At 46.3% G+C, this 57671-nt stretch carries 47 protein-coding genes and 1 tRNA gene (1 of these 48 running past the window's edge); 7 read left to right on the plus strand and 41 right to left on the minus strand.

Features of this window, described 5'->3' with window-relative positions; genetic code table 11:
• A partial coding sequence (locus NXH67_RS07465) for a hypothetical protein (RefSeq protein WP_272796954.1) occupies positions 1 to 296 on the plus strand: 296 nt, incomplete at its 5' end.
• Between the two features lie 34 nt (positions 297 to 330).
• On the opposite strand, the gene NXH67_RS07470 is transcribed toward NXH67_RS07465, so the two are convergent.
• From NXH67_RS07470 to NXH67_RS07500, 7 genes are read right to left on the minus strand one after another with little or no spacing between them, the layout of a single operon-like run.
• Positions 331 to 780 (minus strand): CvpA family protein, encoded by a 450-nt coding sequence (locus tag NXH67_RS07470; RefSeq protein ID WP_022779053.1) that lies wholly within the window; start codon positions 778 to 780, stop codon positions 331 to 333.
• Between the two features lie 30 nt (positions 781 to 810).
• Complete coding sequence (locus NXH67_RS07475; RefSeq protein ID WP_022779052.1) at positions 811 to 2037, minus strand: DUF5711 family protein; 1227 nt, start codon at positions 2035 to 2037, stop codon at positions 811 to 813.
• A gap of 18 nt (positions 2038 to 2055) precedes the next feature.
• Positions 2056 to 3099 carry an aldose epimerase family protein gene (locus tag NXH67_RS07480; RefSeq protein WP_022779051.1) on the minus strand — a complete coding sequence of 348 codons (1044 nt, stop codon included), beginning with the start codon at positions 3097 to 3099 and terminating at the stop codon, positions 2056 to 2058.
• A gap of 22 nt (positions 3100 to 3121) precedes the next feature.
• Positions 3122 to 3721 (minus strand): recombination mediator RecR, encoded by a 600-nt coding sequence (gene recR, locus NXH67_RS07485; RefSeq protein ID WP_022779050.1) that lies wholly within the window; start codon positions 3719 to 3721, stop codon positions 3122 to 3124.
• Complete coding sequence (locus NXH67_RS07490) at positions 3721 to 4068, minus strand: YbaB/EbfC family nucleoid-associated protein (RefSeq protein ID WP_272796955.1); 348 nt, start codon at positions 4066 to 4068, stop codon at positions 3721 to 3723. Before NXH67_RS07490 ends, recR begins: the two co-directional genes overlap by 1 nt.
• Before the next feature lie 17 nt (positions 4069 to 4085).
• Complete coding sequence (gene dnaX / locus NXH67_RS07495) at positions 4086 to 5669, minus strand: DNA polymerase III subunit gamma/tau (protein WP_272796956.1); 1584 nt, start codon at positions 5667 to 5669, stop codon at positions 4086 to 4088.
• Between the two features lie 37 nt (positions 5670 to 5706).
• Positions 5707 to 6780: a 6-phosphofructokinase gene (locus NXH67_RS07500; RefSeq protein ID WP_272796957.1), complete on the minus strand. Its 1074-nt coding sequence runs from the start codon at positions 6778 to 6780 to the stop codon at positions 5707 to 5709.
• 130 nt (positions 6781 to 6910) lie between these two features.
• On the opposite strand from NXH67_RS07500, the gene NXH67_RS07505 reads away from it, so the two are divergent.
• A tRNA-Ser gene (locus NXH67_RS07505) sits at positions 6911 to 6996 on the plus strand.
• Between the two features lie 78 nt (positions 6997 to 7074).
• On the opposite strand, the gene NXH67_RS07510 is transcribed toward NXH67_RS07505, so the two are convergent.
• From NXH67_RS07510 to NXH67_RS07580, 15 genes are all read right to left on the minus strand, one after another.
• A complete protein-coding gene (locus NXH67_RS07510; RefSeq protein WP_272796958.1) occupies positions 7075 to 8580 on the minus strand; it encodes an alpha-N-arabinofuranosidase in 1506 nt (501 codons plus the stop codon).
• Positions 8581 to 8723: 143 nt separating this feature from the next.
• Positions 8724 to 9497, minus strand: coding sequence for a response regulator (locus NXH67_RS07515; protein WP_272796959.1), 774 nt, complete (start codon positions 9495 to 9497; stop codon positions 8724 to 8726).
• A gap of 31 nt (positions 9498 to 9528) precedes the next feature.
• Positions 9529 to 12474 (minus strand): ATP-binding protein, encoded by a 2946-nt coding sequence (locus NXH67_RS07520; protein WP_272796960.1) that lies wholly within the window; start codon positions 12472 to 12474, stop codon positions 9529 to 9531.
• 44 nt (positions 12475 to 12518) lie between these two features.
• Complete coding sequence (locus tag NXH67_RS07525) at positions 12519 to 13217, minus strand: LytR/AlgR family response regulator transcription factor (protein WP_272796961.1); 699 nt, start codon at positions 13215 to 13217, stop codon at positions 12519 to 12521.
• 33 nt (positions 13218 to 13250) lie between these two features.
• A complete protein-coding gene (locus NXH67_RS07530; RefSeq protein WP_272796962.1) occupies positions 13251 to 14003 on the minus strand; it encodes a DUF6033 family protein in 753 nt (250 codons plus the stop codon).
• 122 nt (positions 14004 to 14125) lie between these two features.
• Positions 14126 to 17131: a toll/interleukin-1 receptor domain-containing protein gene (locus NXH67_RS07535; protein WP_272796963.1), complete on the minus strand. Its 3006-nt coding sequence runs from the start codon at positions 17129 to 17131 to the stop codon at positions 14126 to 14128.
• A 39-nt stretch (positions 17132 to 17170) separates the two neighbouring features.
• Positions 17171 to 17839, minus strand: a complete 669-nt coding sequence (locus NXH67_RS07540; protein ID WP_022779040.1) for an NUDIX hydrolase — start codon at positions 17837 to 17839, stop codon at positions 17171 to 17173.
• A 122-nt stretch (positions 17840 to 17961) separates the two neighbouring features.
• Positions 17962 to 18825 carry a hypothetical protein gene (locus NXH67_RS07545; RefSeq protein ID WP_272796964.1) on the minus strand — a complete coding sequence of 288 codons (864 nt, stop codon included), beginning with the start codon at positions 18823 to 18825 and terminating at the stop codon, positions 17962 to 17964.
• A gap of 95 nt (positions 18826 to 18920) precedes the next feature.
• Positions 18921 to 20507, minus strand: a complete 1587-nt coding sequence (locus tag NXH67_RS07550; RefSeq protein WP_272796965.1) for an ABC transporter substrate-binding protein — start codon at positions 20505 to 20507, stop codon at positions 18921 to 18923.
• Between the two features lie 17 nt (positions 20508 to 20524).
• Positions 20525 to 21397, minus strand: coding sequence for a carbohydrate ABC transporter permease (locus tag NXH67_RS07555; RefSeq protein ID WP_022779037.1), 873 nt, complete (start codon positions 21395 to 21397; stop codon positions 20525 to 20527).
• Positions 21398 to 21415: 18 nt separating this feature from the next.
• Positions 21416 to 22306, minus strand: a complete 891-nt coding sequence (locus tag NXH67_RS07560; protein WP_022779036.1) for a carbohydrate ABC transporter permease — start codon at positions 22304 to 22306, stop codon at positions 21416 to 21418.
• Complete coding sequence (locus NXH67_RS07565) at positions 22303 to 23403, minus strand: ABC transporter ATP-binding protein (RefSeq protein WP_022779035.1); 1101 nt, start codon at positions 23401 to 23403, stop codon at positions 22303 to 22305. The genes NXH67_RS07560 and NXH67_RS07565 overlap by 4 nt, the downstream gene beginning before the upstream one ends.
• A gap of 18 nt (positions 23404 to 23421) precedes the next feature.
• Positions 23422 to 23592: a DUF6472 family protein gene (locus NXH67_RS07570; protein WP_022767772.1), complete on the minus strand. Its 171-nt coding sequence runs from the start codon at positions 23590 to 23592 to the stop codon at positions 23422 to 23424.
• Positions 23589 to 23921 (minus strand): cupin domain-containing protein, encoded by a 333-nt coding sequence (locus NXH67_RS07575; protein ID WP_272796966.1) that lies wholly within the window; start codon positions 23919 to 23921, stop codon positions 23589 to 23591. The genes NXH67_RS07570 and NXH67_RS07575 overlap by 4 nt, the downstream gene beginning before the upstream one ends.
• 15 nt (positions 23922 to 23936) lie before the next feature.
• A complete protein-coding gene (locus NXH67_RS07580) occupies positions 23937 to 25568 on the minus strand; it encodes an ASKHA domain-containing protein (protein ID WP_272796967.1) in 1632 nt (543 codons plus the stop codon).
• 135 nt (positions 25569 to 25703) lie between these two features.
• Here NXH67_RS07580 and NXH67_RS07585 point away from each other — a divergent pair, with 135 nt between their 5' ends.
• The 5 genes from NXH67_RS07585 (at position 25704) to NXH67_RS07605 (ending at position 32397) form a co-directional block, all read left to right on the plus strand.
• The gene (locus NXH67_RS07585) at positions 25704 to 26912 is read left to right on the plus strand and encodes an SPFH domain-containing protein (protein WP_272796968.1); all 1209 of its coding nucleotides are present in this window, start codon (positions 25704 to 25706) and stop codon (positions 26910 to 26912) included.
• Positions 26913 to 26932: 20 nt separating this feature from the next.
• Positions 26933 to 27991 carry a hypothetical protein gene (locus NXH67_RS07590; RefSeq protein ID WP_272796969.1) on the plus strand — a complete coding sequence of 353 codons (1059 nt, stop codon included), beginning with the start codon at positions 26933 to 26935 and terminating at the stop codon, positions 27989 to 27991.
• A 42-nt stretch (positions 27992 to 28033) separates the two neighbouring features.
• Positions 28034 to 28906: a TPM domain-containing protein gene (locus NXH67_RS07595; RefSeq protein ID WP_272796970.1), complete on the plus strand. Its 873-nt coding sequence runs from the start codon at positions 28034 to 28036 to the stop codon at positions 28904 to 28906.
• Between the two features lie 88 nt (positions 28907 to 28994).
• Positions 28995 to 30710 (plus strand): sensor domain-containing diguanylate cyclase, encoded by a 1716-nt coding sequence (locus NXH67_RS07600; protein WP_272796971.1) that lies wholly within the window; start codon positions 28995 to 28997, stop codon positions 30708 to 30710.
• Complete coding sequence (locus tag NXH67_RS07605; protein WP_272796972.1) at positions 30703 to 32397, plus strand: GGDEF domain-containing protein; 1695 nt, start codon at positions 30703 to 30705, stop codon at positions 32395 to 32397. Before NXH67_RS07600 ends, NXH67_RS07605 begins: the two co-directional genes overlap by 8 nt.
• Positions 32398 to 32405: 8 nt before the next feature.
• On the opposite strand, the gene NXH67_RS07610 is transcribed toward NXH67_RS07605, so the two are convergent.
• The 19 genes from NXH67_RS07610 to NXH67_RS07700 all read right to left on the minus strand — a co-directional run.
• Positions 32406 to 33536, minus strand: coding sequence for an SLC13 family permease (locus tag NXH67_RS07610; protein ID WP_272796973.1), 1131 nt, complete (start codon positions 33534 to 33536; stop codon positions 32406 to 32408).
• Positions 33537 to 33572: 36 nt separating this feature from the next.
• Positions 33573 to 33935 (minus strand): hypothetical protein, encoded by a 363-nt coding sequence (locus NXH67_RS07615; protein ID WP_022779026.1) that lies wholly within the window; start codon positions 33933 to 33935, stop codon positions 33573 to 33575.
• A gap of 34 nt (positions 33936 to 33969) precedes the next feature.
• Complete coding sequence (locus tag NXH67_RS07620) at positions 33970 to 35799, minus strand: glycoside hydrolase family 27 protein (RefSeq protein WP_272796974.1); 1830 nt, start codon at positions 35797 to 35799, stop codon at positions 33970 to 33972.
• An 85-nt stretch (positions 35800 to 35884) separates the two neighbouring features.
• A complete protein-coding gene (locus NXH67_RS07625) occupies positions 35885 to 37381 on the minus strand; it encodes a carboxypeptidase M32 (protein WP_272796975.1) in 1497 nt (498 codons plus the stop codon).
• A gap of 45 nt (positions 37382 to 37426) precedes the next feature.
• On the minus strand, positions 37427 to 37720 hold the full coding sequence (locus NXH67_RS07630; protein ID WP_022779023.1) for a hypothetical protein: 294 nt from the start codon (positions 37718 to 37720) through the stop codon (positions 37427 to 37429).
• A 121-nt stretch (positions 37721 to 37841) separates the two neighbouring features.
• Positions 37842 to 39473: a DUF6020 family protein gene (locus NXH67_RS07635; protein ID WP_272796976.1), complete on the minus strand. Its 1632-nt coding sequence runs from the start codon at positions 39471 to 39473 to the stop codon at positions 37842 to 37844.
• A 101-nt stretch (positions 39474 to 39574) separates the two neighbouring features.
• On the minus strand, positions 39575 to 41947 hold the full coding sequence (locus tag NXH67_RS07640; protein ID WP_272796977.1) for an HD domain-containing phosphohydrolase: 2373 nt from the start codon (positions 41945 to 41947) through the stop codon (positions 39575 to 39577).
• Between the two features lie 8 nt (positions 41948 to 41955).
• Positions 41956 to 42714, minus strand: a complete 759-nt coding sequence (locus NXH67_RS07645) for a response regulator (RefSeq protein WP_272796978.1) — start codon at positions 42712 to 42714, stop codon at positions 41956 to 41958.
• Between the two features lie 26 nt (positions 42715 to 42740).
• Positions 42741 to 47033 carry a hybrid sensor histidine kinase/response regulator gene (locus NXH67_RS07650; RefSeq protein WP_272796979.1) on the minus strand — a complete coding sequence of 1431 codons (4293 nt, stop codon included), beginning with the start codon at positions 47031 to 47033 and terminating at the stop codon, positions 42741 to 42743.
• Positions 47034 to 47044: 11 nt separating this feature from the next.
• Positions 47045 to 49129 carry an HD domain-containing phosphohydrolase gene (locus NXH67_RS07655; protein WP_272796980.1) on the minus strand — a complete coding sequence of 695 codons (2085 nt, stop codon included), beginning with the start codon at positions 49127 to 49129 and terminating at the stop codon, positions 47045 to 47047.
• A gap of 546 nt (positions 49130 to 49675) precedes the next feature.
• The gene (locus NXH67_RS07660; protein ID WP_272796981.1) at positions 49676 to 50500 is read right to left on the minus strand and encodes a response regulator; all 825 of its coding nucleotides are present in this window, start codon (positions 50498 to 50500) and stop codon (positions 49676 to 49678) included.
• A gap of 34 nt (positions 50501 to 50534) precedes the next feature.
• Positions 50535 to 51755 (minus strand): sensor histidine kinase, encoded by a 1221-nt coding sequence (locus NXH67_RS07665; RefSeq protein WP_272796982.1) that lies wholly within the window; start codon positions 51753 to 51755, stop codon positions 50535 to 50537.
• A gap of 58 nt (positions 51756 to 51813) precedes the next feature.
• Entirely contained in the window at positions 51814 to 53481 is a 1668-nt protein-coding gene (locus NXH67_RS07670) for a hypothetical protein (protein WP_272796983.1), read from the minus strand.
• 129 nt (positions 53482 to 53610) lie between these two features.
• On the minus strand, positions 53611 to 54126 hold the full coding sequence (locus NXH67_RS07675; protein ID WP_272796984.1) for a hypothetical protein: 516 nt from the start codon (positions 54124 to 54126) through the stop codon (positions 53611 to 53613).
• The gene (locus NXH67_RS07680) at positions 54123 to 55079 is read right to left on the minus strand and encodes a polymorphic toxin type 44 domain-containing protein (RefSeq protein ID WP_272796985.1); all 957 of its coding nucleotides are present in this window, start codon (positions 55077 to 55079) and stop codon (positions 54123 to 54125) included. Before NXH67_RS07680 ends, NXH67_RS07675 begins: the two co-directional genes overlap by 4 nt.
• 127 nt (positions 55080 to 55206) lie before the next feature.
• A complete protein-coding gene (locus tag NXH67_RS07685; RefSeq protein WP_272796986.1) occupies positions 55207 to 55965 on the minus strand; it encodes a GNAT family N-acetyltransferase in 759 nt (252 codons plus the stop codon).
• A 78-nt stretch (positions 55966 to 56043) separates the two neighbouring features.
• Entirely contained in the window at positions 56044 to 56595 is a 552-nt protein-coding gene (locus NXH67_RS07690; protein WP_272796987.1) for an AAA family ATPase, read from the minus strand.
• 22 nt (positions 56596 to 56617) lie between these two features.
• A complete protein-coding gene (locus tag NXH67_RS07695; RefSeq protein ID WP_272796988.1) occupies positions 56618 to 57265 on the minus strand; it encodes a hypothetical protein in 648 nt (215 codons plus the stop codon).
• A 316-nt stretch (positions 57266 to 57581) separates the two neighbouring features.
• Positions 57582 to 57671, minus strand: partial view of an NUDIX hydrolase gene (locus NXH67_RS07700; protein ID WP_272796989.1) — the 3' end only. It continues 366 nt past the right edge of the window; 90 of the gene's 456 nt are visible here — the last part of the coding sequence; its start codon lies beyond the right edge, outside the window — the gene reads right to left on this strand; it ends in the stop codon at positions 57582 to 57584.

Raw genomic sequence — 57671 nt, forward strand, 5'->3', positions numbered from 1 at the left:
AAAAGCTTGGCTTTAATGTTCTGTCCGTTATTACTTTTGGTTTGTTAATTCTGAATAATTCTCTTGGAATTTTTCAGGGTTGCATTACTGTTTATTTGTCAAGGTACTTGTCGCTGCAGCTCTCAGCCGCAACTCATTTAGAATATCACGGCTCCAAATATCTGTCAACAACTTTTTTAAAGTTTTTTGAAAGTTTTTGGAAAGCTGTTCCGGAAAGCGCCATTTTCTGCGGTTTCCGTCGCCCATTCGCAACGGGCAAAATGAAGTATAACATCTCAGTTTTATTAATGCAATAGGTTTTTTTATTGTTTATAAAAGTTTTCTTTTTCCTTATAGAAGAGATCTTATATAGTTATACAGAGCATCTGTCATCTTGAGAACCACAGGCATTATCTGCATTCCGGTGATAAAGGTGATGAGTTTGATAATGACAGCCGCCTCAACTGCGCCGAGAATTGCACCAAGGAGTCTGTCGAATCCTCCGAGGATCGGAATATCCTTGATCTTGCGAAGGTGTTCCGTCAACGTATTCATCACTTTATATATCAGAAAAGCAACGATCAGATAACCTATCCTGGGAATGATGTTTCCCAGCTTAAGGCTCAGCGCATCTCCCACGATCTTAACTATATAGTAGATCGAGGCAAAGGCTGCCAGGACAGAAATAAGGCCTGCTGCTTCCGCAAACAGGCCATTGTTAGCTCCATATGACATTCTCCAGAGGATAAGGCACACCACAACTATGGCGATGACGATATCCGCTATTTCAAATCCGAGCACTTCGGTTCCTCCGTAACATATGGTTATTCTTTACTTAAGGTTCATAGTCTGAACATTCTGGTTGGTCACCAGTGCGTACTTATTTCTCACTCCCGAGGGGATCATAAGTCTGACCGGTGTAATAAAGCTTCCTTTATATTTAACGTGCCCCGTTACATCCTGAATGATGCATTCATCATCATTGTATATAACGATCTGCTTGTCATCAAAAATGATATCCGAATAATGCATATCAAAGTAGGAAGTAAGTATCAGGTTTCCCTGTGTGTTGTAGACCTGAAGTCTGTATGCACCCTCGGCTGTATTGTTTGCAAAAACAAGGCCCACATAGGATTCGTTAAAGTATACCGATCTTACTTCTTCTCCTCCGGTAAGGCTCTCCGCCTGGCTCACAGGCTTCTGATCTCCCGAGTAGAACATGATTCTGTCATCAGAAACAGCGAAAGCGGTGCCGGCATTCATGAACTGCACATAGGGAACAATGGTTCCGGGATAATCATAGCCACTGACATAATTATCAATGGAGTTCTGTCCAACGGACCCAAAGTTAAAGAAAGCAACGCTGGTCTTGAGTTCACCTTCATCAGGATACAGATAGGATACGCAGAGCAGCTCGCCATTGGGTGACAGGCTGATATCAAGGGGATATCCGCTGTCCTTCATGGTGGTCTTGAAGCTTACAAGAGTAGCTCCCTTAGGATCATATACATATATCCAGGTCACATCGGTACCGTCAAGAACTGCCGCAACAACTCCCTGTGACGATACACAGAAGTCTCTGATAGGCAGGTTGGTATCAATTTCACCCAGCGCCCCCGAGGTATTGCTGACATAAATGTTGTGACCGTTATAATCTCCCACTGCCACAACATTGTTACAGGTATGGGCTATGGGACTCTGCATCTCATAGGTCTGATTCCACAGAGCCTTGCCGGTGGAGTCAATACAGCTGATTCCATCCTTACTGTATTGAACGATATATCCGCCAAGAGCTATGATCTTGGAATCCGAGCCATTGGTCAGCTCTCCCCCTGTAGTTATAACAGCCTCGGAATATTCCTTGTCTCTCCAGCTGATATACAGGGCTGAAACCACAAACAGAACCACTGCCGCAATTGCCACGGTTCGGAAAAAGACTGTCAGTCTGTGATGTCTGATCTTTTCCTTGTAGTCCACAGTATCACGCACTGAGGCAGGTTCTTCTTTATTCTTATTTATTTTTTCTGCGTATGAGCTAAAATCTCTTACTTCAGCCAAAATATGCCTCCGAAGACCTTATGCGAACTGATAAACAGTCACTGTATCGTATTCTCTGTCAGGTCCGAAGATCGGATCCGGGAATTCAGGCTCATTAACAGCATTGGGATAGATCTGTGTCTCGAGGCAGAAACCGTCTCTTGATTTGTATACTCCGCCGCCCTTGGCATTACTGCTCTTAAGGAAGTTGCCGGCATAGAACTGGAATCCGGGAAGTGTGGTTGAACACTGCATTGTGATTCCGGTTACAGGTGATGTAACAGTTGCGAAAATTCTGCGTGTGCCGTCGAAGCCATCGATACAGAAATTGTGATCGTAGCCTCCGACAGCCTTGAGCTGAGCATCATCTGCATTTATATCACGTCCGATTGTTTTCTCCTCGATGAAATCAAAAGGAGTTCCCACAACGTTGACAATCTCGCCGGTGGGAATAGCAGCGGAATCAATTACAGGTGTGTAATAAGATGCATTGAGCTTCATCAGGTGGTCATGAATAGAGCCTGCATTGTGGCCACTGAGATTGAAGTATGCATGATTGGTCATATTGATAAGAGTTCTTGCATCGCTGGTTGCATGATAATGCAGGGAAAGTGCATTGTCATCGGTGAGAGTGTAGGTAAGTTCAAACACTCTGTTTCCGGAAAATCCAAGATCTCCGTCGTCAGATTTCAAAGTGAATTTGACGAAATTGTCGCCCTCTTCGGCATCCCATACGCGCTTGTGGAAGCCGTTGTCGTGGTCTGTGTGAAGGTTGTTGGGGCCATCGTTAACAGGGAGGCTGAACTGCTTCCCATCTATTTTGTAGGCAGCGCCTGCAATCCTGTTGGCACAAGGGCCTACTGTGGCGCCGATAAAGCTCTCATTTCCAAAGTATTCGGAAAGGTCGTCGTAGCCAAGAGCCACATCCACCTTGCTTCCGTCCTTGGCGGGTACAAAAATATTCTTGATGGTGGCACCAAAATTAAGAACTACCACCTCCATACCTGTTGCTGCGATCATATGATACGCATACACCGGTGCTCCGCTTGGTGCTTCCCCTAAAAACTCACGCTTAACTGCCATACTTCTCCTCCTTATTGTCGTCTTAAAGTTCTGTCCTGCCTTCAAGTGCACGAAGCAGTGTCACTTCGTCGATATACTCAAGGTCTCCTCCCACGGGTACTCCGCTGGCGATCCTGGTAACCTTGATTCCTGTAGGCTTAATGAGTTTGCTGATATACATAGCAGTGGTCTCGCCCTCAAGGCTTGAGTTGGTAGCGACAATAACCTCCTCAACATCCTCGTTCTGAAGCCTCTGCATCAATTCCGTCAGTCTGATATCTCCGGGGCCTATGCCCAGCATGGGCGAAATAGCTCCGTGAAGAACATGATAAACTCCCTCAAATTTACCTGTTTTCTCATAAGCTGCCAGGTCCCGTGCATTCTCCACCACCATAATGGTCTTGTGGTCTCTGTGCTCGTTGCTGCAGATAGGGCAGATGTCATCATCTGTCAGAGTGCAGCAGACCTTGCAATAGTGCACGTTCTCCCGGGCGTCAACTATGGAATCCGCCAGCTTCTTAACCCTGTCCTTGGGAAGGCCTATCAGGTAAAAAGCAAGTCTCTGGGCGGATTTGCCACCTATTCCCGGAAGAGATGCAAGTTCTTCTATCAGCCGATTAATATGTCCGCTGTAAAGATCCATCAGAAAGGAAATCCTCCGCCAAGTCCGCCGGTCATCTTGCCAAGCATAGCGCCGCTCTCTTCCTCAGCCTGTTTCATTGCCTCATTGATTGCTGCAACGATCATATCCTGAAGCATCTCAACATCATCGGGATCAACAGCATCCGGTGAAATAGTAATGCTCTTCAAAGTCTTATTACCAAAAACAACAGCCTCTACTGCACCGCCGCCTGCCTTGGCTGAGAACTCCTTGGTCTCAAGCTCCTTCTGGCTCTCCTCCATCTGGCGCTGCATTCTCTGGGCCTGCTTCATAAGATTGCTCATGTTACCGGGCATTCCGCCTCCGGGAAATCCTCCACGTTTACTCATTGTTAATTCTCCTTTTCTTATTCCTCTGTAACTATATCAAAGTTGATAGCCTGAAGATTCACGTAGTTTTCTTCAAATGTCTGATTGTCTTCTATGTATCTAACTTCAAATGTTATATGTTTTCCTATGGACTCGTCAAGCACTGTCTGCAGTTCTGTGCGGGAATCTCCCTCATTATATTTCGCAGCCAGCTGTTTGTTGTCCAGGACTATCTGCAGGGTATCGTCGTTGCCAAGGCTAAGACGCGCCTTCTGCATGTAGGTCTTCATAGGGTTATCCATTCCGGCAAGAAGTCTTGCCCAGCCGGAAACCACTTTCTGTATATCCTCGGGAACGGCTCTGTCCAGAACCTTTTTCTCTTTAACCATCTGTGTCATAGCTCCGGACGCTCCAGTTGCGGCAGCTACTGCGACCTGTCCGCTCTGAATCCCTTTAAGGAGCTTGCCGTTCTCTTCGTCGTGCTGCTCAAGGATGCGAAGTCTGTCCTCCAGGGACTCGTCGTTTTTCTCCATCTGAGGCTTGCACATCTTGATAAGAGTGATCTCTATAAGGATTCTCTTCTGAGTGGCATATCTTAGCTGCGATGACAGCTCGGAAAAGATCCTGATATATCTGATGACTGTATCCACATCCGCTTCACTGGCCTGCTGCTTGAGGTTCTTGAGGTTGTCGGTGGAGATATCCACCACATCCTCCATCTGATCGGAGGCCTGAACCAGCATCAGGTTCCTCAGATACCAGACAAAATCGTTGACGAACTGCGCCAGCTCTCGTCCCTGAATGACAATATCCGACAGCAGCGTCAAGGCTGCATTGATATCCTGTGTGTACAGCGCGGAAAAGAGTCTTCCGAACACCTCTGTGTCCACGGCTCCCAATACGTTCAGCACCTTGTCATAGGTGAGCTCCTCGCCGTAGTTGAAGGCAATACACTGATCCAAAAGACTCAGGGAATCTCTCATGGAGCCGTCAGCAGTCTTGGCAATGTATCTAAGGGCTCTGTCATCAACCGTAATACCTTCTGCATCCACAACCTGTCTGAGTCTCCCCTCGATGGTGTCGATGGTGATCCTGTGAAAATCATATCTCTGACAGCGAGACAGAATGGTTATAGGAAGCTTCTGAACGTCTGTTGTAGCCAGGATGAACATGGCATAGGACGGAGGCTCCTCCAGTGTCTTCAAAAGAGCGTTGAAAGCTCCCGTTGACAGCATGTGAACCTCGTCGATGATATATACTTTCTTTTTTCCTCTTGTGGGGGAATAGGAGACCTCGTCGATGATCTCTCTGACATTTTCCACACCGTTGTTGGACGCTGCATCGATCTCGATGACGTTCATGCTGGTGCCGGCCGCGATCTCCTTGCACATATCGCATTCTCCGCAGGGACTTCCGTCCACGGGATGCTCGCAGTTAACGGCTCTAGCCAAAATCTTTGCAACAGAAGTCTTACCTGTTCCGCGGGTTCCGCAGAACAGGTAAGCATGTCCGACTCTGTCGGATTTTATCTGATTCTTAAGTGTGGTAACTATGTGATCCTGGCCCTTGACGTCCTCAAAGACCGGTGGTCTGAATTTTCTGTAAAGTGCTACATACCCCATTAAACTACCGCCTAAACAAAACTTCTTTTGATGTCACTTAATCTCCGAAGCATACGCCAAGCATCTTGGCTTCTTTGATAATGCTTGCATCGGGAGATACATATTTCAACTTGCCTGCGATCTCTCCCAGAGGAACCTTGACGATTTCTCTGTTCTTGTAGGCAACCATAAAGCCATACTCTTTTTTGAGAATAAGCTTGCCGGCCTCAGCTCCCAGTCTTGAAGCAAATACTCTGTCGTAGGGATCGGGAGCGCCGCCCCTCTGCATGTGTCCGGGAACGGTAACACGTACTTCATGTCCGGTCTTATTCTGAATAGCCTCAGCTATCTCGTAGGATACGGATGGATACTTGTAGTTGGCCATCTTCTCCTTGTACTCTTTCTTGGAGAGCTTGGCGTCCTTCTTGGAAATGGCGCCCTCAGCCACAGCTATGATGGTGAATCTGCTGCCTCTCTTATCCCTGGCCTCAATGGCCTCACAGATCTTGTCGATGTCATAAGGGATCTCGGGAATAAGGATAACGTCGGCTCCGCCTGCCATTCCGGCATTGAGAGTAAGCCATCCTACCTTGTGTCCCATAACCTCGATTATGAATACACGTCCGTGAGAGTCAGCTGTTGTGTGGATATTATCTATAACCTGAGTCGCTACGTCAACGGCGCTCTGGAAACCAAAGGTCATGTCCGTGCCCCACAGGTCATTATCAATAGTCTTGGGAAGAGAAACAACATTGAGTCCCTCCTCGCTCAAAAGGTTCGCAGTCTTCTGAGATCCGTTGCCTCCCAGAACCACAAGGCAGTCCAGCTGCAGCTTGTAATAGTTCTGCTTCATGGCCTCAACCTTGTCGAGACCGTTCTCATCGGGTTCCCTGATGGTCTTGAAGGGGGTTCTGGAGCTGCCCAGAATAGTTCCGCCCTTGGTCAGGATTCCGGAGAAATCCTTGGAGGTGAGCATACGGAAATCGCTGTAGATAAGTCCTCTGTAGCCGTTCAAAAAGCCATAGAACTCAACCTGCTCACCACTGTGCGCAATACACTTAACAACGCCGCGCATTGCCGCATTCAAAGCCTGACAGTCGCCACCACTAGTCAACATACCAATTCTCATCATCGTGAAAAGACCTCCTTTGAATTGCCATGGTTAAACGCACACTACTATAAATTATACAAAATAAACCACCAAATGCCAAGCAATCCGGTTGACTCGGAACCATTAAAAAAGTATAATAAATAAGCTGTTTGGAGACGTATCAAAGTGGTCGTAATGAGGCGCACTCGAAATGCGTTTGTCCTCCGGGGCACGCGGGTTCGAATCCCGCCGTCTCCGCTAAAAAAGCTTCGCTGATGAGATCATCGGCGAAGCTTTTTTGTTTCTGTTTTCGATTATGTTTTACCAATAAACTGATCAGATCTCAATCTCAAGATGAAGTACGCTGCTGGCAGGAATTGTAAGAACTGCCTCCGACTTACCTGTAGTCTTGATGTCATCGAAGGTCTTAACTGTAACCTTCTCAGGATCCTCAAAGGTGTTGTGAAGGTGGATCTCTCCGCCAACGATCTCTCCCCTGATGCTCTTAATCTCTGTATCTGTAAGGCTAAGTCCGATCTCATAGCTCTCCGAGGCTGAGAGGTTGGTCACTGTTGCGTGAACCTTGCCGTCCTTGCCAAGGGATACTGACTCTGTAAGGTTGGGAACCTTGTATTCGTCCACAAGACCGATCTCCTTGGTCTCGATGAAGCTCTCAAGAAGCTCTGCATCCTGGTGGTGCTTGTACATATTGAATACGTGGTAGGTAGGTGTCTTAACCATTTTGTCCTTGTCTGTAAGGATAACGGACTGAAGAACGTTGATCATCTGTGCGATGTTGGCCATGATGACTCTGTCGCAGTGCTTGTTGAATACGTTGAGGTTGATACCTGCAACCAGCGCATCCCTTACAGTGTTCTGCTGATAGAGGAAGCCGGGATTGGTTCCGGGCTCTACATCGTACCAGGTTCCCCACTCATCAACGATAATTCCAACCTTCTTCTCCTTGTCATATCTGTCCATAACAGCCTGATGGTTCTTGATAAGGGTCTCCATGAAAAGAGTCTTGCTGAGGGTCTGATACCATTCCTTCTCATCGAAGTCTGTGGCACTACCCTTGTGCTCCCAGTTCTGAGGAACTGTATAGTAATGAAGAGAGATTCCGTCCATGAAGCCATGTACGTTGGCAGGAGCCTTGAAGCAGGTGCTCATAACGCCCTCTGTCCAGCTGTAGTCATCGGCATTGGCGCCGCAGGCAACCTTATTGATGTGCTTGCCGGGACGATAATCTCTTACATAGGTCTGGTATCTTCTGTACAGGCCTGCATAGTACTCCGGAGGCATATTTCCGCCGCAACCCCAGTTCTCATTGCCTACGCCGAAGAAGTCAACATCCCAGGCTTCTTCTCTTCCGTGGCTCTTACGAAGATCTGCCATGGGAGATACGCCCTCGAAGGTCATGTACTCAACCCATTCCTGCATCTCCTGAACAGTACCGCTTCCCACATTGCCGTTAACGTAGGTCTTGCAGCCCAGCTGTTTGCAGAGCTCGAAGAACTCATGGGTTCCGAAGCTGTTGTCCTCAACTACTCCGCCCCAATGGGTATTGATCATCTTCTTACGGCCTTCCTTGGGACCGATGCCGTCCTTCCAGTGATACTCGTCGGCAAAGCATCCGCCGGGCCAGCGAAGAACGGGAACCTTAATCTCCTTAAGGGCTTCCAGAACGTCGCTTCTCATTCCGTTTTCATTTTTGATATCTGAATTTTCTCCGACAAAGAGTCCCTCATAGATACCTCTTCCGAGGTGCTCGGAGAAATGTCCCTGAAGTTCGGGATTAATATGACCTTTTTTGTTTGAAGGATTGATGCAAAGCTTAAACATGGCGTCTCCTTTTCGGTATTGTAGTATTCGTTATTTTAATAAAAAGTAGAGTATTTTAGTTTTTTCAAAATGCCCCATTTAATCAAGAATACTACAAAACCCGTTAAACATCAACACAAAAGGCCGACTGCCACTTCTCATTTTTAGAACTGGGAACAGTTATCGATTTTCTGTTTTTCAAAAAATTCATCTATATTGGCAAGGAGCTCTGCCGGAGGCATTGTCTTGAGCAGATATTTCTCCGGTTTGAGCTTGAGAACCTGCATAACACTGTCCTTATCGCTCTTGACCGTAAGGAACATGACAGGAATGCTTGCAGTCGATGATTCACTTCTAAGCATCTCCAGAACCTTGGGTCCGGTGGTTATGGGCATCTCATAGTCAAGAAGTATGAGGTCCACCTTGTTCTTGGCAAGAAAAGTAATAGCTGCCATGCCGGAGTTGACCATGAACACCTGATAGCTCTCAGAAAGCCAGGACTTGATGGTTCTTAGCATAGTTCCGTCATCATCCACCACCAGAATGCGCTTTTTCTGGAGCCTTTCGTCCTCCCTGGCCACAACCTCCATCATCTTCCTTCCAAGTTCCTTGACGTTGACGGGTCTTTCAAACACCGCAGCCACACGCTCTTTGGGGATGTTGTTAAAAACCTTGGTGATGTCATCATGGGATCCGATAATGCTGACGGATACATCCTCCTCCATTACCTTATCCTTAATATAAACGAAGATGTCCTTCATTTCCTCCGGATCATCCACATAGAAAAGAAAGACTGGCGGCCTGTTCTCGATTCTGTCTATAGCAGTTACATCAGGCTCAGTCTGAACCACCTCAAAGCCGCTGCTCCGAAGTTCTTTGGCAATTGAGGTAACCATAAAGCTCTTTGCACTTCCGATCAGTAAAATTCTGGTCTCCATAGGCCGTTTCCTTTCTATCTCTATAATAATATTACAATATTTCGAGCAGCGCGTCACGGTCTACCGCTGATATTAATTCTTTTACTCTTCCGTATTTCTCCTTATATTCCTGAGGGATGCTATACTGCGACAACATCTCCATGATAGAATCCGCAGTATCAAAGTCATAGGCATCGATAAGCTCCTTCATATCACCAAAGGCGCTAATAAGCTCCTCCACCGGTATCTCGGGAAGATCCTCATCCTGCCCGCCACCTGCTGCCGCCAGCTTATCCTTATAACTCCTGTAGAGGTCAAGTAGCTGCGGTGTTCTCTCCTGTATTGCCGCATCATCCTCATTGTTTCCGCATTCTTCAAGGCTTGCCGCCATCTCAGACAGCTCCAGCGCTCCGATGAGCCTTGCAGAGCTCTTAAGAGCGTGTACAAAAACAGTGTAATTCCTGAAGTCCTTCTCTCTGGCATAGCCTTCTATGGCATCTGCCTTGGAGTCAATAGAGATAAGGAATTGCTGAACTACATTTTCAAGAATTGCAGGGTTTCCGGAATTTTTAAGTGCCTCCTGAAGATCTATCCCCTGAAGCTGTGTTAGTAATGAGTTCTCAGCTCTCTCTTCATCTGCACTTTCGCCTGCCTGCAGCTTATCATCCGGCAAAAAATGCATAAGCATCTTCTCCAGATCCTTGCCGTTAACGGGCTTGGCCAGATAATCATCAAATCCCGCAGCGATGTACTCCTGCCTTGCGCCGGAGAGTGCATTGGCGGTCAGCGCTATACATGGCACGCCTTCGCTCATATTGTCCTTAAGTTCCTTCATTGCAGCCAGGGTCTCGAGTCCATCCATCTCAGGCATTCTGTGATCGATAAAAATAGCGTCGTAGCGCTTTTTTACCACCTTCTCAAGAGCCTCTTTTCCGCTCTCGGCAGTGTCTACAATTACCCTCGTCCTCTTAAGAAGTCCCTTAATGACCGTCAGATTCATGACTGTATCATCAACCACAAGGATCTCCGCATCCGGAGCAGTGAAGCTCTCGTGGTACTTCTCTGTGCTCTGGAGATATTCCTTGTAGCGCTTCTTGAAATCTCCGATGGGTTCCCAGGAAACCACCTGCTGCCTGATCTCGAAGGAGAAGTCGGAGCCCTCTCCGTATACGCTCTTCACCTCAAGCTTTGTATCCATAAGGGCCAGGAGCTTCTTGACGATGCTCATGCCAAGGCCTGTTCCTTCAATGGTGCGGTTCCTGATCTCTTCGATTCTCTCAAAGGGTGAAAAGAGCTTGTCCAGGTCCTCTTCCTTAATTCCGATTCCGGTATCCACCACTTGGAATCTTAGCATTATGTTCTTGTCATCAGTTTTTCTGTAGCCGATGTTCAGGGTCACAGTGCCTTTTTCCGTATATTTCACAGCATTGGTGAGGATATTGGTGACGCACTGCTTAATCCTTATCTCATCGCCGATGAGCTGTACCGGCAGCGTCTCATCAACATTTATCTCCAGCTCAAGTCCCTTGTCGGATATTTTGGCGGCAACGAGGTTAACAAGATCGTTTATGGTAGAACCAATGTGGTACTGAACCGGCAGTATATCCATCTTACCGGCTTCAATCTTGGAGAAATCCAGAATGTCGTTGACTATGCCAAGCAGGGAATTACCGGCGCTCTTGACATTAGCCGCATACTCAAGGATCTGCTCATCCTCGCACTCCCTGAGGATCATTTCATTCATGCCAAGAACTGCATTAATAGGCGTTCTGATCTCATGGGACATGTTGGACAAAAATGAGGATTTGGCTTCACTGGACCTCTGGGCTATTTCCAGCTCTTTTTCCACCTCCTGCTTCTCGTGGATTCTTCCGATATAGTCCTCCACGGCATGTACTGTGGCCTTCATCGAATCATTGAGAATCTGGATCTCATCTCTGGTCTTAACATTGATTGAGTCTACCTTACGGCCAACATCAAGCTTTCTCTCGTCATCGGCATTGGCATACTCGTACATGAAGTCGCTCATTACCCCCAAGGGTCCTCCAATGGTGACCTTGGTGTAGTAGTTGGCAAAGGCAGCCATGGGTACACCGACACACAGCATCAAAAGAATCATTTTGATGTCAAATCGCACTGCGGACTCGTTAAATTTGTAATCGATATCATTTAGTCTCTCCAGGAACTGCTGACCGGTGGCTTCACCATTGGTCTCCTCTGCATTCTGTGAATCGTTCACAGGCTCAATCTGCTGACCCTGAGCCGGTGCCCCATTCATGGCTTCATCCATTCGACCCACCATCATCTGGCGAAGATCAGGGAACAAAACCATGGTAAAAACGCTTACTGATATGCCCAGCACCAACTCCAGTGCAAAAATGATAGCTGTTATCTTGGCGCTTACTCTGGTCTTTCTAAGGCGCCTTTGAACCTCGGTATTTTTCCTGAATCCCGCCGTATATCCGATCCCAATGGGGAAGGGCAGCTTACAGATATCCGGGGCCTTGTTAAAAAACAGATATATGGCAAAGGCAATACCAAAAACCGTGATAACGTCCCTGCCCAGATAGTTTAACAGTTTAATCAGGGATTCCAGATTGTATTCACTTGAAGGGATAATCGTAAGACATGCCAGCTCTGCAATACTGGTCACAACAAGTGTCACCAGCGCAGCAAGAAAGGTCTTTTTCTTGGTTGTAAAGAAGTAATACTGTGAAAATAAAGAGAAGCTGACAGCAGCCACAAGATTAATAGCCATATTATAGGAATCGTGCATATCAAAGATAATGGTCAGAATAAATGAAAGTGAAAAACTGACCATGGTAAACAGATAACCGTATAATGCCCCAAGAAGAAGGAACGGCCCTATAACGAACGACACTATCACGGTACCACCGGAAGAAATATTCAAGGTCCTGGCGTTTAGAGCCGCATATATCGCAATAGCAGTAAGAAGTATCCACATTCCGATACCAATGCACTGTATAAACCTTTTCAAACCTTGTTTCAAGTTAACAGTATTGTCCATAAGCCATCCTTTCATCAGAACGAATAGTTAAGGATCATCTCACTAAGCGTTCTGTAGGTTCCCCTGGGCACTGAAAACTCTTTTCCATCCTCCATAACAAGCGTGTCTTTGGATATTCTCAAAACCTTCTTGAGGTTGATAATGCTCTTTATTCCAAGGCTGTAGAAATAGGGTTCATAGAGCTCCTCTGATATTTCCTTAAGAGTGCTCCTTACAAGATAGCTCTCGTTCTCGGCAACAATCCTCTTGTAATGGTCCTCGGATTCCACGTACAGGATATCCCCTACAGCAACCCTGCTGACAGCGCCGCCGTCCTTAACCGTAAGAAACCTGGCCTCCTCGCTGTGGCAGACTCTGTCCATGGCTTCATAGAAATCATCCTGTAAAATGGGCTTTTCCAGATAATGAACAGCCTGGATCCTGAAGGCCTCTTTGTAAAAAGCATTGGAGGAAGTCATAAAAATAATATTGGCATCCTCATCCTTATCTCTTATGGCCTGTGCTATCTCTATGCCATTCATCCTGTCTATATAAATATCAAGCAGATATATGTCGTAGCTGTCCTTCTCCATTGCTCCCAAAAGCTCTATAGACGACGTGAACACATCCACGTCAAATATCAGCAGTGGATGTGTTCTTCTATAATTGTTAAGCAACTGTGTTGCCTCTCTGATACAGCTTTCTTCGTCATCGCAAATCGCTACTCTATACATGTTTCCCCCGGCCTTCGCCCCAACTTATGTATATCAGCCTTTATAGTCAATGGACTGCCCCACCATCTTCTCGGCAGGGGTCTGAACGCTGTCAGCCCGCAGACTAAAGTTGTAATCATCTATCTTTTTGATAAGTTCCTCCACCGAATCCGCCATGAGGATGACATAATCCTCCTCGTCCTCGGGGATGTCCCCCTTATCGGCGATCTTCTTCTGAAGGTTCTCTTTGATTTTTTCTTTCTGCTCCTTCTTAAGCTCAGCTTTCTCTGCCTTCTTTTTCTCAGCTCTCTTCTCCTGGAGCTTATCCGCCATATCCTTGGAAGATTTCTGCATTACGGCAAAGAAGGAAGCGGTTCCGTTGTCATTAACCTGCATTCCGATGGTCTTGACGCCGGATTTGGTTGCCATGACATTCTGAAGCTGCGGCATCTGGGACTGGGCTCTGGAAATAAGCCCCTCATACTTGGCCCTGTAATCCGCATCAGTAGCCATGCGCTCTATCTTCTCTTCGTCGATAAGAACCACCATTCTGTTGGCGTTTCCAAAGGAGCTGGCATTCTGCTTGGCATATTCCTTCATGTCCTTGCTGACAAGAACAAAATCCATTCCGGAATATTTTTTCTTAAGCTCTTCGTAGTACTTGGCGCCTTCCTCGGATAGCTGTACCTTGCCCAGTGTCTTGCCGTAATTGCCGGTCTGGGTGGTCTTCTGCGTATCCTTTGTGCCTGTACTCTTACCGGTCTCGTATGCGCCGGCGGCAGCAGTGATCTCGGAAATATTACTCATGGTTCCCTCCATTTCCCGGGTGTTTCCCGTATACGCATCCTTGCATGTATGGAAAGACATAACGTTCTTTCTTACTATTATATCGGAAACTTTAGTAATTTTCTCAATCACTTTATAATCTTTTAAGACAATTTGTATTTAAGTCTCTGCTCGGGAGTAAGCTTCGCATCGCCGTACTTCTCTTTGGCATCTTTGATCAGATCCTCGAGACTCTTGACATGGAATTTGTATATGGTCTTACCATTCATGCCAATGACGATATCTTCCTTGGTAAAATACAGTCCACCGTACTCTATTCTGCTGAGGATACCATAGGTGTCGGTATCAATGATAATCAGCTCCTTCTCATTGCAGAAGATGAACTGATTCTTCTCGGGAATCTCTTTTGTGTAAAAAGCCATATCCAACTGATCATCGGATATATATACATATTCATCTGTCTCAAGATCATAGATTCTGAAATAATAATCAGACCCCTGCAGGTATAACTTGCTTCCGTCCTCGGAGAACTCAAGATTCTTCTTGGTTCCGCCAAAGAAGCTTATCTCATCGGAGATTTCCAGTGTAGCTGTGTCCGCAACCCTGGCAAATCCATCGCCGCACTCCAGTACAACCTTGGAGAAATCCTCGGTAAAAGAGGCACTCAGCACTGTATAGTCCTCGAACAGCTGCGTAAACTCCTTCTTAACAAAATCGCATTTATACAACCGTCCATAGAAATCCCAATAATATACAGTGTCACCCTTTTCGTTCAAAACGCCGTCATTCCAGTATCCGCGTTCAAAATCATCCGAAAACCTGCCTTCATACAAAAGCTTCTTTTCCGAAATATCATATGCCTTGTACTCCTTGCCATCTACAGAAAGAGCAACATTACGATCGCCGGAAAGAACCCAATCCATAATCTCTGCTGTATCAGGAATCGTCTCTATATCGCCGGTATCGATATGGCATAAGGTAAGGTCAGTATCATAGCTCATCACTACCAGTGTGTTTTCATCATGATATTTGATATCATCTGAAGTAATACCACTGAAAGAAAAGTCAGCGATCTCCTTGTCGGTAGCTGCATCGACCACATGTATCTCATAGGGAGAATCAGAGCCGGACTTTTTGGTTGTATAGAAAAAGTTGGTCTCCTCAGGGCTTGTGGCCATTGCATATATGGTTGTAGGGCTGTCGATCACTACCTCCTTGGTATCGTCTTCCATATAGCTCATAACAACGATATCCGGAGACTGATGCATGGACGTGATCAAATACGGTCCTGTCTTGTACTCTGTAAGGTTCTCTCCCACCTCAATGCCATAGTCCGCATAATTGTAACCACTGCTGCCATCCATAACGGAAATATGGCCATCACTAGTTCCTACATTAAAGACCTCACCGTCAGGGTTTAAGTAAAATCCGATAATATCATTCTCCATAGGAATAGTAATATTGATCTCTCCTGTGTACAGATCAAGGTTATACATATTTCTGCCGGATGAAACCAGAACTTCGCCCTTCTTGCCTTCAGTTGTATCAATAATCCTGGACTTAACATATGTATAGCTGTTATCAGGCCCGATATGAGATCTGGTAACGTCAGTGCTCCACAGCTCCTTGCCGGTCTTGTAGTCAAACTTCTGTACAACATTTGTATGGTCTCCTGAAGCAAGAAGCGAATCCAGCTCAGTGGAGCATACCAGCAGAGTATCATCCGGAGCAAAAAACATATCAAGCACAGTGTCCATGGGCAGGTTAAGGTCCACACGTTTGCCTGTGGCTATCTCGTACACAATAACATTGGTGGTGTCTTCATCCGCCATTTTGAATGAAGTGTCAGGAAGGGCGTAATCAGCCTGAATTCCCACATACCTGTCATCAGGGCTGAAGATCATATCTGAACAATACAGAAGATCCTCGTCAGCAAAGGTTCTTACAAGTTCACCGGTTCTTGCATCATACACAGCAGCACTTTCTCTGAAGTTAAGTGCAACATAATTGCCGCCCTTGCTGTATTTGGCAAAAAGCACATAGTCATCGGTAAAACGATTCTCATAGAGAACATTTCCTGCTTCGTCGTATCCTGTCATGAAATGCTCTGTAACGGCGCAAACCGCATCGCTGTTAATTGCAAGGCCTGATACCTTATCGCGCTGGCCCTCATAGTAAATGGAGTTCTTCTTGAACAAAAGATCTCCGGTGTCCACATTCCAGTAATAAACTTCATCAAGCTGATCGGAAGAAACGACTCTGGTATTATCCGAATTAACGGCAAAATCACTAACCGAGATATCATGGGACAGAATCTTGTCTTTCTTCATAGTGCTGCCTACGCTGTAGGATCCAAGGGCATCCGCCAGAGCATCCATGGCATCAGGCACAAAGGGTCTGTCGCCTCCCTCTCCGGGAAGGGCCTCAAGGGCTATCAGCGTTGCTGCCTTGCGGTCGCCGGTCTCCAATACCTGCTTGGAAGTAGCTGCAAGAATCTTGGATTCGTTGGTGAGCTTCTGCTGATAGTTCTCATTAATTCTTGCCAGGTTGTAGGCATTATATACGCCAAAAAGGACTCCGAGAGCAGCCACGCCCGCAGTGACCGCAAGATATCTTCTCATAATGCGCTCTCTGTGGCGCTGCCTTAAGTTGTCATAATCACAGTACAAGATGGAAGCGGCAAGTCTTAGGGACTCACTCTTGATCTTCTTTTTGATCTCCTTCTTACTATCGCCTCTCACATCGGCAGCCAGAGGCTCTCTGGGATTGCCGTAGTCATCCGTAAGAAGCTGCCGGGGAAAAGAATCCTCCGGCTCTCCGTCCACAAGAACTGCAAGGATATTCTGCTTGCCATGCATGGCAATGAAGGTATCAATCTCCTTCATTACCCACTCAGACTCCTTGGTCTGTGGTGAACAGATAACAACAAGGAACTCTGACTGCTCAAGAGCAGACTCAATGTTGTCGCTAAGGCTGGCTCCGATAGGGAGCTCTTCCTGATCTCTGAAAACTCTTTCTATACCCTTTCTTCCTATCTCCTTGCGGATCCTTAAGGGAATTTTGGTTGTCTCAAGTGCCTTGTGGATTCCCTTTGCCACAAACATATCCTTTTCCAGATGTCTGTAGCTTATAAATGCATCGTACTTCACTTCCTAATTACTCCAATCTTGTAACGCTATATCCCAAAATCACAACTCTTTCCACATATCAGTGGCAAAATACATAAGCGCAGCCCAGGTGTAAACCGAATAGAAATGTCCCCTGTCATCCAGTCCACTCTTTAATATTCTCTTGGCATCCTCCCTTGTAAGAAGGGCAAAGCCGTCAAAACACTCCTGCCCAAGAGCTCCGGACTGATCCAGCTTATCCGTGGTATCCTGCCTCAGCACTATGCACACAAGGCCGTTACTCTCATCCGTCATACCGGGAGTACTAAAGAGCAGCGGGTTGATGGTATAGATGCTGTCCGTCTCAGGGTTAAAAACAATTCCGGTCTCCTCCTGCAATTCTCTGATAGCAGCGGTGTGTACCGGATTCTCGCAGTCTGAATCCTCCGGGTCAAGGAGTCCTGCGGGAACTCCCAGAAGAAATCTTCCCACTGGATATCTGAACTCATAGGATAAAAGAAGCCTCGGCTCCTGTCCCTTGTTTTCTATAATAACGGCGCAGCTCACCGCATCCGGAAGCATGGCCTTAAACTCAGACTCAGGCATTGGAGCCACAAGGTGCTCCTTATCTCTTCTGGTGGCATCGAAGTAGTGCTTACCCTCTGCGTACTGCAGATCGAACATTCTGATGAACTTCTTATCTATAACTGTCTGAACGCATTCCTTGGTGATATTCGGCTCTTTGCTCATAGTGCCCTCCACTGTATTTCAAACAATAGTATCCTATTTTTTACCTAGAGATATTAACACGAAAACCCCCATAGTTCAATTGAACCATGGGGGCCTGTGATCATAAAATATAGAAAATTAAATTACTTAACAGTTACAGATGTGATGTGTGGGTTAGCGCCCTCATACCAGTACAGGAAACCTTCCATATCTACAGTCTGACCAACCTCAAGTGCCTGAACAGCCTTGTATACATCGCTGTCCTTGTCGCAGAGGTAAGACTCTACTGTGAAGTTGTAGGTCTGTCCGTTAACGGAAACGTTGAAATAAAGGTCATCGCCCTCAGAGCCTGAGCCGTCCCACTTGTAAAGGAAAGCTACTTCGTTGCCGTCAGCATCTGTTGAAGGCTCAACTGTCATTCCCTTGAATGCTGCGAAAATGTTCTGTTTCTTAACAAGATCATCGGTTCCGAGAAGCTCTGTTACATCCTCAGGTGTTGCTACGAAGGTGTCACCCTCTTCGATCTCGAAAGTAGAATCTACGATCTCAACTTCTCCTGACCACTCTGACTTGTAACCTGTAACCTTGATCTTGGTTCCGGGAACAAGCTTGTTGTAATCCTCTTCTGAGCAGGGCATCTCGTAAATGAAATAAGCTCCGTCAGCATCCTGTGTGTAGATGGTTGCCTTATCCTCCCACCAGGACTGCTTAGCCTGTACGTAGGTCTCAACAACTACCTCTGAATCAAGCTCAGCTGCTGCATACTCCTCGTATGTCATAACGCCTTCGCCCTTGGCTGCTGTTTCTGTTACAGCTTCCTCTACTACCTCTTCTGCTGTGCTTGCAGCTTCCTCTGCAGCCTCTGCTGCTACGCTAGCTGCCTCCTGTGCTGCCTCTGGTACTGCGCTTGCTGCCTCTCCTGCTGTGTTGGTGGCTGTTTCTTTGCCGCAACCTGCTGCAGAAAGTGCAAGAACTGCTGTAAGTGCTACTGCCAGTGTCTTTTTCATAATATTCCTCCTATTATGTGTTTTCCGAGGTCTTCGCACGGTTAGTCCCGGGTCAAAGCCTCATTATCAACTACAAACAATTGAATTATACAAGCCTAGCGGTTACGATGCAATATCAATTCTTTAGCCCAGTAAAGTCCTATAAGTATCCAGACCACTACAAGTCCCGTTATAAGTAGCCTTGACGCCGTGGGAAGCTCTCCCAGCTCGGCCTTGCCTCCTGCCTGGACCTTGCTCTGATCCAGGTGATACAAAGCCTCGGTCTCCTTGTAGAGAGATTCAAAATAGGCATCATCCACGGTCTTTTTTCTGCGGACAGATTTGGTCACGTTCTCAATCAGCTGCCCCGCGGCATCTCTTACTGAGGCAGAGCCGTTGAAAACCGGGGTGATGAAGGTCTTGTCGGCATTCTCCATAAGGAGTCTCGCCGCTTTTATCTTAACATCGTAGTGGGTGGTGTTATCGGTACCGGCAAGTTCAAGGTATTCCTGATACTCGGGACTTAGCTGAGCCTTGCTGGTGACAGGAACGTAACCTTCCGTCTCCGAATACGCTATCTGCACCTCGTTGGTGAGAAGATACTGGGTAAAGAGCCAGGAAGCCAGCACCTCCTGTGAATCAGCTTTGTTAAAAATACATACCGAAGGCCCCTGGGACATCATATAGGGCTTCGAAGTATCGAACTGAGGCAGCATCATAACCTCTGTCTCAAAGTCCACAATCTTGTCCTTGGCGATATCCACCAGCGGAGCATCACTTCCCATCCAGGTTGCTCCCGCAGTTGAGTCAATTGCGAAGATGCACTGGCCCGCATTCAGGAAATTGGCGGGATAGCCCGAGATCTTGAAGGTGGAGAAAGCGCCTGTCCCTGTGTGCTCTGCGACAGTCTTAAGTATCTCTTTGGTATCGTCGTTAAAAAGCTGAATGCTGCCGTCATAATCGGTGTAAGGCGCACCCTTTTGCTTCAGCATCGTTATCATCATGTTGTCAGTGGACTTGTAGATGAAGGGAATCATGACGTTCTGGCCGTTAACCTTGTAGGTTCCGTCAGTATCAGTCTCCATGGCCTTCTCCGACACCTCCCAGATAAAGTCCCAGGTCAGAGTCCGGGGCAGTGTATATCCAAGCTTCTCAACATAAGTTTTGTTGACATAGCAGGCCTCTGTGGATCTCATGTAAGGAAGACAGTAACAGGTACCGTCAATCCTGCATTCCTGCAAAAACTCAGGGATTATCTCATCCACTGTGGGAGATTCAAACTTGAGGTTCTTCCCTCCAAGCCCGTAGTTCTCATCAGTCATCAGCTCATCCAGCGGCACCACTGTGTTGCTTCCTGTCAGGTAAGTTGCGATGTGGTCGGGATAGGTTATGCAGACATTGGGCGTCGTATCGGTGGAGATGTTGGTGATAACATCGTTATAGATCTTGCCGTAATCTGTGTAGAGCCTCATGTTCACTGTAATATTGGGATAGAGCTCTTCAAAATCCTCTATAGCCTTGCTGTAGATCTTGGTCTGGGTTACGTTGGTATCATTTTTGGCCCAGAAGGTGATCTCAATATTCCTGCTCTCATCAAAGCCATCCGGCACGGAAAAAGACCTTGATGCCACAGCGCCGTGACAGGCTGTCAGCGCAAATACGCCGATAAAAGCAGATAAAGTTATGATAAGCATTCGTTTCATATTATGAATCATTTTTGTCAGCCCTTTGTTCCGCCTCTTGCGACGCCTTCCATTATCTTGTGTCTGAAGATCAGAAAGATAAGAACCAGCGGCACAGAAACAACTACGACCGCCGCCATCATTGCAGGCACGTTCTCTCTTCCGAAGCCGTTTTCCCTGATCTCCTGTATTCCGTTTGATAAGAGGAAATAATTCTTATCATCGGTGATAAGTCTTGGCCACACGTAGCTGTTCCAGCACTCGATGACCTTCAGTATAGTAACGGTCACCAGTGTGGGCCTTGATATTGGCAGCATTACCTTAAGCAGATACCTGAAATCAGAGGTTCCGTCCACCTTGGCAGCCTTGTAGAGTTCCTCCGGGATCTGTTCAAAGTTCTCCTTCAATAGATAGATGTAAAACACCGAGGTCACCGAAGGAAGGATCAGACCCGTGAAGGTATTTCTCAGGTTAAGATTGGTTATGGTGACGTAGTTGGTGATGATGACAAGCTCATTGGGAATCATCATCAGTGACAGAAACAGTGTGAACACTATGTCTTTTCCCTTGAAATCAAGCCTTGCAAAGGCAAAGGCCGACAGGATCACCACGATCATCATAAGGCCCGTTGTTATCACCGTGAAAATAAAGGTGTTGAGATAATACCTGGCCAGAGGCACCGCAGTGAAGGCCTGGACGTAATTCTCAAGAGTGGGGTTTAGTGTGAAGAATTTGGGTATGTACTCCGAGTTGTAGGAGCCATAGCTTTTGACCGAAGTAAGTATCATCCAGTAAAAAGGGAACAGTACCAGCACCGCCCACACGGTCAGTAAAGCGTACCTGATAACTCCCCGCAGCGTATTCTGGATTCTCGTATTTGCTTCGACAGTTTTTATATCCTGATTGTTCATCTTTTTTCTCCGACGAAGTTAGTGATAATAAACGGTCTTTCTGCTGACCATAAGGTTAATGGTGGTTATGGTAAATACGATGGCAAAAAGGATAAGTGCCGCCGCTGATGCATAGGAAGGATATCCTCCGCTGTTACCGTAGAGCATGTCGTATACATAACCAACAATTGTGTTCATTCCCGCAGCATTGAGGTCCGTTCCGAAGAGGGCAACCTCGTCGCTGTAGGCCTTGAAAGCCCCGATGAAGCCTGTGATCACGAGGTAAAAGACCATTGGTGATATCATGGGCAGCGTTATCTTGTAAAAAATCCTGAAGGGTCTTGTGTCGTCCACCCTTGCCGCCTTGTAGTACATGGGATTGACGGAGGACAGCGCGCTTGTAAGGATCAGGATCTTGAAGGGCATTACAGTCCATATGGTATAGAAGCACATAACGAACATCTTGGCCCAGTAGGGACCGTCGATAAAATCAACACCCTTGCCGCCGAAGGTCTGTATCAGTATGGAGACAAGGCCGTCGGAGTAGGGAGTTTTTTTGAACAAAACCATGAAAACAAGACCTACAGCCAGCGTATTGGTGACGTAGGGCAGAAAATATACGGTCTGGTAAAAGTCTCTGAGAACCTTGATGGAACTAAGGCCAAGGGAGATCAAAAGAGCGATTCCGGTGGAAAGAGGAACCGTTATGATAACAATAATGAAGGTATTCTTAAGAGCCTGGATGAAATAGGGATCCCTAAGGACATAGGAATAATTGTAGGTTCCCGTTCCAAAGTAGCTCTGGGATGCAAAGTTATAACCTTCCTCAAAGGAATATACCAGAACGTCCACGAGAGGATAGACCATGAATATCCCTAAGAATAAGATGGCCGGAAGAAGACACAGCCACGCTGTCAGATTCTTCTTCATGCTTCCACCCTGATCCTTTCCTCACTGCCCTTGTCAAAGAGTCTAACTTTGGAAGGTTTAAGAGCAAAACGAACACTTCCGTCCTTGGAGTCTATAAGTTCCTCGGAGGGAATGATGGCTCTTATGTTTTCCCCAAGGAAATTGCCGTGTCTTGCGATGACGCTGGTATCGCGGCCCATGACTTCACGGCCTATGAATTCGCAGATAAGGGGACCGCTTGGATCCACAACAAAACCCTCGGGTCTTACAGCGACATATACATCTCCGTCTCTGACTCCGGGTGCGTCGCAGACCTGCGCCTTATCTATATATACTTTTTCACCTATTACTTCACCGGTAAAAACGTTGATCTGGGGAGTCCCCAGGAACTTGGCAACAAAAAGGTTGATGGGATCGTCATAGATGTCCTGAGGCTTGCCCATCTGCTGCAGAACTCCGTCCTTCATTACGACGATGGTGTCGGAAATGCTCATGGCTTCTTCCTGGTCATGGGTTACAAATACAGTGGTGATACCGGTCTCCAGCTGTATTCTCTTAAGTTCCTCTCTGGTCTGGAGCCTGAGCCTTGCGTCAAGGTTGGATAAGGGCTCGTCCAGAAGAAGCACCTGGGGTCTCTTAACCAGTGCTCTTGCGATGGCAACTCTCTGCTGCTGTCCGCCGGACATCTCATTGGGCTTTCTGTCCAGAAGCTCTTCAATCTGTACGAGCTTGGCGGCCTCCAGGACTTTTTCCTCCATCTGCTGTTTGGTGAGCTTCTTGTCACCTCTAAGATTCTCAAGCGGGAATCTGATATTCTCTCTGACGCTTAAGTGGGGATACAGGGCATAGTTCTGAAACACAAGTCCCACGCCTCTTTTCTCCGGCGCAAGCGCTGTGACGTCCAGGTCCCCAAAATATATTTTGCCCTCGGTGGGCTTCTCAAGTCCGCAGATCAGATTGAGAGCGGTACTTTTGCCGCAGCCCGAAGGTCCCAGAAGGCCAATTAGTTTACCGTCCGGGATTGTAAAATCAAAATCATTTACCGCCACAACTTCGTCCCTGATCTTCTTGTTCCTGTTGGGGAAGCGTTTGGTCAGGTGCTCTAATACTATTTTCATAACTGCTCCTCGTCTGTTTTAGATCTGATGTCTTACTACCTTGTATTCGTCCCCATCCTGGTAGTATGGGCATTCCTTGTTATTGCCGGACATGAGTCTGTAATAGTCATCTTCGTCCATGTTGACCATACAGGTGTAGCACTCCCAGTCCTCGTCATATACATAATTGGCACAGCTGTCACAGATCATACAAAATCCTCTCTCATGGGGTTAAAGATGTCAAGGAGAATTCCCGCTTCAAGGCAGGTGCAGCCGTGGATCACATCGTTCATCTTAAGCATGGTATCTCCGGCCTTAACTACCTTTTTAACCCCGTCTATCTCAAATTCGAATTCGCCGCTGACAACATAGGTTATCTGGGTGTGTGGGTGGTGATGAAGGGCTCCCACTGCGCCTTTTTCAAAGGTATTCTCAACGCACATAAGGTCGTCTGTGTAGGCAAGAACTCTTCTTACCACGCCATTTCCCTGATCCTGGGGCTCTGCGTCCTTGTGAAATACCCATCTAACGTCCTTCATATTCTATTTCCTCCGTTAAAAGTTCATTGCTTCAAGATATGCTTCGTCAAAGCTGTCAATTGCCGCCAGTTCCACTGTTTGGGCCGTATCAGTGATGTGCCCAAGCTTTGCATCGGCAGCCGCCTCACTCTCACTTCCTAAAAGGACTGCTGCGGTGTACATAGCTGCCCCCTTAAGTGATGTGTTACCGGCTGCAATTATCTTACCATCAAATCCTTCGGGAAACATCCTAAGTCTTGCAATTTTCTCCGGAATAATATGGCTTCCGAAGCCTCCTGCAATATAGACCTTGTCAGGAATCATCTCTCCCACAAGGGTTCCGGCCCCGGTTAGTATTGCGGCCTTGGCAAGCTGGACATTTCTGATATCCTGCTGAGTGAAACGGATCTGTCCGTCCTCTGTGACAGGAAAGCCTTCATCAAAATATTCGTCGGATAAAAGGCCTGTCTCGTCCATGATACCGCTCCTTGCAAGCTCGGAAGTTATCTCACATACTGCGGTTCCGCAGAGGCCGATTGGTGGCTGCGCGGAAGATGTACCCTGCCTCTGTATTGTTTCATACTTCGCTCTGCTTGTTGTTTCATCTATTTCCACGTGGCTGATGGCACCGGGAATACTTGCCACTCCGCAGCTGATACCGCCAGCCTCAAAGACAGGACCTGCCGCAGCAGAGGTAACCTTAAGGTTCTCGCCGTCAAAAAAGGTCATCTCTCCGTTGGTTCCAAGGTCAATGAAGAAGTATCTCTCTTCGCCGCGTAATGTAAGGCTAAACAGCCCCCCTACGATATCTGCGCCGACAAAGGATGAGATTCCGGGCAGGATCGTGAGCTTAGCGCCCCGGATACTGCCAAAAAGCCTGTCCGAATCCATTTTTACCATTGCTGTGGACACTGGTGTGTAGGGATATTTCCCAAGTCCCGATGCATCCATGCCTTCAAGGAGATGCAGCATCGTGGTGTTGCCGGCAATGGTGATGGCTCCGATGGAAGGATTATTAGAAATATCGCCTGTGGAACCTCCGCCGAATTCTCTTATAAGTTCTTGTATGAGTTCTTCAATATCAGTTATGACAAGGCTTTGCAGCTCTTTGGCTGTCTCGCTGTCCTCAGCGGCTGCAATCCTTGATATCACGTCGTTTCCGTATTTGCGCTGGTGATTGACACAGCTGGCGGTTCCAAGGACCTCGTAGGACTGCGGATCATCTGATCTGTTGCTGTCTGTAGCGGGCCGTATCAAGGCTGCGGCAATGGTGGTTGTGCCAAGGTCGATGGCGATGCCGAGGTTGTCTGATTTACCTATCGCCTGGTCTGTACCTTTTTTCACCGTCTCTATGCTTATGTTCTCTTCGTCCACTGCATCCGTAAGACTTATGGCACAGTTATCTTCAAGGATGCACCTGCATAAGAGCCTGTAGCCCTGAAATATTTCCTCCGCTGTCAGCTTAGCCTTTTCATCGTCACGGGCTTCCGGCGCGCCTTGAGTAAACCTGACTCTGCATCTGCCGCATCTTCCTGCGCCTGTGCAGGGAAGACTGTAGGAGATACCGGTGGAATCCAGGAGATCCTTAAGCTTAGTGCCCTGCACAGAGGTCAGATCGTAGGTCCGGTCATATGTAATTATCGTTACTTTAATCTCATCCGCCTTCATACATCACTAGTTTAGCACAAAAAAGTTGGAATTTTCCCAGCAAATGTGCGAAAATAGGTAATGTCAGACAATTCGACAATTATTTAGTCAAAAAATTATTAAGACATAAATTTGTACATATGAAAGGAGATTGTTATGGGAATTATTTCTGCAGCACTTCAGGCTGGCGGCAGCGTTTTGGCGGATCAGTGGAGAGAGTACTTCTACTGCCCTTCACTTCCGAACGATGTGCTTCTTACAAAGGGTGAGAACAAGCCCGGAAGAGGTCAGAACAAAAAAGGAACAACCAACGTAATATCCAACGGCTCAATCATCGCCGTTAACGAAGGTCAGTGTATGATCCTCGTTGATCAGGGACAGATCACTGAGATCTGTGCTGAGGCAGGCGAATTTGTATATGACGCATCTTCCGAGCCTTCAGTATTCTACGGAGACCTGGGTGAGAACATCGTTGCCAGCTTCAGGCAGTGGGGCAAGAGAATCGGCTTTGGCGGCAGCGCAGGAACCGATCAGAGAGTATATTTCATCAACACCAAGGAGATCCTTGGCAACAAGTATGGCACAGTTAACCCTGTTCCTTTCCGTGTTGTTGATACAAATATCGGCCTTGATATGGACGTAAGCATCAAGTGTCACGGCGAATACAGCTATCATGTTATCGACCCTGTTCTTTTCTACAAGAACATCTGCGGCAACGTTGACGGCGAATTCAGAAAAGACAAGATTGAATCACAGCTTAAGAGCGAGCTTCTTACAGCACTTCAGCCCGCATTTGCGAAAATCTCCGAGATGGGCATCAGATACAGCGCTCTTCCGGGACACACAACCGAGATCGCAGATGCACTCAACGACGTTCTGTCCAAGAAGTGGCGTGAATTCTACGGTATCGAGATTTCTTCCTTCGGCGTAAGCTCAGTTACAGCGAACGAGGAAGATGAGAAGACAATTAAAGAGCTCCAGAGAGCAGGCGCTCTTCGTAATCCCAATATGGCAGCTGCAACAATCGCAAGTGCTCAGGCACAGGCAATGCAGGATGCTGCCAAGAATACTAATGCAGGCCCTATGATGGCCTTTGCAGGAATGAACATGGCTCAACAGGCAGGTGGTATGAACGCAGGTCAGCTCTTTAACATGGGCGCTCAGCAGGCAGCTCCTGCTCCTGCTCCTCAGATGGCTCCTTCCGGCGTTTCCTGGACCTGCTCCTGCGGCGCTGTTAACAGCGGCAACTTCTGCACACAGTGCGGCTCCAAGAGACCTGCAGCAGGCTGGACCTGCTCCTGCGGCGCAGTAAACACCGGCAATTTCTGCAGCCAGTGCGGAAGCCCCAGACCGGCTAACCAATAATTGTTCTACAGAGGATAATAATGGCTTTACAAGAATATGAATGCCCCGCCTGTGGCGGGGCAATGGAATTTAACCCCAAAACTCAGAAGATCAAATGTCCCTACTGTGATTCCGAGTTTGATGTAAAAGATTATGTGGCCAATCACAACTCAACCAGCAGCGGTGAAGCCGTGGAAAGTAGTTCCCAGGGGCAGACAGGTCCCGAGACACAGATGTATATCTACCACTGCGGTTCCTGCGGCGGTGAAATTCTTGCCACAGAATCCCTTGGTTCAATGAAATGCCCCTTCTGCAGCAACAACGTTGCGGTAAGTGAGAAGTTCACAGGAGAATTTAAGCCCGACTACATCATCCCCTTCAAGAAGACTAAGGAAGATGCCATCGCAGCTTACACCGGATATGTCAAATCCAAGAAGCTCCTGCCCAAGGTCTTTTTTGAAAAAAATCATATCGATGAGATAAAAGGTGTCTATGTGCCCTTCTGGCTCTTTGATGCAACCGAGAGTTTCCAGGGTTACTATGAGGGAACCAGAGTCAGAACCTGGAGCGACAGAAACTACAACTACACAGAGACCAAGTTCTATGACATCCGCAGAGAAGGTACCGAAGACTTCGAAAAGGTTCCGGTAGACGGATCCAAAGAGATGCCCGATGACCTTATGGAGTCCCTGGAGCCCTTTGACCAGAGCGAGCTTACTCCCTTTAACATGGCATATCTGGCCGGATTTCTGGCAAACAAATACAATGTCAGTGCCTCGGAGTCACAGCCCAGAGCCCTTGACAGAATTAAGACCTCTGTGGCCTCAGACTTTAGAGCCACCGTATCAGGCTACGGCTCCGTAAGACCCATTACCGAGAATGCAGGGACCCTGCGTACCTCCAATAAGTATGCCCTTTATCCCTGCTATATCCTGAGTACCACCTGGGAAGGCAAGAACTACATCTTTGCCATGAACGGACAGAGCGGCAAATTTGTGGGTGACCTGCCCTTTAGCATGAAGGAAGCCCTGAAATACTACTTCCCCATCGCAGGAGTTGCAGCGGCCATAGCCTATTTCATCTTTTATTTCTTTATGTGATTTTGCGTAATTCTAAGACAGAGACTGGAATTTTGAATTTAAATGAAAATAAAAATTAGTAACCCTATAATTAAATATTTGGTGAGCCTTACTCTCATCCTTGCTTTTATGCTTGTTCCTTCACTCACAGCCTCGGCATTTGGTGATCTCTGGGACTCCTACGAAGTTCCGGACACCAGACAGAAGCCTCTGGTCTACGATACCGCGGACCTTTTAAGTGACAGCGAAGAAGCACAGCTCCTTGAATACTTTCAGTCAATCAGCAAGGCTCACAACTGTAACGTCTGCGTACTTACCGTAGATGATTATTCAGGCGGCATACAGGATTTTACAGATGATTATTTCGACTATAACGGAATGGGAGCTGAATATGGTAACAGCGGCGTCCTCTTCATGATCGCCATGGGGGACAGATCCTTTTGCTGGTGCACTGACGGAATAGGTAACATAGCCTTTACCGACTATGGAAAAGATAAGATTATTGACGAAATGATGGATGATCTTTCTTCGGGATATTATTATAATGCACTAAAGATTTACGGCGATTATGCCGATAAATATTTACAGATGTACGAAGAGGGCACTCCTTACGATATCGGTGCAAGAGCCCCAAGAAGTGCCTCAGATCTGGCCTTTGGCGGCCTTGTATGTATCCTCATAGGCCTGGTAGTTGCCATTATTCCGATTCTTATCATGAAGGCCCAGCTAAACACCGTACACATGAATGCATCCGCTCAGGGCTATCAGTCCCACAAGGGCATTAATCTGACACTGCATAACGACTCCTACAGAACAATGAGAGTTACCAAGACTCCCATTCCCAGGGACAACGACTCAAGAGGCTCAGGCGGCGGCACCACGCTTCATACATCAAGCTCCGGCCACAGCCACGGCGGCGGCCACGGACATTTCTAATCCTACAACTGTTTGATTGCGAGGTTAATCAGTGAAAATAGGAAGCAAAGTCAGTACATTTCTATGTACATCTTTGGCCATCCTGATTATGTCATATGCACTTTATCTTTTGGGATCGGCAGGGATCAGTACCGAAAGTCGCTACGACCTTGTCCAGCTCGAGCAGGGCTGGACTGTTAGTCGTGGGGATGATTCGTTCAAGACCGATTCCCTCTCTAAGACTTCCGTCGGCATTATGAACAAAGGCGACTTTGTCACCATCACTTCTACTCTTCCTTCCGACGGCATTACCCCGGCTACTATCGAATTTCGCTCCATCCTGTCCACCGTTGATATTAAAATTGACGGTCAGCCATACTACAGCTATGGTCAGGAGCTTGCGGAAAAAGGCAAAATGATGCCCAAGATAATGCATTTCGTCAAACTTCCTGATGATTACCGGGGTAAAACGATAGAAATCACCATGACAGCCCAGGACAACAACGCTTTCTCCGGAATCTCACCTATACTGTTTGGTAACTACAACGACATTGTAAGAAATCTTGTCGAGAAGGACAGAATAGCCCTTGTCATCGGTATTTTCCTGACAACCCTGGGCTTTATCCTTCTTATCCTGGCGCCCTTTTTTGTTTTGTCCAAAAGAAAGGATTTCAGTATCGGTTTTGAAGGACTTTTATCCATCTTCATGGGTGCTTACATCCTTAGCTACAACGACATCCTCTGGTACCTGTCAGACAAAGCTGAGTTTTACACCTTTATCGAATACTTCTCACTGTTTTCACTTCCCATGGCAATTCTGGGCTTCATCGTGTCCGCAAGGCAGGTAATCGCAAGGAAATTCCTTATTGGTTTCTTTATCCTGAATACCGCTTTTGCCATTTTTACCACCCTTATGCATATCTTCAATATCATCCACATCTGTCATTTCGTGCAGTATCTCCACGCTTTGGCCATAGTGGAGGGTGTTGTTATCATACCGACACTGATAGTTCGCTTTGTCAAAAACACCAAGTCCGACGATATCTTCGTTCAAAAGAACTACTCCACCTACATGCTCCTTCTGGGCCTTATCCTCTTTATGGGCTGCTCCGTAGTTGATATCATCAAATTCAACATTCTGAAATTCGGGAGCATAGGAGAAGCCACCGCAAGGATCAATTTCATGACTGTAGGAGCCTTCATTTTCATCATCTGTCTGATCCTCAATTACTTCTTCCACAGTATTGAATATATTCACGAGATTTCGGTTCAGCAGCGCCTGGAGGGCCTGGCCTACACCGATGCCCTCACCGGTCTCTCCAACAGAGCCAGGTGCGAACAGGCTCTGGCTAATCTTAAGGACGATTACACAATAATCAGTATTGATCTTGATTATCTCAAATATACCAACGACAATTACGGCCATTTTGCAGGAGATAAGCTTCTTAGCGGCTTTTCAGACATTCTGAAGGAGAGCTTTGCGGATGCTCATATAGTTGGAAGAATGGGCGGTGATGAGTTTATTGCCATTCTCCCTTATATCAACGAGGAGAAATGTCTTAAGGATCTTAAGAACATGCAGGACCTTATGAGCGAGAAATCAGCCAAGGAGAGCCCTATGCGCTACTCCGCATCCTATGGCTATGCCACCAGTAAGGATGAGAAGGTTCAGCCCGGACCCACTGCCCAGAACGTCTACCTTCTTGCAGATGCCCGCATGTATTCCATGAAAAAGAAGCATCATAACCAGTCTCTCGGAAGACTCTATGATGACCTCTTAAAAGCCATGGGCAAAAAATCGGAAGGAGGTGACAGTGATGAATAAAACCCGCCTTCTGAGAATAGTTGCCGCCATCTTCATTGCTCTCGTAGCTGTCACCATTCTGCGCTATATACTTGGCTTTACCCCCAGAGGCGCAATTATTAAGCTTGATACCGGATGGAACGTCAGCATCAATTCCAATACCTATGAAAACGTCGATATTACCAAGATATATCAGATCTTTGATGGGAAACTGCAAAAAAATGACAGGGTCTCCATGTGGATCACCCTGCCGGATGCAGGTAAGCTGGACTTCCCCGTACTGCATTTCAAGAGCCGCTATACGACCCTTAGCTGCTATATTGATGACAATCTCATTTATGAATACGGCCTGATGGACTATGCGGATGGCAAGCATATCGGTAAAGTCAACCACTTTATAACTCTTCCGGAGGACTACGCCGGCAAAACAGTCAGATTCACCATGTATGTAGGAGAGAAAAATCCCTTCTCCAGCCTGGAGCCTGTTACCCTGGGTTCACAGCCTGACGTAGAGAGAATGCTGACCCATGATAATAATCAGATCATTATCACAGGCTTCTTCTTGCTGGCCTTTGGTCTTGCCTTCCTATGCATAACACTGTTTTTCATAACCTCGGTACCGGAAGTAATAACGCTTCTGATAGGCTCAGTGTTTAGCATGTCCATGGGACTGTGGCTTCTTAGCTGCTACAACATCCTCTCGATGTATATGAACGCCCCCGACGAAACTATTATCGAGTACATCACAATGTATTCAATGGTTCCGTTCTGCTACGTAATGCTGTATCTGATCCAAAATATCGAGAATAAAAAGCTGTATCTGATAACCGCCATTGTGGGATGTACGATTCCCATTATGCAATATATTCTTCACTTCGTGTTTGGTATACATCTGCGTTCAACACTTCTGTTGTACCATGTGGACGGACTTGTGGGCTTTGGTCTTATCATATACTTTGCCCAGAAGAACCTGAGGAAAAGAGATATTTCCTCCTCTTCAATGATACAGATGGCCGGCCTGTGCGGCTTCACCTCGGCGGAGGTGGTTCACCTTCTGTTCTACTTTGCAAGTACCCTGCTCCACATAAGTATTTATCAGCCTCTGGAAAAGGGAATAATCTCCATCGGCTGTATCTATTTTGCAATGTGTCAGCTGGCCAACTATCTCGTCAACATCGCTGAGACCTATGCTACCAAAAAAGAGAATATCTCTCTTTCTCATCTGGCCTATGCAGACGGTCTTACCAACCTTGCGAACAGGGCAAAGTCCGACAGCTGCCTCCAAAGCCTCAACGACACAGAGGATGATTACTGCATTATCAGCATCGACCTCAACGGTCTGAAACCCGTAAATGACAAATTCGGTCATCTGGCCGGGGATAAGTATATTAAAGATTTTGCCAAAGTGCTGGGAAATACCTTCGGTGATGATACCTTCAAAGCCAGAATAGGCGGAGATGAATTCCTTGTTATCATCAAGGATTCTTCAGTCGTGGATGTAAGTGCCCTGATCGGGCGCATGAACTCGGCGCTGAACGTTCTCAACGCCCTCTATCCCGAATATCGAAGGAGCGTGTCCACAGGCTATGCCTTCAGACATGAATGCCCGGGCCAGAGCTCCCATGAAGTATACCTCCTCGCAGATCAGCGCATGTATGAACTTAAGCGCAAGATGCACGAGGAGCTGGGAATACATATGAGGCTGTAGGGATATCATCAGCCTATGATCAGATGAAGTACTACAAGAATTGCCAGATACAAAACATTCATCAGGGTGAATACCAGCAGGTATTTGCCCTGATTTTCTCTGTATTCCTGAGTATATGACTTGTAGGAAATAAGACTTGCCATCGATGCAATAAGGGTTCCAAGGCCGCCCACATTAACTCCTATTAAAAGCTCCGTGTAGCTACCGGTAAATCCTGACAGCATCAGTGTCGCAGGCACATTACTGATGAACTGGCTGGCGATGACTGCCACTGCAAATTCATGATTCTCAACCACAGACTTAAGGAAATCACTGACAGAATGAATTTTGGCCATATTTCCCGTAAATATGAAAAAACCAATAAAAGTAAGAAGCAGGATATAATCTGCTCTTCCGATTATCTTTGGAGATATGATCATCACGGTAAAAAGTATTATCAGTGCGGTAATATACCAGGGGATAACACGAAGTACTGTAAGAAGCGCGATCACAAACAAAGCGCAGTATACCGCGATCTGCTTTTTGCTGCCTTCTTTTTCAGGCTCCATAATATCGCTGTTTGTAGCCAGCGTCCCCTTTTTCTCAGGTAAAAACAGTGTGGAAACAAAAAGAAGCACCGCTGCTGCCAGCGTATATGGAAGCATGATTCCAAGGAAAGCCCCTATGGGCATTCCCGTAAGTCCGAAGAGGTACAGATTCTGAGGATTACCTATGGGTGTCAGCATGCTGCCAAGGTTGGCGGCGATGGTCTGAAGCACCACCACAGGAATCATGAGCTTTTCTTTGCGGCAGCCCTTGAGGATCATGATTGCAAAGGGAACGAAGGTTATGAGCGCCACATCATTGGTGATGAACATACTGCTGATAAAGCATAATGCCACCAGCACCAGCGATAGCTGCCATGGACTTTTCACTTTCCTAAGGAGACTTCCCGCAACCTGCTCAAATACGCCGTTTTCCTTAAGTCCCTGAACGATCACCATAAGTCCCCAGAGAATTCCCAGAGACCTGAAATCAATATATCCCAGGTATTCCCTGGATGGATGCACAAAAAAAGCCGATATTACGGCCAATACCCATGCTGCGATCAGCACCGGGTCTGATTTTACCTTGTTAAAAATTGCTTTTACTGAATTCATTACTGCTTATATCCTACTTCTTATTTTCTACAATTATCAGGTGCTGTACAGTCTCTCAATGATTCTGTCCAGAACCTCCTCGGTCACATCTTCGGACAATCCGAACCTGTCCTCATCAAGGGGCAGCATTAATCCTCTCTGGTATACCTGCGCAATGGCATTGGCACAGGATCTGCACTCATATATGTCTCTTAGAGTCAGCGCCTTATCCCAGTCAACATCAGGAATATTAAGGATCCTTGTCATAAAAAGATGTACTACCCTGGCAGCAAGTCTTCTTGGAATCGCACCGTCATGAAGGTAGTACTCAAAAAGGGAAACGTCCTCATCCGTGAGGTCGTTTCCTGTCTTTTCAAAGTATGCATCTATTAAAGACTGTGTAAATTTCTTACTGGTCATAACTATTTCCTCTGCACTCGAACGTCTATTGATATTACACGCTTTTTGGAGTAATTACAACTGTAATATTGTCACAGGCTCTGATTCCGTTAACTGAGAATACTCCATCAGTGTTCTCAGATATCTCTCCGGTCCAGAGATCCTTAACTTCATAGCAAGGAGCCTCCGATATCTTATCTCCCAGATACTTCTTAAGAAGAGCCATATCCACCTTGAATTCCTCATTCTTATCCTCTTCGGAGACATTGATGAAGCTAAGGGCAAATCTGCCTTCGGAAAGGGGCTTGGCCAGAATATCCACTCTGTCAATATCACGAATATATTCCTTGGAAGGGTCAGTTTCCGCAAGGGTCGAATATACTCTTTTGGCCTGAATTCCAAGACTGTCCTGATTAAGGGCAATGATATCCTTATTGGCGATTATGCCATAGAGGTCATCCCCCTTCGTAACTCTTCTAAGGTCAAGACCAAGCATAAGAGGTGAGTTCATCATAGCCCACATGGTCATATGCGTTCTGTTCTGCGTAAGATCAAGACCATTCATTCCGATCATCAGCATATCCGGGTCATTCCAGCCCTTATCCAGGCCGGCGAACTCATCCATTATTACAGCCTTGCTGTACTGGGTAGTTACGCTGGTGGTATAGTCTCCTGTCCAGGTGCCAACGCCGGGATCTCCGTCGCTTCCCACTCTGAAGGTGATGTCGTTAAGTATCCTCCAGGAATCGCAGACCTTGTAGCCCCAGTTTGCGGGCTGGGTCTTGCCCCACTCACAGGCTGAGTAGATGATTGTCTGGGAAGGGTCTGCCTCACTTAGTCCCTCAAGGAGCCTTGCGTAGGAGTTAAGGGTATTCTCCTGACGTCTGTGATTCATAAGACGGATCCTGCACTTGCCTTTTTTGAGCACTGCTGTTACTGCTGTGGAAGTGGGCTTCGTATGATCCGGCGGATTCTTGGGATCCTTGTTCTCATCGGTAATAACGGGGTGAGGTCCGAAGAAATCATCATAGAGATATAATGTCTTCCCTTCGTACTGCGCTGCGATCTGAAGCCAGCTTCCGATGCCGGATTCCGCGCCGTTTATATGGTCCACAAGAATCGTATACTCTCCGTCACTTGGGATCTCTGTGTCAAAAAATATCTCGCCGCTCTCATCACCGACAGGAGAAGTCTCAGGTCCCGTTCCGTCGAAGGTTCCGATATTGCTAAAGAAATTTCTATCCTCAATTAGCTCCGTCCTTACGCCGTTTCCGCTGACCTGTAGGTTGACGCCGCAGGTGAAGGTCTCCTCCTTGCCCTGTCCCTTAAGGGTAACGGCATGAATAGCCGGGGCATAGGTGTATCGTGCATTGCAGGGGTTGGAAAAAGTAGCGTTGTCAAAAAGATAATAGCAGTTATCCACCTTCAGAAAGTCAACACCCCAGGATACATAGCTGGCTGCGTCCTGCTTCTCATGGCCGCAAGTTCCAACTGCTGCCCCGGCGCAGAGATTGCTTCCGATATCATTGTACATTCCAAACTTAAGGCCCCTATCGTGAATGTAATCGGACAGCGCCTTGAAGCCGCTTGGGAACTTAACTTCTTCGTTGGAAAGAAGGCCGTCTACTCTCTCGTTCTTATAGCAGCCATCGTCGAGGACCACGTATTTATAGCCCAGTTTATCAAGACCAAGCTCTACCATTTTGTCCGCCATAGCCTTGGTGAGGGCCTCTGTGTTGCCGCTTCCGAAGGCATTCCAGGAATTCCAGCCCATGGCAGGGAGATGATTTTTCTTTTTTCCCAGAAGAACCTGTCCGTTTGAAAAAGAATCATATCTCCTGTCGTCATTTAATCTGTCGGGAGTTAACCCCTTGTATCCGTCCATTTTTCATACCCCTCTTCATATTTTTACCGGGGTCAAAAAGTATTTGGCCCCGGCATTAGTTTGTAGCCCGATCATAGTATTATGATCAAAGATTGTATATTCTGGTGTATTTGTCTGTGAAGTACTTGATAAGAGGCTTGGCTGACAGCTCCTGACCGCATACCTTCTCAAGGACTTCAGAAGAAATTCTTGTGGCGCCGTACTGATGGATGTTCTCCTTGAGCCATGCTGTGATCTTCTTGATATCGCCTGCTGCCAGGATGTCATCAATGCTGCCAAGGTCCTTCTCTATAGCTTCAAGGAACATTCCGTCGTAGATGCTGCCAAGAAGGTAGGAAGGGAAGTATCCGAAGCTTCCGTCCGACCAGTGCATATCCTGAAGGACACCCTCTGCATCTGTGCCCGGAGTGATGTGAAGAAGCTCCTGCATCTTGTCGTTCCATACCGTGGGAAGCTCCTCTACTGTCACGTTTCCTTTGAAGATCTCTCTTTCAATCTCATATCTGAGAATTACGTGGAGGCAATAAGTAAGCTCGTCTGCCTCGGTACGGATGAAGCTGTTCTGTACGTGGTTGATCTCTCTGTAGAACTCCTCGATACCGATTTCCTTAAGCTCAGGGATCATCTCACACATCTTGGGCCAGATTGGCTTCCAGAAGTTGATGTTTCTTCCGAGAATGTTCTCATAGAATCTGGACTGACTCTCGTGAAGTCCCATGTAGTTAATGGTGCTGCCTGCCGTGCCCTCATACTTGTGGTCAACGTTCTGCTCAAAAAGGGCATGTCCGCCTTCGTGAATGGCTGAAAAAAGAGCCTCTATAAAAGCGTTCTCTTTGTAGTGATTGGTGATTCTGACATCATCAATGTTCATGTTGGTGGTGAAGGGATGCTCTGTCTCGCCCTGGCAGAATCTGTTCATATCCATTCCCATATACTCAACAATGTACTTGCAAACTTCCGCCTGTACATGAGCGGGAACCTTGAATGAAAATCTGGAGGAATCGGGCTGAGGTGCTGACACAACCTTGTTTACAAGGGGAACCAGCTCCTGTCTCAGTTCACCGAATACCTTGTCTATGGTCTCCTGAGTCATGCCTTCCTCGTAGTCATCGATAAGAGCATCGTAGGGATCCTTGTCGGGATCTGTGTAGCCCTCAACCTTCTTAACCATCTCGATGGTAGCGGCAAGGGGCTCTTTGTAAATGCTCCAGTCGTTAGTCTGCTTAGCCTTGGGCCATACAATTGCTGACTTATTAGTAGTCTTAACAAACTCCTCGTATACATCAGCAGGAAGACGTCTCATTTTATCAAGGTTCTTCTTGTTCTTCCTGATATCGAACTTCATTACGTCGTCAAGCTTCTCGAACTCCTCGGGCTCAGAGAGCTTGGTTACAAGCTCGTAATACTCATCGCTGGTGGATTTCTTGAAGCTCTCAGTTGAAAAATATGTAAGGGCATCGGAGAGCTTCTCCTTGGCTCCGTCGGGAGCTGTGGTCTCAAGATCCCAATACATAAGGGAAGTTGCGTGATCTATAAAATTAAGTTCTTTCTTTTTCTCTAAATACTGTTCAAGTAATGTCATGCTGTTTCTCCTCGTAAATTAATTATTGGCTGAAGGCAGATTTCCTTAGCCCTGAAGTCCTGCGGACTGTCTGATCATATCCTCTACCACGATGTCGTAGATTTCGCCCACGGTATTGCAGTACTCAAGCACCTTCCAGGGCTCGTTGGTATGGAAATGGATCTTCACAAGGTCCTCATCACCTGCGGCAATGAGAGAATTGCCCTCAAAATGAGTGGTGATGTAATCCGAGATCTCATCCTCATCCAGGTCCTTGTCTCTTCTGTCTATCAGAAGCTGTGTGTCATATCTGTATGCAAACTGATCGTCCTCTGCGTCAATACTATTAATTGGTTCCATGTTACCTCCTTGTCTGCTTGAAACGATTATCGCAACACACTGATTTTATCATTACCTCGTGGCACTGTCGAGATAAACCGTTCGTACCACAGCGCCCCACATCGCAGCAGCTGCATAATCTCTACGCAGCTTTCCTCACAGCTTCTTCGTCTGCACTTGCTGCAGCAAAGCACTGCGGAAACAGAATCCCACATACCATAAGCGGCGCGGTGAAGAAAATGTACGCAACATAGCGCACGAAGGAAGCAGGCGCCAATAGCATAGACAGATATATGATGAATATAAGGGTAAAACTCCTGGCAAAACCACGGGAACCTTTTCGTGAAACGTAGATGCATGCCGCAATAGAAAACCAGAGCCAGAATCCCGGAGTCCAGATGTAATGAAGGATTGGAATCTTGTGGGGCCACATCTTAACGGAAATTGCTCTGTAGGCAATGTCGATGTAGTTTCCTCCGAGATCACGCCAGCCGGGCATGTCAGTGACCCAGGCAAAATAACTCACCTGCTCATAGAGCCCCGAGCCCACAAAGCAGTCAAAGATAGCACCGGGGTACCACATCTCATAGCCGGTCAAGAGCCATGCATCAAAATATGCCTTGGGGTGCTTTATGAACATTTTGAGATAAACGGACATAAAGGCCCCCGGATCTTCAAGAATGACCTTGCCATCGACCTGTTCCTTCAGGTCATCCGCCACTTTATCGGAATACAGCTGCCATCTGTCGAGGCTCTGAAGGGATGTCAGGTACTCAAGATCTTCCTCTGAGAAGTCCTCAGGATAATAGTTGTAAACCCTTCCCAGCTGCTGGAGCGGAACAGCGAAGGCTTCCTGCTGCCCGTTCTTTTCCGCATCAAGTCCGTTTATGAGAGCAGAATTAACGGCAAAAAACAACACCAGCGATGTAAGAGAAATCATAATAAGCTTTCTTCTGTATTCTTTTTGGGCAAAACAAATAAGAAACGGGATAAACACGACGAAGTCATAGATGCCGTTTTTGCGATATAACATGAAGAGCGTGGCAAACAGACCCATTAGCAGGAACCGCACCGGCTCTTTGCGGAATATTTCCGGAGTGCATAGAAGCGCAAGAACCTGCAGCGTGTACATCATCACGCACAGAATAAATGCTGAGTCCGTTGCGGAACACAGTACATACATTACAACAGGCGGGAAAAGGCCAAGAAATCCAAGGCAGATTATACGCACCGCCTTAGGGATTCGATATCTTATAAGTTCGCAGTACATATAGGTGAAAGCCCCGGCAAAAAGCACCATCTGAAGTGCAATATAGGAGAAAATCCCCAGGTTGTAATTCCCTGTCAGGTCATGTACAGAATTAATAAGGCTGCACATTGTATAGGTGTGGAAAAGCGGATGCCAGGTCGTATTGGCATTTTTGGTAAAAAGAGAGATCTCGGTTCCGGCATCGTATGTGAAAAATCCCGGATAGACGCCCCACAGGACTAAGCCATAGGCGACGACAAGAAACAGAAAGACCGGTATGATCCTTGGAGCCAGCGCTTCCAAGCGGCCTTCATCCTCGATTAAACTTATATTGGCTGAGAGTTTGCTGCCGATTCTGTCAGCAAGTCTACCTATTATGGCAAACGCGACATAACAAAGTGCAGCCATGACAACAAAAGAAAGGATCTCACCTGCCCCCGGAACATGTAAGGCCCCCTCCCTGTCTATCTGTCTGGCGATAGAGATGCAAAACGAAAAAACCACTGAAAAAATAACCTTGCTCAACTGACGATTCCCCCTTTTCGTCTGTTATTTCTCGTGTTAACGTTTACTCCTCTAAAGTATACACTATTTATCTGTAAAAAAATATATGATTTTTCATCCCTCTATCTTATCCGGATGTCTGTCAGGGCGCATCGATCCCCGGTTAGAGCGACATAGACCTTCTCCACGGGATCGTTGATGGTTGTGGTGCATTCAAGGTATACCCCAAGATTCTCAGCAGTCGTGATTATCCTGCTTCCCTTCCTCTCGAAGCTGATCCTGCACTCCATGCCCTCTCTATTTTTCTCCTTCCAGGTATCCCACCCCGGAAAACTGTCCTTTCTCTTCATGGTAAAGCTGTTAACGGCAAAATCATACTTGTTCTCAACCTCGCCGTTTAGCTTGATAAGGGCATAGGCTCTGTAATTCTTTCCCTTGAGCCTTCCGTTATCCGAACTGAACAAAAGAGCATAGGGACAATGCCACACAAAGGTAGCAACCGGCAGACTCATGGTATGGAAAACAAGTTCAAGCTTGCCGTCGATCTCCACACTATCCGTAAATGCAGAGCAGGTCTGATTAACCTGTACGTTCTTGATATCCGACTCCATGTGGTTGATATAGCTGATTTCCTCCGATATTCTGGGGATATAGCCCGGGCCTATCACTTCATCGGTCTGTTCAATGTTTATATCCTTGATGGAACAGTTTTCACCGGTAATTCCGATATATACGGAGGTGGATCCGTCCTGAAGCGCTATGATGACTTCCTTTTTGTAAATCGGACAGGTCATCAGGAGTTTGAGGTGATCCTCATACTTAACGGCAGATATCTCATATTTGCCGCTTACGGATTTCATCATAGCCAGATTGACATCACCTTCAATGGTATTCTCCTCAATCTTTCTGGCTGCAGTGGTTATGCTGTGATTATCAAACCACACCTCTCCGTACTCCAGATAATGATAGGACTTGATAGCCTTAGGATTATCATGAATACGTCTGTCAAAGGAGTCAAACAGAATGATGGAAGGTGCGCTGTACTGCACCTGCGGATCCGGTGATATCTCGCAGTTAAAGCTGATATTTTCTATACTTGTGGCGACGGGAATGCCAAGGGACACAGTGGTTCTGTAGTCCCTGCAGACAAGCTCTTTTTCCACCAGTGAAATATCGTCGTGGATCTGGCTTTGGGTCTCATCGTCAATTATTCTTACCATAAGCCCCGCATACAATGGGTCGAACTCCGCTCCCGAACCGCTGACAAAAGCCTCCCTGGCCACAAAGCTGGGCCTTGCATCTCTGTATCTCTTCTTGGTAGTCATAGTGACATAGGCATCTGCCACACCTATGATCCTTGCTATCTCAGGTATTGCATCACCCTTAAGTCCCTCAGGGTAGCCAGTGCCGTTGTACCTCTCATGACTGCTGGCGGCGCCAACGCTAAGGTATGGATACTCAGAGATATTGGCCAGGATTTCCTTACCGATAACCGGCTTGGTTCTCATGACCTCCCGGTCCCATTTGCTGGGATCTGCCTCATTTTTAATGACCGAATCGGGAATACCGATCAGTCCTACGTCGTGAAGAAGGGCTGCATAATACACCTGGTCGCAGAAATCCTCGTCCTTATCTGCGAGAGCAGCCAGCTTTCTGGCATACTCAGCAATCCTCACGGCATTTCCTTTGGCAAAATCATCTCTTTTCTCAACAGCTGAGACAAAGGCCTTGGCAGTCTGATCATAGATTCTCTTCATACGGCGCTGCTCGCCTTGCATATTCCGGATCTCGATCTCGTGGGCATGTTCAACCGTGTTATTGATATCAAGGTAGGTAAAAATATACAGGCTTATGGAAACTGCAACAATCGACATATTCACAATTGATATGCCATATGCAAATATCTGTAGTACTCCGCAGAAAATGGGAACAAAGATATAGAGCAGCATGGAAATGTAGATAAGCTTACTGAAGGACCTTCGGTACTGCCTGATCACCGTATACTGCAACAAAGGACAGACTATCGGTACGATATAAGCGATCAGAAAGCCGCTTCCTCTGTGATAAACATTGTTGGCATCGAAATGGTAATACAGCCCTGTCAGAGCCGATACCACCGCCAGTATCATACCCACAACCGATATGACTCCCACAGTTTCAAGTCTTCTGGGAAGGCTCTTGGCGCCGCCCTCATTCAGGGTGTAATTGCTGACAATAACGTTGAATACCAGCACCACCGCAGAGGTGAGGAAGAACACCATGAAATTGCTTATGCGCACCATAAAATAACCCTTTCGGCTAACATCTCCCGAGTAGATATACGCAAGTCTGTCAAACCAGAGAAGGAACATAGCTACCAGCTCCATGAGAATCAGTGCCCATTTCCTCTTCTTGGACAAAAATCTTGTTATCAGAAGAAGGAATACCATAATTCCGCAGGCGCCGCATAAGATCAGCATGATATTAAGTTGATTGGTGACTAAATACTCATACATAGACTGCCTCATTTATGCAGAATGAAGAACTCCTTGAGCTTTTCCAGAAGCTCATCCTTTTGTATCGTCTTAAGAAAATAGCCTTCGGGCTTTAGTGCAACCACTGCCATAACACTTTCCTTGTCGCTTTTTCCCGTAAGGAACATAACCGGAATCCCCTTGGTCTCCTCATCACTTCTTAGCATCTCAAGAACCTGCGGGCCGCTGGTCACAGGCATCTCATGATCAAGTAGGATAAGATCAACACTGTTTTTTCCCAGCCACTTAATAGCCTGAAGTCCGGAATTGGCCATAAATACTTTGTAAGAGTCCTTCAGCCACTCCCTTACAAGTCCCAGATAGTTGGGGTCGTCATCCACCACAAGGATGCTCTTTCTGAACTCACCGAGGCTGGATTTTCTCAGGTAATCTGTAACGGTGGCCAGATATTTGGCATTGTCCACAGGCCTTGAAAATACGGAGTATATCAGGTCCTGGGGAATATGCTCACTAAGGCGCTGCAGATCTATCTGCTCTCCGATAAGGATCATCTGCAGTTCTTTTTCCTCCATCTTGTCAATGAGATAATGTATTACGTCCTCAGGAGGAAGATCGTTCTCGTCCATATACAGAGTTATAAGCCCCGCAGTGTCCAGCTTCTTATTCAGGTCATTGACAGTGCAGGGAACAAATTCGCATTCGATTCCAACGCCCTGGGCCTTGCTGACAAGCACCCGGACGATAAAAGACTCTTTTGCACCAACTACTATCATTCGATTATCGAGCATCTCTTCTCTCCTTAGTGATCCCCTGCTTATTTAATAAGTTCTTCCATACCTTCCCAGTCAAAGACCTTGAGCTTTTGCGTCAGCTCTGCGACCTTCTCCTCGTCCTCCTTGGGAAGTCTGTATTCTTTAAGATGATTCAATATAAACTCAACCGCATCATAATCCATCTGCGGCACAACATCCTTAAGGGCGCTGTAGGCATCTGCCAGCTCCTCCGGCGGTATATCTTCCTTATCATCGGCATTATCAGGCTCCTGCGCCGCAGACAGTTTGGATAACTTGCCCTTGAACTCCAGGTACCTTCGAAGAAGGTCCTCCGTATTCATGTCGATATACTCTTTGTCCTTTTTGTTACCGGCATCCTCAAGACTTGCGCAGAACGCCGAGAACTCCAATGCTCCGATTATTCTGGCGGAGCTCTTGAGAGCATGGACCTTAATGGTATACAGCCTTATATCATCATTTTCGTAAGCATCGCTGATCACCTTGGCGTTGCCGTCGATGGTATCAAGGAAGAGCTTCAGTGAGTAGATATACGATGATATTCCGCCGGAATTCTTAATACCCTCATCCACCGATATTTCAGGGATCTCACGGATCCAGTCAAGATCTTCGGGCATGGTCTCGGGCTCTGCCACGGCATCTTCCATGGTGGGCTTGTACATTATCTCCTCAGGCAGATGCTTCATGATGGTCTTCTCCAGGGCAAGGCTGTCTATAGGCTTGGCAAGATAGCCGGTGAATCCCTTGGATCTGTAGAACTCCTCTCCAACAGAGGCATTGGCGGTAAGGGCATAGACAGGAATATCCTTGTCCGTCTCTCTTATCTTCGCCACAGTCTCGACACCATCCATTCCCGGCATCATATGGTCAAGAAGCACCACATTGAACCTGGTGGTCTTCATCTTCTCGAGACACTCTTCTCCGCTCTCGGCGGTGGTAACAAATATCTTGGTGGCCTTCAGAAGCCCCTTGATAACAGTCAGATTCATAGGTGTATCATCAACAACCAGCACATCCGCATCGGGAGCTATGAACTGCGGAACGTAAGGACCGCTGGCCACACTCTCGTCATGCTCAACGAAAAATCCGATGGGCGTTCTGTCCACGATCTTCTGCTCTATGGTCAGGATAAAGTCTGAACCTTCTCCGTACACACTTTCGCAGACCAGGGTTCCACCCATGAGCTCTGCAAATCTTCTGGAGATATCAAGGCCAAGGCCCGTTCCCTGAATGGCGCTGTTTTTCTGCTCATCCAGTCTTTCATAGGCGGTAAAAAGCTTTTCCTTATCCTCAGCCTTTACGCCGATACCCGTATCCTTTACGGAATAGCGTATTTTAATAATATCATCCTGCCTCTCAGGCATCGATACACTAAGGACCAGACCACCCTTCTCAGTATATTTTACCGCATTGGTGAGGAGGTTGATCACTATCTGCTTGATCTTGCCGGCATCTCCGTATAGCCTTGTGGGCACCGTCTCATCAACTACAACGTCAAAGGTCAGCTCTTTTTCCGTGCTCTTGACCCTGATCATGGATACAATTGAGCGAAGAAGGTCGCTGACATCATATTCCTGCTCCACAAGATGCATCTTGCCGGATTCGATCTTGGAGATGTCCAAAAGGTCGTTAATAAGTCCCAGAAGAGCATCGGAGGCATTTTTAATATCAAGGGCATAGTTCATCATAGCCAGGAAATAGCCCTTTGGTACATTGGCAGGATCCTCACGCATGATCATCTCATCCATACCGAGGATAGTATTGATGGGCGTCCTGATCTCATGGGAGATATTAGCCAAAAATCTGGTCTTGGCGGAGTTGGCACGCTGAGCCTCATCCCTTGCATGCTTGATCTCATCGTACTGACGCCTGATGACAGTTCCTGCCATAACTCGCCATACTATCAGTCCCGCAAAGGCTGCAATGAGGACAAAGCCCAATATTCTTACTATCAGAAGCTCAGTCATTCTGGGCTGTTTGGTAAAACTGTAGGAATTCTCCAGTATTACCTGGGTGTTGCTGCCGGCAAGGACCTGCAGATGGAGGGTGTAGTCACCGCTACTCATTCCCGTATACTCAAGGGGCGTGAGCTTACTTTTTGCCACCAGAACATCGTCCTTCTGATTGCCATCCATATAAATGTGGACCTGAGGATCCACAAGTGTATAATCCAGAACTGCGGCACTGATCTTTACACGGGAATCCGCAGAAGGAAGGACATATCGTCCCTGCTCATCCGGAAGGATCCGCTCATCACCGCAGTAAACAGACTTAAGCACCGCCTTAACATCCATTCTCTGGCGGAAAAACTGTCTGGTATTGACCTTGCATACGCCATGCCTTCCCGCAATATAGATATTTCCGTCCGCATCCATACAACTGAAGGAATTGGAGGTAGGAGTACTGGAAAGGCCATTGGCCATGGTAAAAAGCCTGTAGTCCGTCACGGAGTCATTTAGCATATCATCTCTGCTTACGTTGTAGATTCCATAGGAAGACACTATCCAGATACCGTTGTTATCATCAAAGAACAGGTCATAATTATTACTGATCGGAACCGTTGTAACAGGAGTAATAGCCCCATCCTTCAGGTACTCGATGGAGTTGGAGGTTACAACCCAGTACAGGTCATCAATATTATCCTTTTTAATCCTGCGGACCACGTCGCTGGTCAGGTCTTTGGTCCTTCCTATCTTATCTATGCCAACACCCTGAATAACATAGATACCATCGCCGTCAGTACCGGCGAGTATATTACCGTTATCGCCTTCACAGATTGTCAGAAAAACATTATTCTTAAGGCCACTTGAAGCATCCACGCACCTTACAACTTCTTCGTTCTTTATAACAGCCAGTCCCTCATTGGTACCCACAAGGATAGAACCATCTGAGGCTTCAGAAATGCATCTTATCTCATTGCCGGGAAGTCCATCCTCCACAGTGTAATTCACTATTTTCCCTGATCTTTGGAGGCAGACAACCCCAAGGCTGTGATTAAAGGTTGCTATCCACAGATTCTTCTGACGGTCACTGATAATACAGCGCACTCTGGCATCAGCTATAAACTTGGTAAGAGCATTTGTTACAAGTGAGCCGTTTTCAAGCACGCGAAGTCCGCTGTCGGTGCCCACATACAGCACTCCGTCAAGTATACAGGTGGTATTTACCAGCTCCTTATTAAGGCCTCTTTTGCCGGTCATATCCAGGAAATTACTGGATACAATTTTGACAACTCCCTGATTGGAGGATGCAATCCACAAATTGCCCTGATAGTCGCTGGTCATCATCTCGATTCCGCTGTCCACAGGCAGATCCTCCAGCAGATTGAACTGATTGTTCTCATCAAGATACCCGACCTGATTTATGGAGGATATCCAGATCCTTCCGCAGTCATAATTTATCCAATGGATACCCGACAGCGGGTAAACGGATATACGTTTCATACCGTTGGTCATGCTGCCAAATCTGCCGTGATACAGGTAGCTGTCTTCTGTACAGATATATACATATCCAATGTGCTCAGGATCGGCGATCATAGTGGTTATCTTGCTGATACCAAGGTCCGAACTCTCAAATACCTGGTGAACTCTTGTATCCTTCAGGGAGAATACCTTGCCGCTTTGGGTGGAGCCGTAGATTGTGCCGTCAAGGTCACAATCAAGGCGAAGAACCCTCTCCTCATTAAGCCTCTCATCATACATGGGGTGAATACGAAGCTTCTCATCGGCATAGCACACCCCTGCTGTGGTACCTATGTATACATTGCCGTCATGGTCTTCGGCAAAAACTCTTATGGAGGAGGAAGGAAGCCCCTCCTTGTAGGTGATCCAGGTGATGTCTTCTCCATCTATGACCACGACACCATTGTCATTGGTGCCAACCCAGATGCGGCCCTTGCTGTCCTCAAACAGGCCTCTTGCGCTTGTAAGTCCCTCGGAATGATCTATTTTCTCAAAAACGTTTCCGTCGTATCTAAAGATTCCGCTGTAGCTACCAATCCAGATATAGCCATCTGACGAGCCCAGGATATAGTTGGCATCGGAGGTTATAAGGCCGTTAGTCTCATCATACATAACCGCTGAATAACCAACAGATCCGGACTGGCCGCTGGCTGCGAAGCCGCCACCTATGGGCACTGCATTTTCTGCATCAACGGACATTTCTGAGCCTATCCCTGCTTTCTCCTCAGATCCGGCCTTTACTGCACCGTCAGTGGCTCCTGCCAAAAGAGCGCAGTTTCCCCCCATAATGAGCGCAAGACTCAATGAGCAAAGCATAGCTGCTATTTTATTTAGTTTTTTGTTTCTTCGCAGCATGCCTTTCTCCTTTATACATTGTTATATTTCTTAAGTATTACCTTTACTTCCGGCAGCGCTTCCAAAAATACCTCCACGCATTTTGGATCAAACTGTTTACCCGATTCCTCTGTGATTATTTTCAGCGCTTCATCCAGTGGAAATGCAGGCTTATATACTCTTGGTGACGTTAGAGCGTCAAAAACATCGGCAATAGCCATGATACGAGCCGACAGAGGAATTACTTCGCCGTGCAGCCCCTCAGGATATCCTTTTCCATCCCAGCGCTCATGATGATAAGCTGCCATATTACGGGCTTCCTTAAGGTAGTTCTCACCCTTGACGGTACTGATGGCATTCTCCATGATCTTTTTGCCGGCAGCAGCATGGGTCTTCATGATCTCAAACTCTTCCGGGGTGAGCTTGCCGGGCTTATTCAGGATCTCATCCGGGATATTGATCTTACCTATGTCGTGAAGAGGTGCGCTTCGTACCACATCCGACATGAACTTGGGAGTTACTTTTTCAGCGTAGTAGCCCTTTCTGTTTAGGCCCTCTACGATTATCTTCACATATAATGCGGTCTTCTGAATGTGCTCACCGGTGTCGGAATCGCGACGTTCAACCATGTCCGCCATGGTGATGATAAGTCCGTCCTGCATCTTGGCCGTAGTCTCAGAGAGCCTTCTAAGGTCCCTCATCTGCTCCGACAGGTTCAGAGTCATTCTGCAGATGGAGTCGTAGAGCCTTTCGATCTCATCTTCCGTATTGATCTCCAGCGCCCTTATGGCCTTTACGTTTTTATCCAGCTGCTCCTGGTCATAGCCCATGCTGGAAAAGTCATCCACGCACTTGGCCATGCTTCGTATCGGATATACCATGCCCGTATTGGTGAACCACATATTGTTGGCTATAACCAGAATGAAGAAGCCCATGAGAATCAGTAGTGACCTTACTATGAAATCCTGCATGTAATCTGCCATGTAGGTAATGGAAATGTCCGCCACCGCATAGCATACGCACTCCCCTGCTTCGTCCTTAATGGGGTAAAAAACGGTTCGGGTCCAGCTGTCTATGTCTCCATGGTCAATAGGGTCAATATGCCGCCCCTCCAGTATGTCCGGTATAAATGGCATCAGTCCGTCGTCATACTCAACCACATTATCCTTTTTTTCAATAGCTGAACCAGAGGGCTCAATCTCAAAGATGACATGGCCCTCTTTTTCCCCAAACCTTATAAGATACAAGCTCTGAAGTATAGAATAATCATTTGCAACCGTCTGAAGGAGCTTCTGAGTTTCCTCATATTCGGAACCGGAGTAGCCGTTTCTAAGGATTGCCTTGACATTGTCGATGCTTATCAGTTCCGCAACCAGCTTCAGTGAATTCTCCGCGTCCACTGTCATGCTGTCCTTGGTCTTGGAGAAATACATACTGATTCCGCTCCAGCCCGTAACTATTACCAAAAGTATTGAGGTAAGCAGGATCATTAACGTCGTTCTTAAACGCATGGAGTATCGCATATCTTTTCCCCAGCTGTTAAGGGTGTTGATCTCCTCTTGTGGCAGAGCGCGCTGTTTCCAGTTGCCAAGTTCAATTTGCTCGAGAATCCTTGATGGCACCAGCGTTACAATGAGCCAGGCAAAAAAGACCGCAATTCCCTTATCAATTGTGTTAAGCAGGATACTGTAGATAAAGAATGCAAAAAAAGCCGGGATTCCCAGGGATGAGGTGAACAAAAGGACTGTGTCGGAATCAGCCGCAGCCTCTTTTCCCTCCAGCAGGAACCAGTTGATGACTGCAGAAATACTGCCGGAAAAGAGCGTCAGGGTTCCCATCAAAGTGATGATAGTCCCCAGTTTTCTGATGGAATGCCTTCTGATAAGCCATGCCGAAAAAATAGCTATCATGGCGTTCATGAAGCTGTAATAGATAGCGTTGACATTAAAAAGCGCACAAATTGCATTCGTAACCACAGCCGTCAGGATTCCGGGAAAAAGGCCCCCCACTGCTGCCACTGCCACAGTACCTATGGTATCCAGAAACAGAGGATATCCCATACTGTACATGGCATAAGCCAGAACGACGTTAACTATGATTCCGATAAGTGATAACAATATGTGTTGACCAAAACTGCCAATCTTTATTTTTGATAATCTATCTGCAGCCATGATTCACCATAGTAAAATACATAATCGCCTACATAAACGTTTTATCGCATACCTATCCTCATTATATCAAACTTCGAGGGCTAAGCTTGTTAAAAAAGCATAAATAACTACAATTAAAACATTAAAAACTTACATTACATGGTAAAAGCCCTGTAGCCGCAGCTGCAAGGCTTTTATCTCCCCTCATAACATTAGTAAACCGCTTATCTTCTCATCTGAAAATAATTAGTGCCGACAGTAGCAGAATTGCAAACTGCAGCATAAAAACTCCTTCCATTACCAGTGCCACGAGCATTGTTGATGACATACTCCACAATCTCTTTTTCATACTCGGATTACCCCGCTTTTGCATAAACAAGTGTCTGATTCATTATCTGTATATAAGACTACAATACGATGTCCTACAAAATGTCGTCACTGTCATACTTATACTAAAAAAACAGATTTGAAAAGGTTATTCATCCCATTTGTCATGCTATAATCTACGCTGATTTAGCACTCCTCCTGTAACTCAGTAAGATACCCTTCGGTCTCGCTGGACCAGGTATAGGAGTTCATGTACTCTCCGCGAAAACTGTCAATGGCAGCCTGATCTTTATCAAGGAACCGATACAGATCGCAGTCGATTTTCTCGGGAACAATGCGCATAAGTCCCTGCTCTGCCTCGAAGATATCTGAGATCCCGTATTCCTCAAGGCTGTCCTTCATGCTTCTTATTATGGTGTCAAAATACTTCTGCTTGGCCCTGTCATAATCGTCGTCCTCCCAGAGGATGTAGAACAGGTCCTTTCTTGCGATGAACTGGCCTCTGTGGTCCACAAGACAGGCCAACAGTTCTTTGGCCTTGGATCTCTTAAATACCACGGGTTTGCCGTTAACAAGAATATTGAAAAAGCCGAAGGTCTCAACCTTGGCCTTCACTTCATTACTACTTCCAGCTCCGGCTGTGGCAGCAGGGGTTCCGGTTCCCAGAGCATACTCAATCTCTGAAAAAAGTTTCTCATAGCTCACGGGCTTGAGCAGATACCCTGTGGCGTGCATTGCATAGGCATCAATCGCGTATTCCGAATATCCGGTCAGAAAAATAATCTTGATATCCGGACATCTGTTTTTAATATTGGTGGCAAGCTCCAGGCCTCCCATTTCCGGCATATCTATGTCAAGAAGCGCCAGATCGGCCTTTTCCTCATCCAGATATTCCAGTGCCTCAAGGGCATTCATGAAGGATTCTACCTCTTCGAATTTATTGGTTTTTTTCACAAGAGAGACCGTCCTTGCAAGGATCAGTCCCTCATCATCAACACATATTGCTCTCATCTCTTCCCTCTGAAAATATTATCAGATCATCAGGTCAGATAGGTATCCTGATCGTAACGCTGGTACCTTCTCCCTCTACACTCTCAATTTTGAATGTACCGCCCGCCATGTCGATTATGCGGTCACGGACATTTTTTAATCCAATATGATCACCCTTTAGGGTGTCCTCGATCATCTTGTCCACGTCAAAGCCCTTGCCGTTATCCCTGATTGAGATCACGTGGGCATCCTCTTCGCGCCAGGTACTTACGGCTACCCATCCATGTTTTTTGCCCCTGACACCGTGTCTTATGGCATTCTCCACCATGGGCTGTATGGTCAGCGGCGGTATAAGGAAGTCATCGTCCTCGATCTCATAGTCGATCTTGATTGATGGAAAGCGCACCTGCTCGATATCTGAATAGATTCTGGTATGCTCCAGCTCCTTAGTAACAGAAATCATATCCTCCTCATTAAGAGAGTTGATATTCTGCCTCAGGTACAGGGCAAATTCCTCGATGACCTTGGATGCCCTCTCCGGGTCAATTTCCGTCAGAGCCTGGATGGTTGACAGTGTGTTAAACAAAAAGTGGGGCTGGATCTGGGACATCATTATCCTGATCCTCTGCTCTGCCTTGAGAGCATTCTCATGCTCCCTTACAAACTGCAGGTGCAGCCAGATGTAAAAGAACACAATGCTCTCAGTCATTGCCACTGTCAAAAACGTAACTCTTGCGCTAAAATAAGCCTCCATGTCCAGCACTACTGCAATGACCACCATGACCGATATGATGATGGGAACCACAGCTTCTCTTCGCCTGATTCCACGGTACTTCATGAGAGCGCTTACAACAATCCATACCACCATCACAAAGCTTACACCGAAGGGTATATATCCCAGCGGTCCTCTGTGCCAGTGGAGGTTTGGATCGTAGAAAAAAACCAGGTGTGAAAAAAATGAGGACATACAAAATGCTGCGTTGACCACAATGAGAGCATGCAACAGTTTTGTTCCTTTTTCATTACCAACGAGCCTGACAAAAAGATATAGCACCACAGTTCGTAGTATATAGCCCAGGGCAGAAATTAAGGTATACCAAAAAATCGGGGCATTCCTATATAGGACATCTCCGTATTCCATGGAAAACTGCGGCTCCCATAGCAAAAAGCCAACTATCAGGGCTATTGCATATACTCTGTATCTGTTGGCTTTTTGGATATAGGGATCTGCCATAACTGCAATGGCCACACCGGCCAGCTGCAGTACCAGCGCCATATTCAGCGCGGCTATAGTTTGTAAGTTAGGATCTTCGAACAAGTGCTATTCCTTCCTTTTATTCCATGACCTTCTGGAAGTTAACTACTTCTGCCTCTGAATACTCAGCGAACATTCCCTGCAAAATCTTGTCATCTTCCACTTCATTCTTTTCCCCGTCGGATTCAACATAGTAGGTTGCATTTCCGTTGGTGTCAAATTCTTCATAGGCGGTTTCCTCAGCTACGAGTTTGCCGTCTTTAACTGTATTTTTTGTCACAAAATGATGACCTGCTGTCAAAAGCTTGCCGTCCTTAACAGCAAGAGGATTGGCTGTTCCGCCGGACTGTACTGTTCCAAGGAACACAACATTTCCATCCTTGTCATACATGAAGACTGATGAATCGATGGCAGCCTCATTGCCGTCAAGATTGTCGTAGCTTCCATTGGCAACGAGAAGTACATCGGTTTCGTCAAGCGTTACATTGGCATATGCCATATTGGGATAGAGACTGTCCACAATCTCTGTAAATGTAGCATACTTGGACATATCCTCTTTGGAGAAATCAATTCCTGAAACTGTTGTGAAAGGAGTGAACTTAAGAGCTGTCTTCTGGCCCTCAATTCTATCCATTTCTGCCTTGTAGTCCTCCTCGGACATAGGAGTCCACTCCTCGTTATCATAGGTTGAGAACCATGGATTCTTCTCGTCTGTATATGCGTCATATTTGTAGCCAAGCTGGCATACCATATCTGTGGAGTTGGGCTCAAAAATCCACACTACGGATCCGTTTTCCATAGCTCCGCCGGAGAACTCATTAAGAAGCGCATACCCTCCGTATGCATAATATCTGTCTCTGGCAGTTCCTGTTACGATGTGAGTTGCAACTCTGTCAACCGTTGAATATACGTCGTAAACCATTCCGTCGATCTCACTGCCGGACATATCGCCGATAAAGAGATCCTCGATACCGTCGCAGTTCATATCTGCATAGGCATAGCCAAGAACCTCAAAGGGCTTCTCGTTATTAGCGGCTATTGCTGCGATCTCAGGGCTGATACCCTCTTCTTCACACTTATTTGCATCCCAGCCCTCACTGATAGCTGTCACATACTTATCAAGAACTGTAAAATACAGATCTTCTCCCTTGGTTCCGGCCTTGTAGACAAAAAGGTTATCCCCTGTGCCTGTGATATTCTCGAAGATACTCTCGGTGGAATCCTCAAGTTTAGTGTAGCTCTCAGGAGCCTCAGGCTCATTGTAATCCCACTGAATCTCGGAAGCATAACCTCTTCCAACATTATATATGGTTCCATCGGTAGCGAATACTTCTCCTACCTTGGTGAACATTCCGCCGGCAAAAATATTGCAATCGGAAGATAATCCAACCTCAAATACAAGTCCGGGCCAGCCTGCATCCACCAGGGCCTTGTCATATACACTTATGCGGTCATCCTCTACCTTGGCATAGGTCATGCCCTTTAACTCATCAGGAATTGTTACCTGAATGAGATCTGTCGCAATAACGCTGTCTGTAATGTAGCCCTCTGCATTTGCAGTATTCTCTACAGTAACTTCTTCTTTCTTTTCGCCTGCAACTTCTGACTCGGAAGTCTCTGCCTGCTGCTCTGCCCCCGCATTCTCAGGCTCTGTTGCCACCTCTGAACCACATGCGGTCAAAGCAATTGCCATTCCGATTGCAGGAATGATTGCCAGGTTACCATTCATCAGATTTCTCTTTTTCATAATTTATCCCCTTGTCTCATAAGAAAATATAGCTTGGTTTATATTTCTGAATAAGCTTATCAGACTGTGTCCTACAAAATGTCGTCATCCCCCGAAAATGGCATTATATCCGGCGCATTTCATGTATTCTTACCACACCGCCTCTTCGTAGTAGTACCAGTGATCACAGATTTTCTCTGATCTATATCTTGATTTTTCATGGGATTCACTGCTGTCAATCTCGTAATAATCCCCTTCCTGTGCCACTCTGTGGATATCCAGCAAAACATCATTAGGAGAATAATATATGCCCCGAGTCCAATAGCCTTGCTTTTCAGGCTGCCCCTTCAGCATAAATCTGACTAAGTCTTGTCTTCCATCTCCGGAGGACTTAGCAACTGATATTGATATAATTGCTAACTTATTAAACGGATTTATCTCTTTCTTAGCCTCAATCGGAACCTCCCAGACCCAGTAATAAATTTCAATATCTTCTTCCTGCTTTTGGTACAATTCCTCAGCAAAAGCTGTAAGCTTTTCGCTGTTATTAGCTACATACTCTCTTATATCAATCGGAAATCTGAAGATTCCGAGTAAATAATTCATAACCACCAAAACGGTAATTGCTGCTATAACAACTACAGAAATTCCAATCTTATTCTTCATCCGGGCATCCCTTCCTTTCTCCATTTTATGCCTAATTCAATAGCTTCATGATCTTCGGGCATATCTCCCCAATCAGGCAGACCATACATCCAAGGCATGTCCCATTTATATCTGTTTTTTATTTGTACTGCAGCACCACCTGAATATAATTCAAAATCGGAGAAGTATTTTGCTCCTACATAAGCATAAAGGACATTACCTAGCGTTCCAGGATCCATCACCTGTCCATGGTATAAGAAGTATTTACAGTCAGTATCCTTCGGACTCTTAAAGCCAAATGCCTTCTCCCAGCTGTCAGACTGTTTAATATCCATTTCACCACCAGTTCGTACTTTAAGGAAAAAATCAATATATAATGCTACTTTTGCTTGCTTACTTAATGGTTCAAGAGGAAGTATTGAAGTATAATACCACAAATCGAACTCTTCCTCCCTTTCTTTAAGCCAAGCATCTATTATGTCGGTATAATCTCGCTCCTCCCAATTAATTGATGGATCATTAAGATGTTCTTGCAATTGTTTTAGATTTTCTGCAGTTCCTTCATCTACTTGCTTTTTATGTTCTTGTCCCCATCTCTCAAGCGCCTCTATGTATTTGGCAACGGCTATTTCAAAAAGTTTAGAAGGTCCGACAATAGGCGCCATTGCAGAATTAGCTGATAGTTTTATATTGTTACCTTTACCAGAATTACCTAATATACCTTGCTCACATTTAACATATTCATTAGTTATTAACTCCAATCCATCTCCTAAATCCTGCATTTTGTTGGCGCTTTCATATGTTTCTTTCGCCAAGTTCTCAAGTACAGGTTCAAGCATCACGTAGCTAGAATCCAATGCTTGTGATATTTCCAGTATTTCATCCCCATTAGTTGTCAGCCTGGCTGAAACATCTCGAAATGTGCTGATAGGTTCTCTCATTCTCTCCGGACTAATCCGAAATCTTCCTTCCATAGTCTTTCGTCCTTCCTTGTTTGATAGTTATCTATATCATATTTAACAATATAAATGTTCATTTTCTGATGAATGACACCTGAAATCGGACGAATGACACAAAATCAAGTAATTGAGCCTACCCTGATCAATTTCTTGGATTCAAAACTATCGCCTCGGTTTCAACCCAGGCAGGTTTAAAGCCGCTGTTTATAGCGATGTTTTGTGACTGAATGTTTGCTGCCGCAGCCCCATAGAAGGGAACGTCGCCGATTTCAATTATTTTGTTCCTAAGAAGTGTCACAAGATAGGTTCCGATTCCTCTTGAACGATATTGTGGCAGGACATCGATACCTATCTGCTGCCAGTGGGGAGCGTCCTCCGAACAGCCAGCCATACCCATAATTGTGTCACCATCAAGAGCCATTACCACTATTCTGTCAGGGCGAACAGGGCAGGGCTCGGGGTAGGCTATGGCATTGGGAAACCTATCATCTCCGTAAAACTGATTGATTTCGCTGTCGTAGAGCCACTTCACCTTGAAGCGCTCTTCTACCGATTTCTCGCAGCAGGGCAGAAACATATGATGTGTATGTTTCATCTTGTAACCGTACTGTTTCAGCTCTTCATTTATTTTCAGGAGATTATCAAATTCGAAAAGATGGTGGCTATCCTCATCTGAGATCAGCCCCTTAAGAAACTCATGGAGGCACTTATCCGCCATAATGACAGTATTCTGCCCCAGTGTGGCCATTTCAAGGAATGGCATATCAGGACTGTAGCTCCTTCTGCCTTCATTCCATGCAGGCTCTGTGATGGTAACCTTATTTGTCCTTAAATCTTCCGGTGAGCAATTGAAATCAATTGATAGCTGCTGAAGCAGCCTTTCATAGAATGTTTTGAACATTATTTCCCCTTGTTATCTCATACACTTTTTCGGACCACCAAATTGTCCGATTTTAATCTGCAGCAGCCTGTACTCTCCTCAAACAATGTAATCCTCAAGAACGATCTCATTAACTGTCTCTTCTGTGGTCTTATTAGAATTATCATACAGATGGCCACTGTTCTCGGGCATTGCCTCCAGCTCTTTTTTCAGGAACTTAGCTCTTTCTATCATGTCTATATCGCCGCGACCACGGATTCTTTTCTCAATCGTAGCTTCATCTGCTGTTAAAACTATGTAATGAAGCTCGGCACCGTTCTGAGCGGCAAGGTTCTGTACTCTGGGAAGTTCAGTTTCAATCACATAATCAATAAGGACATCCATTCCCTGTTGCAGGGCTCTGCCCGCAGTTGCAATGATACAGTCCCAGTTGAATTTAAGGATATCTTCCCACAACACTGAATCAGATGCTTCTCCGTTCACAAAGAAATCTCCCTTATCCTCGGGCTCCACAAATCCTCCATGGAAGTCATCTCCATGGATTACATATACTGTTTTTCTATCCTTATCCACCAGGTGTCTGGCGTAGGCGTCCACAAATGTGGACTTCCCGCAGCCACAGGGCCCTGATACAAATATTATCTTCGGCATTGTTTATTCCTTTATCTTCTAGTCAATCTGTAATCTTTAATAATTCTTCAGCAAGCCTGACAGTTTCTTCCTGAGTTCTGTCTTCATCTCGATAGATTACTTTGAAGCCGGAGTTTTCCAGCATCTCATATTCCTCCTTAGAGCATATCCTGGTAAGTATCTCTCGATAGTTATCCAGTGCTGCCTGGGGATCCGGTTCCTCCAGCATAAGCTGATAGAGAAACTGCTTCTCCGGATCAGGGCGGTCAAAAAAGCGGTGGATGCTGATCTGTGGATCTGACAGCATCACCAGAACATGGTCTGCGTCAGAGATCTTATGAAGGGTCTCGATACTGATGTTAGTATCAACGAATATTTTCTTATCCTGGTTTTCCGCCTTACTGAGCAGTTCCTCAAGAATCTGAAGTTCAACGATCTCGCACTCTTTCTTCACATTATTTATCCATGTCACATACTCATCCGGAGTCCTGCGGATGAATTCATGCCAATCCTTAAGGTCCCTGGTATAAGTCAGGTTCGGGAATTCCTTACTGTCTAGTTCAGGAAGCTTCTCGTCGTGGTAGTTCTCTTCAAGCGCCAGTCCATTGTGTTTTTTTGCAAGGTTCTTAACTATTGTGGACTTCCCTGCATAGGATGTCCCAATTACAAAATATACATTTTTTAAATCCATTTTATTCTCTCTCTTAATCTATTGCATGGAAATGCTGATTTTTTCTATATTCTTTGATAATACAATATTTAAACGCTGAAAAAAGAGAGGTCACGTCTAGTGGTAGCTTATACCGTCCTTAATCGGCTTAATATATCAGATACTAGTCCAGAATCGTCTATACGTGAAATTCCAAAGCACTTTTTACCCACATCCTTTATTGATGCGCCTATGTGATAAGCCATTGAACTATCCAGAATAATAAATCTGTCATGAAACACCTGCGTTCTCCTAATCGGGGTTTTTCACGTTCTTGATGAGTAATTCCTGCATGTTATTATCTCCCAACCGTATACCTTCCTTCAGTAACTAGCTCAAAAGGTTCCTTTTTAAAGCTAAAGCAACTAACTGTATCGCCTGCTGCCAA

Origin of the sequence: Butyrivibrio sp. DSM 10294, from assembly GCF_028539135.1 — a bacterium.
GTDB lineage: Bacteria > Bacillota > Clostridia > Lachnospirales > Lachnospiraceae > Butyrivibrio.

Coding starts and splice junctions, on each gene's coding strand:
- NXH67_RS07490 (WP_272796955.1), bottom strand. CDS start 4,068: ATGAGTAAACGTGGAGGATTTCCCGGAGGCGGAATGCCCGGTAACATG.
- NXH67_RS07625 (WP_272796975.1), bottom strand. CDS start 37,381: ATGACATTACTTGAACAGTATTTAGAGAAAAAGAAAGAACTTAATTTT.
- NXH67_RS07585 (WP_272796968.1), top strand. CDS start 25,704: ATGGGAATTATTTCTGCAGCACTTCAGGCTGGCGGCAGCGTTTTGGCG.
- NXH67_RS07615 (WP_022779026.1), bottom strand. CDS start 33,935: ATGACCAGTAAGAAATTTACACAGTCTTTAATAGATGCATACTTTGAA.
- recR (WP_022779050.1), bottom strand. CDS start 3,721: ATGGATCTTTACAGCGGACATATTAATCGGCTGATAGAAGAACTTGCA.
- NXH67_RS07540 (WP_022779040.1), bottom strand. CDS start 17,839: ATGAGCAAAGAGCCGAATATCACCAAGGAATGCGTTCAGACAGTTATA.
- NXH67_RS07685 (WP_272796986.1), bottom strand. CDS start 55,965: ATGTTCAAAACATTCTATGAAAGGCTGCTTCAGCAGCTATCAATTGAT.
- NXH67_RS07510 (WP_272796958.1), bottom strand. CDS start 8,580: ATGTTTAAGCTTTGCATCAATCCTTCAAACAAAAAAGGTCATATTAAT.
- NXH67_RS07620 (WP_272796974.1), bottom strand. CDS start 35,799: ATGGACGGATACAAGGGGTTAACTCCCGACAGATTAAATGACGACAGG.
- NXH67_RS07530 (WP_272796962.1), bottom strand. CDS start 14,003: ATGAGTAATATTTCCGAGATCACTGCTGCCGCCGGCGCATACGAGACC.
- NXH67_RS07600 (WP_272796971.1), top strand. CDS start 28,995: ATGTCATATGCACTTTATCTTTTGGGATCGGCAGGGATCAGTACCGAA.
- NXH67_RS07565 (WP_022779035.1), bottom strand. CDS start 23,403: ATGAAAATAGTATTAGAGCACCTGACCAAACGCTTCCCCAACAGGAAC.
- NXH67_RS07590 (WP_272796969.1), top strand. CDS start 26,933: ATGGCTTTACAAGAATATGAATGCCCCGCCTGTGGCGGGGCAATGGAA.
- NXH67_RS07560 (WP_022779036.1), bottom strand. CDS start 22,306: ATGAAGAAGAATCTGACAGCGTGGCTGTGTCTTCTTCCGGCCATCTTA.
- NXH67_RS07500 (WP_272796957.1), bottom strand. CDS start 6,780: ATGATGAGAATTGGTATGTTGACTAGTGGTGGCGACTGTCAGGCTTTG.
- NXH67_RS07580 (WP_272796967.1), bottom strand. CDS start 25,568: ATGAAGGCGGATGAGATTAAAGTAACGATAATTACATATGACCGGACC.
- NXH67_RS07670 (WP_272796983.1), bottom strand. CDS start 53,481: ATGAAAAAGAGAAATCTGATGAATGGTAACCTGGCAATCATTCCTGCA.
- NXH67_RS07480 (WP_022779051.1), bottom strand. CDS start 3,099: ATGGCAGTTAAGCGTGAGTTTTTAGGGGAAGCACCAAGCGGAGCACCG.
- NXH67_RS07595 (WP_272796970.1), top strand. CDS start 28,034: ATGAAAATAAAAATTAGTAACCCTATAATTAAATATTTGGTGAGCCTT.
- NXH67_RS07575 (WP_272796966.1), bottom strand. CDS start 23,921: ATGAAGGACGTTAGATGGGTATTTCACAAGGACGCAGAGCCCCAGGAT.
- NXH67_RS07645 (WP_272796978.1), bottom strand. CDS start 42,714: ATGCTCGATAATCGAATGATAGTAGTTGGTGCAAAAGAGTCTTTTATC.
- NXH67_RS07680 (WP_272796985.1), bottom strand. CDS start 55,079: ATGGAAGGAAGATTTCGGATTAGTCCGGAGAGAATGAGAGAACCTATC.
- dnaX (WP_272796956.1), bottom strand. CDS start 5,669: ATGGGGTATGTAGCACTTTACAGAAAATTCAGACCACCGGTCTTTGAG.
- NXH67_RS07545 (WP_272796964.1), bottom strand. CDS start 18,825: ATGAAAAAGACACTGGCAGTAGCACTTACAGCAGTTCTTGCACTTTCT.
- NXH67_RS07525 (WP_272796961.1), bottom strand. CDS start 13,217: ATGTATAGAGTAGCGATTTGCGATGACGAAGAAAGCTGTATCAGAGAG.
- NXH67_RS07555 (WP_022779037.1), bottom strand. CDS start 21,397: ATGAACAATCAGGATATAAAAACTGTCGAAGCAAATACGAGAATCCAG.
- NXH67_RS07690 (WP_272796987.1), bottom strand. CDS start 56,595: ATGCCGAAGATAATATTTGTATCAGGGCCCTGTGGCTGCGGGAAGTCC.
- NXH67_RS07570 (WP_022767772.1), bottom strand. CDS start 23,592: ATGATCTGTGACAGCTGTGCCAATTATGTATATGACGAGGACTGGGAG.
- NXH67_RS07550 (WP_272796965.1), bottom strand. CDS start 20,507: ATGAAACGAATGCTTATCATAACTTTATCTGCTTTTATCGGCGTATTT.
- NXH67_RS07515 (WP_272796959.1), bottom strand. CDS start 9,497: ATGGAGACCAGAATTTTACTGATCGGAAGTGCAAAGAGCTTTATGGTT.
- NXH67_RS07640 (WP_272796977.1), bottom strand. CDS start 41,947: ATGTATGAGTATTTAGTCACCAATCAACTTAATATCATGCTGATCTTA.
- NXH67_RS07630 (WP_022779023.1), bottom strand. CDS start 37,720: ATGGAACCAATTAATAGTATTGACGCAGAGGACGATCAGTTTGCATAC.
- NXH67_RS07605 (WP_272796972.1), top strand. CDS start 30,703: ATGAATAAAACCCGCCTTCTGAGAATAGTTGCCGCCATCTTCATTGCT.
- NXH67_RS07650 (WP_272796979.1), bottom strand. CDS start 47,033: ATGCTGCGAAGAAACAAAAAACTAAATAAAATAGCAGCTATGCTTTGC.
- NXH67_RS07665 (WP_272796982.1), bottom strand. CDS start 51,755: ATGGCGCTGGTACTGCAGCTGGCCGGTGTGGCCATTGCAGTTATGGCA.
- NXH67_RS07610 (WP_272796973.1), bottom strand. CDS start 33,536: ATGAATTCAGTAAAAGCAATTTTTAACAAGGTAAAATCAGACCCGGTG.
- NXH67_RS07675 (WP_272796984.1), bottom strand. CDS start 54,126: ATGAAGAATAAGATTGGAATTTCTGTAGTTGTTATAGCAGCAATTACC.
- NXH67_RS07695 (WP_272796988.1), bottom strand. CDS start 57,265: ATGGATTTAAAAAATGTATATTTTGTAATTGGGACATCCTATGCAGGG.
- NXH67_RS07660 (WP_272796981.1), bottom strand. CDS start 50,500: ATGAGAGCAATATGTGTTGATGATGAGGGACTGATCCTTGCAAGGACG.